At 67.2% G+C, this 51157-nt stretch carries 49 protein-coding genes, 1 tRNA gene and 1 pseudogene; 28 read left to right on the top strand and 23 right to left on the bottom strand.

Annotation, left to right across the window (positions count from 1 at the left end; translation table 11 throughout):
• Positions 1–106 precede the first annotated feature (106 nt).
• Positions 107–642 (bottom strand): annotated as a pseudogene (locus AX709_RS05415) (DUF6653 family protein).
• Positions 639–1259 (bottom strand): TetR/AcrR family transcriptional regulator, encoded by a 621-nt coding sequence (locus tag AX709_RS05410; protein WP_066547645.1) that lies wholly within the window; start codon positions 1257–1259, stop codon positions 639–641. The pseudogene AX709_RS05415 and the gene AX709_RS05410 overlap by 4 nt, the downstream one beginning before the upstream one ends.
• 844 nt (positions 1260–2103) lie before the next feature.
• On the opposite strand from AX709_RS05410, the gene AX709_RS05405 reads away from it, so the two are divergent.
• The 5 genes from AX709_RS05405 to AX709_RS05385 all read left to right on the top strand — a co-directional run bounded on the left by AX709_RS05405 (position 2104) and on the right by AX709_RS05385 (position 7121).
• On the top strand, positions 2104–3054 hold the full coding sequence (locus AX709_RS05405) for a hypothetical protein (RefSeq protein ID WP_156454167.1): 951 nt from the start codon (positions 2104–2106) through the stop codon (positions 3052–3054).
• Entirely contained in the window at positions 3051–3923 is an 873-nt protein-coding gene (locus AX709_RS05400) for a HesA/MoeB/ThiF family protein (protein ID WP_066547639.1), read from the top strand. Before AX709_RS05405 ends, AX709_RS05400 begins: the two co-directional genes overlap by 4 nt.
• Before the next feature lie 98 nt (positions 3924–4021).
• The gene (locus tag AX709_RS05395; RefSeq protein WP_156454166.1) at positions 4022–5050 is read left to right on the top strand and encodes a hypothetical protein; all 1029 of its coding nucleotides are present in this window, start codon (positions 4022–4024) and stop codon (positions 5048–5050) included.
• A complete protein-coding gene (locus tag AX709_RS05390) occupies positions 5047–6144 on the top strand; it encodes a GNAT family N-acetyltransferase (RefSeq protein ID WP_066547635.1) in 1098 nt (365 codons plus the stop codon). Before AX709_RS05395 ends, AX709_RS05390 begins: the two co-directional genes overlap by 4 nt.
• Positions 6141–7121, top strand: coding sequence for a hypothetical protein (locus AX709_RS05385; RefSeq protein ID WP_066547633.1), 981 nt, complete (start codon positions 6141–6143; stop codon positions 7119–7121). Before AX709_RS05390 ends, AX709_RS05385 begins: the two co-directional genes overlap by 4 nt.
• Here AX709_RS05385 and AX709_RS05380 read toward each other — a convergent pair.
• Entirely contained in the window at positions 7118–8752 is a 1635-nt protein-coding gene (locus AX709_RS05380; protein WP_156454165.1) for a hypothetical protein, read from the bottom strand. The genes AX709_RS05385 and AX709_RS05380 overlap by 4 nt on opposite strands.
• Positions 8753–8889: 137 nt before the next feature.
• Here AX709_RS05380 and AX709_RS05375 point away from each other — a divergent pair, with 137 nt between their 5' ends.
• Positions 8890–9090, top strand: coding sequence for a hypothetical protein (locus AX709_RS05375; protein ID WP_066547617.1), 201 nt, complete (start codon positions 8890–8892; stop codon positions 9088–9090).
• Between the two features lie 126 nt (positions 9091–9216).
• On the top strand, positions 9217–11586 hold the full coding sequence (locus AX709_RS05370; protein ID WP_066547615.1) for a TonB-dependent receptor: 2370 nt from the start codon (positions 9217–9219) through the stop codon (positions 11584–11586).
• Between the two features lie 237 nt (positions 11587–11823).
• Here AX709_RS05370 and AX709_RS05365 read toward each other — a convergent pair.
• Both AX709_RS05365 and AX709_RS05360 read right to left on the bottom strand, forming a co-directional pair.
• Positions 11824–11898 (bottom strand) — tRNA-Gln (locus tag AX709_RS05365).
• 80 nt (positions 11899–11978) lie between these two features.
• Positions 11979–13091, bottom strand: coding sequence for a branched-chain amino acid aminotransferase (locus tag AX709_RS05360; RefSeq protein ID WP_066547672.1), 1113 nt, complete (start codon positions 13089–13091; stop codon positions 11979–11981).
• 85 nt (positions 13092–13176) lie between these two features.
• On the opposite strand from AX709_RS05360, the gene AX709_RS05355 reads away from it, so the two are divergent.
• Positions 13177–13680, top strand: coding sequence for a MarR family winged helix-turn-helix transcriptional regulator (locus AX709_RS05355; RefSeq protein ID WP_066547613.1), 504 nt, complete (start codon positions 13177–13179; stop codon positions 13678–13680).
• Between the two features lie 126 nt (positions 13681–13806).
• On the opposite strand, the gene AX709_RS05350 is transcribed toward AX709_RS05355, so the two are convergent.
• From AX709_RS05350 to AX709_RS05325, 6 genes are all read right to left on the bottom strand, one after another.
• Complete coding sequence (locus AX709_RS05350) at positions 13807–14427, bottom strand: hemerythrin domain-containing protein (RefSeq protein ID WP_066547670.1); 621 nt, start codon at positions 14425–14427, stop codon at positions 13807–13809.
• Between the two features lie 89 nt (positions 14428–14516).
• Positions 14517–15296, bottom strand: a complete 780-nt coding sequence (gene proC / locus AX709_RS05345) for a pyrroline-5-carboxylate reductase (protein WP_066547659.1) — start codon at positions 15294–15296, stop codon at positions 14517–14519.
• A gap of 44 nt (positions 15297–15340) precedes the next feature.
• On the bottom strand, positions 15341–15841 hold the full coding sequence (locus tag AX709_RS05340; protein WP_066478001.1) for a YbjN domain-containing protein: 501 nt from the start codon (positions 15839–15841) through the stop codon (positions 15341–15343).
• Between the two features lie 120 nt (positions 15842–15961).
• Entirely contained in the window at positions 15962–16222 is a 261-nt protein-coding gene (locus tag AX709_RS05335) for an accessory factor UbiK family protein (protein WP_066477777.1), read from the bottom strand.
• A gap of 19 nt (positions 16223–16241) precedes the next feature.
• A complete protein-coding gene (locus AX709_RS05330) occupies positions 16242–16796 on the bottom strand; it encodes a TspO/MBR family protein (RefSeq protein WP_066547611.1) in 555 nt (184 codons plus the stop codon).
• Positions 16797–16892: 96 nt separating this feature from the next.
• Entirely contained in the window at positions 16893–17663 is a 771-nt protein-coding gene (locus AX709_RS05325) for a TlyA family RNA methyltransferase (protein ID WP_066547607.1), read from the bottom strand.
• Between the two features lie 127 nt (positions 17664–17790).
• On the opposite strand from AX709_RS05325, the gene AX709_RS05320 reads away from it, so the two are divergent.
• From AX709_RS05320 to AX709_RS05285, 8 genes are all read left to right on the top strand, one after another.
• Complete coding sequence (locus tag AX709_RS05320; RefSeq protein ID WP_066547655.1) at positions 17791–18729, top strand: ATP-grasp domain-containing protein; 939 nt, start codon at positions 17791–17793, stop codon at positions 18727–18729.
• A complete protein-coding gene (locus AX709_RS05315; protein WP_066547603.1) occupies positions 18729–19760 on the top strand; it encodes an LLM class flavin-dependent oxidoreductase in 1032 nt (343 codons plus the stop codon). The genes AX709_RS05320 and AX709_RS05315 overlap by 1 nt, the downstream gene beginning before the upstream one ends.
• 3 nt (positions 19761–19763) lie before the next feature.
• Positions 19764–20957 (top strand): dicarboxylate/amino acid:cation symporter, encoded by a 1194-nt coding sequence (locus AX709_RS05310; protein WP_066547600.1) that lies wholly within the window; start codon positions 19764–19766, stop codon positions 20955–20957.
• Positions 20958–21143: 186 nt separating this feature from the next.
• Positions 21144–21455: a response regulator gene (locus AX709_RS05305; protein WP_066547598.1), complete on the top strand. Its 312-nt coding sequence runs from the start codon at positions 21144–21146 to the stop codon at positions 21453–21455.
• 11 nt (positions 21456–21466) lie between these two features.
• Positions 21467–25396 (top strand): PAS domain S-box protein, encoded by a 3930-nt coding sequence (locus AX709_RS05300; RefSeq protein WP_066547595.1) that lies wholly within the window; start codon positions 21467–21469, stop codon positions 25394–25396.
• Positions 25396–25773: a response regulator gene (locus tag AX709_RS05295; protein WP_197418990.1), complete on the top strand. Its 378-nt coding sequence runs from the start codon at positions 25396–25398 to the stop codon at positions 25771–25773. The genes AX709_RS05300 and AX709_RS05295 overlap by 1 nt, the downstream gene beginning before the upstream one ends.
• A gap of 1 nt (position 25774) precedes the next feature.
• Positions 25775–26155, top strand: coding sequence for a response regulator transcription factor (locus tag AX709_RS05290; RefSeq protein ID WP_066547587.1), 381 nt, complete (start codon positions 25775–25777; stop codon positions 26153–26155).
• The gene (locus AX709_RS05285) at positions 26152–26565 is read left to right on the top strand and encodes a response regulator transcription factor (RefSeq protein WP_066547584.1); all 414 of its coding nucleotides are present in this window, start codon (positions 26152–26154) and stop codon (positions 26563–26565) included. Before AX709_RS05290 ends, AX709_RS05285 begins: the two co-directional genes overlap by 4 nt.
• Positions 26566–26609: 44 nt before the next feature.
• On the opposite strand, the gene AX709_RS05280 is transcribed toward AX709_RS05285, so the two are convergent.
• The 3 genes from AX709_RS05280 to AX709_RS05270 form a co-directional block, all read right to left on the bottom strand.
• Complete coding sequence (locus AX709_RS05280) at positions 26610–27974, bottom strand: hypothetical protein (protein WP_156454164.1); 1365 nt, start codon at positions 27972–27974, stop codon at positions 26610–26612.
• 203 nt (positions 27975–28177) lie between these two features.
• Positions 28178–29221 carry a diaminopimelate epimerase gene (gene dapF / locus AX709_RS05275; RefSeq protein WP_066547578.1) on the bottom strand — a complete coding sequence of 348 codons (1044 nt, stop codon included), beginning with the start codon at positions 29219–29221 and terminating at the stop codon, positions 28178–28180.
• 52 nt (positions 29222–29273) lie between these two features.
• On the bottom strand, positions 29274–29729 hold the full coding sequence (locus AX709_RS05270; RefSeq protein WP_066477741.1) for a DUF6456 domain-containing protein: 456 nt from the start codon (positions 29727–29729) through the stop codon (positions 29274–29276).
• Between the two features lie 92 nt (positions 29730–29821).
• On the opposite strand from AX709_RS05270, the gene AX709_RS05265 reads away from it, so the two are divergent.
• From AX709_RS05265 to AX709_RS05255, 3 genes are all read left to right on the top strand, one after another.
• Positions 29822–30385 carry a helix-turn-helix domain-containing protein gene (locus AX709_RS05265; protein WP_066547575.1) on the top strand — a complete coding sequence of 188 codons (564 nt, stop codon included), beginning with the start codon at positions 29822–29824 and terminating at the stop codon, positions 30383–30385.
• Between the two features lie 82 nt (positions 30386–30467).
• A complete protein-coding gene (gene ptsP / locus AX709_RS05260) occupies positions 30468–32744 on the top strand; it encodes a phosphoenolpyruvate--protein phosphotransferase (RefSeq protein WP_066477733.1) in 2277 nt (758 codons plus the stop codon).
• Between the two features lie 110 nt (positions 32745–32854).
• Entirely contained in the window at positions 32855–33703 is an 849-nt protein-coding gene (locus AX709_RS05255; protein ID WP_231727430.1) for a helix-turn-helix domain-containing protein, read from the top strand.
• Positions 33704–33738: 35 nt separating this feature from the next.
• Here the strand turns inward: AX709_RS05255 and AX709_RS05250 are convergent, their stop codons facing one another.
• The 7 genes from AX709_RS05250 to AX709_RS05220 form a co-directional block, all read right to left on the bottom strand.
• Positions 33739–34029, bottom strand: coding sequence for a hypothetical protein (locus AX709_RS05250; protein WP_066477727.1), 291 nt, complete (start codon positions 34027–34029; stop codon positions 33739–33741).
• Between the two features lie 59 nt (positions 34030–34088).
• Positions 34089–34709, bottom strand: a complete 621-nt coding sequence (locus AX709_RS05245; protein WP_231727429.1) for a glutathione S-transferase family protein — start codon at positions 34707–34709, stop codon at positions 34089–34091.
• A gap of 77 nt (positions 34710–34786) precedes the next feature.
• Positions 34787–35671, bottom strand: a complete 885-nt coding sequence (locus AX709_RS05240; protein WP_066547571.1) for a dienelactone hydrolase family protein — start codon at positions 35669–35671, stop codon at positions 34787–34789.
• A 79-nt stretch (positions 35672–35750) separates the two neighbouring features.
• A complete protein-coding gene (locus AX709_RS05235) occupies positions 35751–36434 on the bottom strand; it encodes a DUF1013 domain-containing protein (RefSeq protein ID WP_066477718.1) in 684 nt (227 codons plus the stop codon).
• A 100-nt stretch (positions 36435–36534) separates the two neighbouring features.
• Positions 36535–37560, bottom strand: coding sequence for a glycosyltransferase family 4 protein (locus AX709_RS05230; RefSeq protein ID WP_066547652.1), 1026 nt, complete (start codon positions 37558–37560; stop codon positions 36535–36537).
• A 35-nt stretch (positions 37561–37595) separates the two neighbouring features.
• Entirely contained in the window at positions 37596–38483 is an 888-nt protein-coding gene (locus AX709_RS05225; protein ID WP_066477715.1) for a UDP-2,3-diacylglucosamine diphosphatase, read from the bottom strand.
• Between the two features lie 83 nt (positions 38484–38566).
• Positions 38567–39196 carry a glutathione S-transferase family protein gene (locus AX709_RS05220; protein WP_066547569.1) on the bottom strand — a complete coding sequence of 210 codons (630 nt, stop codon included), beginning with the start codon at positions 39194–39196 and terminating at the stop codon, positions 38567–38569.
• Between the two features lie 490 nt (positions 39197–39686).
• On the opposite strand from AX709_RS05220, the gene AX709_RS18165 reads away from it, so the two are divergent.
• A complete protein-coding gene (locus AX709_RS18165; protein ID WP_197418989.1) occupies positions 39687–40778 on the top strand; it encodes a Coq4 family protein in 1092 nt (363 codons plus the stop codon).
• 53 nt (positions 40779–40831) lie between these two features.
• Here the strand turns inward: AX709_RS18165 and AX709_RS05210 are convergent, their stop codons facing one another.
• Positions 40832–41875: an NAD(P)H-quinone oxidoreductase gene (locus AX709_RS05210; protein WP_443026175.1), complete on the bottom strand. Its 1044-nt coding sequence runs from the start codon at positions 41873–41875 to the stop codon at positions 40832–40834.
• 52 nt (positions 41876–41927) lie between these two features.
• Here AX709_RS05210 and AX709_RS05205 point away from each other — a divergent pair, with 52 nt between their 5' ends.
• The 8 genes from AX709_RS05205 to coaD all read left to right on the top strand — a co-directional run bounded on the left by AX709_RS05205 (position 41928) and on the right by coaD (position 50229).
• Positions 41928–42125, top strand: coding sequence for a DUF1192 domain-containing protein (locus AX709_RS05205; protein ID WP_066477712.1), 198 nt, complete (start codon positions 41928–41930; stop codon positions 42123–42125).
• Between the two features lie 131 nt (positions 42126–42256).
• Positions 42257–44581, top strand: a complete 2325-nt coding sequence (gene clpA / locus AX709_RS05200) for an ATP-dependent Clp protease ATP-binding subunit ClpA (protein WP_066477704.1) — start codon at positions 42257–42259, stop codon at positions 44579–44581.
• A gap of 150 nt (positions 44582–44731) precedes the next feature.
• Positions 44732–46432 (top strand): GGDEF domain-containing protein, encoded by a 1701-nt coding sequence (locus AX709_RS05195; protein WP_082731635.1) that lies wholly within the window; start codon positions 44732–44734, stop codon positions 46430–46432.
• A gap of 59 nt (positions 46433–46491) precedes the next feature.
• Positions 46492–46689, top strand: a complete 198-nt coding sequence (locus tag AX709_RS05190) for a hypothetical protein (protein WP_066477694.1) — start codon at positions 46492–46494, stop codon at positions 46687–46689.
• A gap of 94 nt (positions 46690–46783) precedes the next feature.
• A complete protein-coding gene (locus tag AX709_RS05185; RefSeq protein ID WP_066547565.1) occupies positions 46784–48490 on the top strand; it encodes an AMP-binding protein in 1707 nt (568 codons plus the stop codon).
• Between the two features lie 57 nt (positions 48491–48547).
• Positions 48548–48793 (top strand): exodeoxyribonuclease VII small subunit, encoded by a 246-nt coding sequence (locus tag AX709_RS05180; RefSeq protein WP_066477688.1) that lies wholly within the window; start codon positions 48548–48550, stop codon positions 48791–48793.
• An 8-nt stretch (positions 48794–48801) separates the two neighbouring features.
• Complete coding sequence (locus tag AX709_RS05175) at positions 48802–49701, top strand: polyprenyl synthetase family protein (protein ID WP_066477686.1); 900 nt, start codon at positions 48802–48804, stop codon at positions 49699–49701.
• An 18-nt stretch (positions 49702–49719) separates the two neighbouring features.
• Positions 49720–50229 carry a pantetheine-phosphate adenylyltransferase gene (gene coaD, locus AX709_RS05170; protein ID WP_066477683.1) on the top strand — a complete coding sequence of 170 codons (510 nt, stop codon included), beginning with the start codon at positions 49720–49722 and terminating at the stop codon, positions 50227–50229.
• A gap of 66 nt (positions 50230–50295) precedes the next feature.
• On the opposite strand, the gene AX709_RS05165 is transcribed toward coaD, so the two are convergent.
• Positions 50296–50934 (bottom strand): M35 family metallo-endopeptidase, encoded by a 639-nt coding sequence (locus tag AX709_RS05165; protein WP_066477681.1) that lies wholly within the window; start codon positions 50932–50934, stop codon positions 50296–50298.
• Positions 50935–51157: the final 223 nt, after the last annotated feature.

The raw sequence follows: 51157 nt of genomic DNA, 5'->3' as shown, positions 1-51157 counted from the left end.
AGGGGGTCCCTTTTGCGCGCCGATAGGGGGTCCCGATTGGACGCCGATTGACAGCTCTTGACCCTAAAATGCGGTTCGCAACGATCTTGCTCGCTTCCAGAAGCTGTCACCGCCCGGTCGATACCGCATATGATTGGGGTGGCCGATAGCGGAGCTCCGGATGACTGCTGATCATGTCTTCGTAGAGGATGGCCATGCGATCAATGTACCAGAGCTTTCCGACCGTAATCACGGCTATGCCGAAAACCGTTGGCCAGAGATCGAGCGTGACGAGACCCCAAACCAAGAAGGGAAACCCCATCAGAGATGCGATATTGAGCACATTTGGCATGACCTTGTGGCGGTTCGGTACCGCGACACGATGCCTGTTTGACCATAACCGTTCGCCGAAAACGCCCTTGGCGATCCAATAGCGATCGTCACGAACGGGACCGAATGCGCGTGGGTTCAGCCATATCCAAAGCAGCGCCAGAAGATGGGCGCAAGCGACCACCAGCCCAACCAGACGCGACTCCAGATGGCGAGCACGAGCAGCGGTAGGCAGGTCGTGAACCGGGTCCACCCGCTCCACGGATTGGCGTGGCGAGCCCAGCCCACTTCATCTAACCCGAAGGCGCGAGCAACACGGCTTTCGGCGGTCATGAATGTGCCTCACGTCTAGTCAGGCCTTGAGATACCGCGTCGATCAGCGTCGCTGCGGCGGCTTGAAACCGCTGCGGCGAGTCAAACCGGTCGCGATGCACTGCCAGCAGCGAAACCGACCGAACCACATCGATCAAGGTTTCAATAGAATGCGTGCAAATCTCTCCGCTATTTGTACGCTCCGCAAAGAAAGTAGCGAGCGGGCGTTCCATCCATGCAGCCTTTTGCTGAAGGTCATCAGGACGCACACGCTTCGCGATTGCCGCCAGCGAGTGCGGTTCAGAGGCAAGCCGGGCAAGAAAGGGGTTCGTCTCGTACTCGGCCAGCAGCGCGTGCAGGAACGTAGATAGCGCTTGGGCGGCTGACAGCGCCGGATCGGAGAGCGGCGTCATGACACGATCCGTCACGCCTTCGGCTTCGGCCGCGAGGAGATCGAGGATGAGCACCTCTTTTGACGAGAAAAACGCATAGAAGGACGTCTTGGCGATTCCCGCTGCATGCGACAGGCTCGAGAGCGAAACCGCCTTCAGACCGCCTTCAACGAACAGTCGGCGACCCTCCGCCAATAAAATCTGCCTGGCCAGAGCGCGGTCTTCCTCGGTGAATGCCCTTGCCATGAACGCCTCTATGAACGAATCATCGAACCGTTCATAGAGGGACGCGGTATCGTAGGCAGAGATCGGGAAAGCCTAAAACCTGCTGCCTGTGCTGGGGACGGGCCGGATCGACACAAAGCTGCGATCGCTCGGGGCGGTCGTGCACGTTTATGGCCACAGTCACGTCAATCGTCGCGCTGTGATCGATGGCGTCACTTACGTGAACAGCGCGCTCGGATATCCGCAGGAGACGGCGATCTCAGAGCGGCGCCTCAGATGCGTTTATGAGAGATGAGCCGCCGCATCATTGTTTGATGCGGTTCGGGCGGCGCGCAAGTGCGTCGGCAAGCCCGTGCATCGTAACGTCGGTGTACATTGGCGCCTATGGCGGCCGCCGCAGCATTTCGGACCGTCGGTTTCATCTTTTCGTCTCTCCGTCGCCGGTGATGCCGCGGACGCATCATCGAGTTGCTAAAGTCTCCCGGAACACTCGATCTTTGGCTCACCTAGCTTTCGCACGAGGAATTTGGAGCTGGATCAGCGAAAGCGGCCATCGGTCAGCTTTGCTCGCGAGACGGTCTTTTTGACGGTCGCAATCCGGCATGTCCACGCCAGACCACCCCGTCTCGCGCCAGTCACGCAATCTCCCTCTGGTATGGAGCCGCTGCCATTGCGTGCCTGAGCGACCGCTTCGCTTTCAGGGGGGTGTAGGATCCATCCGGCGTCCCCGGATCTGGGACTCCACGCATAACCCATCCGACATCGAAGCGACGTGGCCGATTGCGCCGGGTCTGGGGAGAAGAGCGTATCGATGCGCCAGCGCGTAGCCATGGCAGGAGAAACGTAACCCGGTTTGGCGTATCATATGGCAATGGGGCGGGCATCATTTCTGAAAGCGTTTGGCGGGAACTATCTGCATCTGCGCTTCGCGGCCTCCCCCGAGCTCTCCGTGGAGACGATTGAGCGACCGGGCGCCTGGCTCGCGCCCGTCGATGTCGAGCGGCTGGTCGCCGATTGCGCGGTCGTGGTGCGCGCCTGCCTCGGCGGGCGCGATCTTGACTATGGTCTGTTCGGCGAGGATCGCTCGCCATGGGCGCGAAGCGTGATCACCATCGTGCGCCGGCGCGACGATGGTCGCTCGATCGCGTTCAACGCCATGCCGATCCTGCCGGTCGTGCGCGGGGGGCAGGCCGAAGAAATCCTCCATCTGGGCCTCGTGATGATCGACCCGAACGATCGCGGCGAGGGGCTGTCATGGGTGCTCTATGGCTTTACCTGCTTTGCGCTGTTCGTGCGTCGCGGCTTGCGGTCCCTATGGATCAGCAGCGTGACGCAGGTTCCCGCGGTCGTCGGCCTCGTCGCGGAAACGTTCTCCGACGTGTACCCGGCACAGGCGGGCACCCGGCAGACCTTCGCGCATCGCCACTTCGCGCATCAGATCATGCGCAGCCAGCGCGATGCGTTCGGCGTCGGTGAGGACGCCGGATTCGATGCTGATGCACAGGTGATCACCGACGCCTACACCGGCGGATCCGACAATCTGAAAAAAACCTTCGCGGTCGCCGCCAAGCATCGCGACCCGCGGTACAATGCATATTGCGAAGCCGCGCTCGACTATGCGCGCGGGGACGACGTGCTGCAGATCGGCAAGCTCGATCTGGCGACGGCGCGGCGATACGTGCTGCGCATGGTCCCGCGCGGTGCGCTGCCGGCACTCATGGTGCAGGTCGTTTTCATCGCGCTCGCCGCGGTGATTGCGCCGACGCTTCAATGGCTCGACCCCCGCAAACCCCATGGTAGGCTGCGCCCCGCATGATCGAATTCTCCTATCGCGAGATGACCACCCGCAACCGCGGCTTTGTGACCGAGGACGAGCAAGAGCGGCTACGCGGCGGCAGCGTGTTCATTCCCGGCGTCGGCGGTATGGGCGGTGCGGCGTTCATGGCGCTGGTGCGTGCAGGTGTGGGCAGCTTCGTCATCGCCGACATCGACGATTTCGAGGTCTCGAACCTCAATCGTCAACTGTTTGCCACGCTCGATACGGTCGGCCGGGCGAAGGCAGAGGCAGCGCGCGATGGCGCCCTCCGGATCAATCCGGATGCCCGGGTTCTGGTCCATGGCGGCGAATGGACCGCGCAACTCGACGACATCCTTCAGCGGGTCGACGTCGTCGTCAACGGAATGGACGATGCCGCTGCCGGGGTGCATCTTTATCGCCGCGCCAAGGCGCATGGAAAGACGGTCATCGATGCCTATGCCTCGCCCTTGCCCTCGGTGACGCGCGTGGGCCCGGCCGCGCCGCGACTGGAGGAACGTCTGTCCTACCCCACCGTCGGGGTGGAGTGGCAGGCGGTGACGCCGGGGATGAAGATCGAGTGTCTGATGCGCGAGATCGAGTATGTCCTCGTCCACAGCAGTTCGCACAAATATGTCGACCTCGACATCGCGGGCGAAGTGGCGGCCGGCACGCGGTCGCGATTCTCGTTCTCGACGATGGTGACCATGGCCGGCACGATGATGGCGGAGGAGGCGATCCGCGTAATCCTCCGGCGCGAGGGCGGGGCGGACCATCGGGGCTGGTTCTTCAATCCGCACGCGGGCCGTGTCGAGAAGCCGCTTCCGGCTGTTCTCGCGGCGCCGAAGAAGCTCGTCGTGCGCCGTTTCATGAAGCGCTTCATGTCGTGACGCCGGGGCTCGTTCAGCCGGTCCTGCTCGCCGTCGCGTTGCTTGCAGTCACCGTTGCGCTGCGCGGCATCGGCCCGCAGGGGCGCGCCGCCAATCCGGTGGCGCGGCGGCTGGTGACGATCTATCGCCTCGTTGCAGCCCTGCTCGTCTGCCGCCTTGTCATCGTCCTCGTGCCGGGCGCGACCGCCTCTTTCGTTACCGTGGCGCTGATGGTCGTGGCCGCCTGGCTGCCGCTCGCGGGGCTGCGTTTTGCGGAGGAACTGGTCCGGCGACACGCGGCGCGCTGGATCAAGCTACTCGCGCTTGTCGGGGGGGCCGCGTTCTCGGTTATCGCGCTGACCATCGGCTTCGTCTGGAGCGGGCCGACCCTCGTCGCGCTCGCGACATTCCAGGCCATTGTCGTCGCATTGATGGTGATGCTGATAACCGCCAACCGGACCGGGCTGTCGCAGGGTGAGCGGGCGACCGCCGACACCTTCCTGATCGCGTTGGCCGCGACCATCCCGATGGCGCTGACCGATTTCCATGCAATCGCTCCCGGCTTGCCCGTGCGCTTCGGCCCCTTCGCCATGCTGCTGCTCGTCCTCGCGACGTCGCACCTGGTCGACGGTGCGGATGCGCCGCGCAAGCTTGTGCGCGACGTCCTCCTGTGTCTTGGCGGAGGCGGACTTGCCGCGTTGGCGAGCGAAGGCAGCCCGAGCGCCGCCGCGTTCGGTACTGCGCTTTCGGCGCTGGCGTTGCTTGTCGAGCGGTTTGCGCGCAGTCGTCGCGGCACCGAGGGACTCGTCCGCGCGCTCGCCCGGGCCGATCCCCGCGATCCTGCGGCGCTGCTCGCAAGCCATCCGTTGCTGGCGACGGGCAGGGTCATCGAGGGTGAGGCGCTCGCAGCCTGGCCGCAAGCGACCGTCTCGACGCTCGCGGCGATGCCGGTCGTGAGCGATTCCTCGGTCGACCCGGATTTGCGCGACGCAGCCCGTGACCTGCTCGACTCGCTCGCGGCGACGCATCTCGTCCGGTTGCCCGGCGATCAGCCGCGCTTCCTCGCGGTATCGGCCGGCAGCTTCGCAGGCCCGCGCCTGGGCGACGAGCTGATTCTGCTTTCCCGGCTGTTGGAGCGAAGCGCGTGACAATCGAGCTGCGCGAAGGCGATGCGGACGCCTTTTTCGATGTGCCCTTCGCCGTGTATGACCACTCGGTCGGCTATGTTTCGCCGCTGAAGCGCGATATCCGCCGGATGCTCGATCCCGCGAAGAACCCCCTGTGGGCGTCCGGCAATCCGTTCCGCTACTGGACTGCCCATCGTGACGGGCGTCCGCTCGGCCGGATCGTGGCGCATGTCCATTCGCAGTCGAACATGCGCCATGGCATCCGCCGCGCGCAGTTCGGCTTCTTCGACTGCGCCGATGACGGGGACGCTGCCCGCGCGCTGCTCGACGCTGCGACAGATTTTGCGCGCGCGCATGCGCAAAATGAGCTGGTCGGAAACTTCAACCTTACCGCGATGCAGCAGGCGGGCGTGCAGACCGGCGGCTTCGGCAATCGCGCCTATACCGATATGATCGTCGGGCCACCGCATCTGCCGCGCCTGCTCGATGCAAACGGGTTCCAGGCATTCTTTCCGATGACCACCTTCGACATCGACTTGTCGACCGTGAACCTGGCCACCGTCGAGGGGTTCGACGCCGCCGCCGGCTTCCGCTTCGCACCGGTCGAAAAGCGCGTCTTTCCCGAGCGGATGGCCGAAGCGCGACAGGTGCTCAACGATGGCTTTGCGGCCAATCCCATGTTCGTTCCCCTGACCGCCGACGAGTTCGAATTCCAGGCCGGCGAGATGAGCGCGATCCTCGATCCGCGGCTGTCGTCCGTACTGCACCACGACGGAAAGCCGATCGGGGCGGTGATCTGCATCCCCGATCTCAACGGCTTCCTCGCCGCGACGCGTTCGCGCATCGGCCTTGCGACGCCGTGGCACTACCTGCGGTATCGGATCAACCGGAAGCGCGCGGTGATCATCTTCTATTCGGTGGCAACCGCATGGCACGGCCGCGGCGTCATGCCGGCGATGCTGGCGCGGACGGTGACCGCCCTGCGCGATGCCGGGTACGAGCGGCTGGGCGTCACCTGGATTGCCGACGTCAACGCCGCGAGCCTCTGCCAGATCGATCGGCTCGGCGGAAAGCCGCTCCATCGCACGCATCTTTTCCGCAAGGAGATCGCATGACGCGCGAGGACATGGCGGCGCTCGTGGCCGAAGCGGCGCTCGCGCCGAGCGTGCACAATGTGCAACCTGCCCGCTGGCGGATCGACGACGATGGCGCGACGCTTTTCGAGGACCTGTCTCGGCGCCTGCCCGCCGCCGATCCGACCGGCCACGATGCCGCAATGAGCCTCGGCGCGGCAGCAGAGGGCTTTTGTCTCGCCGCCAGCCGCGCGACGCGGGGCGTGCGTGTGGAGCGGTTGCAGGGCGGCCGGGACACCGGGCTCCGACGCACCGCGCACTTCGCTTTGTCGGGGCCGGTCGAGCCCGATCCCCTGGCGGAATGGGTCGACAGGCGCAGTTCGTTCCGGGGGGGCTTCGAAAAAGCCTCGCCCGCCGACCGCGACGCCGCCACCGCGCTCGTCGGCGATGATGCCGCCATACTCGCCGACCCCGCGACGCTTAGGGCTGTCGACCGCCACCTCGACGAGGCCAGCTGGCGCTTCATGCGCGAGGATCCGTTTCGTCGCGAATTGCTGTCGTGGATGCGGCTGTCGCGCGGACATCCCGATTGGGCGCGCGATGGACTCAATGCCGATGCCATGGCGATGGGGCCGATCGCGGCCAGGGGCGCCGGACTGGTGCTCGGGCCGATGTTCGGATGGCTTGCGCGGGCCGGATTGGCGAAGCCGCTGGTTTCCGAGGGGGGCCGGATCGCGAAGGACGCGGCGGTCGTCCTGTTCCACCGCCCCGTCGGCGAGGATCCGTTCGACAGCGGCCGCAAATTCTATCGCCTGTGGCTGCGGATCGAGGCGGCGGGATTTGGCGCGGCGGTGCTTGCGGCGCTGGCCGACGATCCGGAGGCGAACGCATGGGCGAAGGACGTGGCGCGCATCCCGCAGGATCGGCGGCTCGTCTCGGCCTTCCGGCTCGGTCGCCGGCCGGCAGGCCCCATTACGGCGCGGGCGCGGCTGCCGATCGACGAAGTTCTGATCGGCTAGAGCAGCTTCAGATATTCGATCAGCGCGCGCTTGTCGGCCGCGGACAGCGCGGTGCCCTGCAAATGCCCCGTCGCGCCGCGGCCCTGCGTGCCCGTATCGATCCATGCTGGACGGGAGAACGGCCGGTACCCCGGCGGATAGCGCCCGTCCGCTGTCAACCTCAGCCCAAGCGCGCCGAAATCGAGCGCATGTCCGCCAACCATGAACCGCGCCGGTCGGCGCGCGGGATCGAGCAGGGCAGCGATGGTCGGCACCGATCCGTTGTGCAGGTAAGGCGCGGACGCCCAAAGTCCCGCGAGCGGTGGCGCCGCATAGCCCGGACCCTGACGGACCGTGATGAGCGCGCGATAGGGGGACTTCGCCACGGCAGCCGCCAACGCGGAATCGAAATTTGCGCGGCGCATCGGATCGGTTCCGACATCGCCGTACCAGTTGGGGAACGACACGAGCCGCGGCGCGTCCAGCCTGTCGTCGTATGTCCCGTGGCAACGCGCACATTGGCCCGCGTAAAGCGTGCGCCCGCGCGCCGCGGCAGCGCGGTCGACGACGCCGGGAAACCGCTGCGCCTGATAGCCGTCGATAAAGGCCATGACGTCTTCGGCGTCGTCGAGGCTCGCCTTTGCCTTGTCGGGATGTACGCCCATGCTCGGCACGGTGAAAAATGTCGTGATCGCGGCCAGTGCCCGCCGCCGCGACGGGTCGGGTGGAGCGGTCGTCGGACCGGCGCCCGCACCCGGGACCGCGTAAACCCCGTCGGCAAGCAGGCGCGTCCGCCAGGTTCGGTCGCCGAGATCGGGAATCGAAACGACGCCCGCATCGCCCCGTCCGCCGTCGGTCAACGGCGTCCCCAGCGCCTGCTTGAGCGCGGCGACCCCGTTGGTGCTTCCCGGCGCGCCGTTGGTGAACGGTAACGGCCGTTCCGCATCGGCGAGCGCGTCGAGGCGCCTGCGGGCGAGGGGAAGCACGATCAGCCGCAGGCTCGCGCGCTCGCGCCAGCCCATCTCGGGGAACAGGGTCTGCGCCGCGGGAAGGAGGTCGGGCGAATCGATATGCCGGCGCATCGCCCGAAAGACGGCAAGGGTGTAGGCTTCGAGGTCGATCGAGGTGTTCGGCATCCCGAGGGCCGGGCGATCCGGCATCGGGATGCCTTCCGCGCTGTAGGTCGCGCCCGCGTGGCACGCCGCACAACCGAGGTTCGAAACCATGACCTTCGCCCCCGCCACCGGGGCGATATCGCCATAGGTCATGCCGAGCGGCAGCGACGACGCAACCTGGCGCACGCCTTGCGGGAGATTGATCACGCGGGTGCCGGTCAGGAAACCGAAGCGGGCAAGCACCCTGTCGAGCGTTGCCTGCGACAGCGACGCGGCAGGATCACTGGCCTGCGCGTCGAGTACCAGCGCCGTCGCCGCGATGCGCCACGGGAGCGCGTTGGTTGCCAGCGCATCGGTGCTGATCCCGCCGAAGCCCGCGCCCATGAAGGCCGCCGCGCCATGCGCCCGGCGATCCGCGTCGGCGGGCGCGACCGGGCGGGACTGCGACTCTGCGACCTGTACCGACAGCAACCAGCCCGCCGCGCCGATCGTGACCAGCGTGATCGCGGCCCCGGCCAGGATCCTTCCCCGTTTCATCGCGCGAACTTCCTCGCCGCCGCCGCGGCCGCTGACGGCTGTGTCCACCGCAGATAGTGGCCGCACGCGTCGATCATCGTCAATCGGGGATTGGCATCTGCGTCGGGGGCGCTCGACATTCGTCGCCCGCCGGATCTGTGCTCCGCTCGACGATCTCGCGGCCGCGCTGCCCGGCCTCCACCTGGGCGGCGGCCAGCGCGCGCGTGCGCGACCTGAGGCTGATCGTCCATGGTGCCGTCACGCTGTCGATCATCGGCCAGCTGCCGATGTCCAGTGACGCCGCGATCATCGATGCGATGCTGCGCACCGGCGTCGCACGGCTCGTCGGCCTCGACTGAACCCGCGGCCCGCGCGCCGACCCGGGATGCCGCAAAGCGGAAGCTTTGGCTCGACAATTTCTCCTTCTTTGTAATTCCTATCGAATCGATCGAGTTTCGGGCGACCGACAGGGAGGAGTTCGCGTCATGCACATGCCGTCGCGCCAATTGTTGCTGCTCTTGCCGCTGCTCGCCGCAGCACCCGCCCACGCCCAAACGACGCCGGACGACGAACAGCCAGAGGCCGAGCGCGAAACCATCCTGGTCACCGCCCGCCGCCGCGAAGAGGCGCTGCAGGACGTGCCCGTGCCGATCAGCGTGTTCAGCGAACGCCAGCTGACCTCGACCGGCACCTATAACATCAGCCGCATCGCGCAGATTCAGCCGGTCATCCAGTATTACGCGTCCAACCCGCGCAATTCCGCGATCAATATTCGCGGGCTCGGCGCGCCGCTGGGCCTCACCAATGACGGGATCGAGCAGGGCGTCGGGCTCTATATCGACCAGGTTTACTATGCGCGACCGGCGGCGTCCGCGCTCGACTTCATCGATACCGAACAGGTCGAGGTGCTGCGCGGGCCCCAGGGGACGCTCTATGGCAAGAACACGACCGCCGGCGCGATCAACATCCGCACCCGTGCCCCCAGCTTCTCGCCCGAGGCACGTGTCGAGCTGAGCGGGGGAAATTACGACTTCTTCCAGGGCAAGGCATCGGTGTCGGGGCCGTTCAGCGAGACGCTGGCGGCGCGCCTGGCGATTGTCGGTACCACCCGGCGCGGGACGGTGCGCAACGTGCGTACCGACGAATGGACCAATTCGCTCGACAATCTCGGCCTGCGCGGCACGCTGCTCTATACCGGCGTCGAGGGGCTGGAGCTGACCTTTACGGCCGACTGGAGCCGCCAGCGGCCCGACGGCTACACCCAGGTGCCGGCGCGGGTCTTTCCGACGTTGCGTGCCGCCAATCGCCAGTTTGCCGCGCTGACGGCGGCGCTCGGCTACGCGCTGCCGACCGATGATCCCTTTGCCCGCATCACCGATGTCGACGCCGATCTGCGCGCGCAGCAGGATCTGGGCGGTGCGTCGCTGGTCGCCGAATGGCAGTTGGGCGACAGCACGCTGACATCGGTTACGGCTTGGCGGTTCTGGACGTGGCGTCCGTCGAACGACCGTGATTTCATCGGCCTGCCCATCACGACCCGGTCCGAAAACCCCTCCGACCAGCGCCAGCTGACACAGGAATTCCGCTTCGCCACGTCGGGCGACAATCGTGTCGATTTCGTCGCGGGACTGTTCGGGTTCCGCCAGACGATCGACACCCGCGGCCTCCAGTCCCAGGGCGCGGCGGCCAATCTGTTCAGCAACGGGCCGACGGCCGGGGCCAACCCCGCGGTGCTCGACGGGCTGACCCAGCGCAACGACATCCGTTTTGAGAATAACAGCGTCGCTGCCTATGGCCAGCTCACCTGGAACCTGACCGATCGGCTTCGCCTCCAGCCGGGCCTGCGCCTCAACTATGATACCAAGGATTCGACCTATGACGCGACGGTGACGGGAGGCATCGCCAATCCGACACCGGCGCAGCTGGCCCAGCAACGCGCGGCGCTGCCCGCCCAGTCCTACGCCGGGCGTTATCGCGACTTCAACGTTTCCGGTGACATCAACCTGTCGTGGCGTCCGGTCGACGATGTGCAACTCTACGCGATCTATGCGCGCGGCTTCAAATCGGGCGGGCTCAACCTGAACGGCCTGCCGTTCCGCGCCGACGGGGTGACGGTCGCCACCGAACTGGTCGAGGTCCGGCCCGAGCAGCTCGACCATTTCGAGATCGGTGCCAAGACGCAGTTCTGGGACCGGCGCGTGACCCTGAACCTCACCGCGTTCCGGACCGATATCGACGACTATCAGACGACCGTCACCAACGGCGCCATCGGGGTAGTGCGCGGTTATCTCGCCAATGCCGATGTCCGCATCCAGGGGTTCGAGGGCGAGCTGAGCCTGCGCCCCAGCGACCGGATCGCCACCTATTTCAACGTCGCCTTCAACGATGGCGAGTTCCGCGATTTTCCCGATGCCCCGCCGCCGCCCGAGTGCACCGGGATCACCGCGGCGACCCCCAATGTCCCGGCCAATTGCCAGGGCACGCTGGGCGGGTTCAAGGACATCTCCGGCGAACGCTTTCCCGGCATTTCCAGATGGGCGCTCGCGTGGGGCGGCGAAGTCAATTTTCCGCTGGGCAGGGGCGAGGTCTATGCCGGTGCCGATGCGAGCTATCGCTCGGCCTTCTCGTCGAACGCCACGCCATCCCCGTTTTTCGTGGTCGATGGCTATGGCATCGCCAATTTCCGCGTCGGCTATCGTCAAGCCAGCGGGCTGAATGCCTGGGTCTGGGCGCGAAACGCCTTCGACACCGAATATTTCGAGTTTCTGTCGAACCAGCCCGGCAACAACGGCCTGGTTGTCGGCCAGCTGGGCGATCCGGCGACGTTCGGCGTGACCTTGGCCAACCGCTTCTAGCCGGCTCGGCGACGGCTGGATGCGTCACACGGTGATGTCGGCGTCGGCGTAGCTTGCGCAGCGAGGCTAGCTGTTCAAGTGCGCCGGATTGTCGGTCGTCATGCCTGCGCGTGGTAGGATCGTGCGCAGATGGTTCCAGACGCGCCAGTTGCGCTTCAAGCGTGGGCGTCGCGGTGAAATCGGGCACCGCCGCGATCGGCGGCAAGCGCATGCCTTCGCGGCGCGTTCGGTAAGATCTGGCTGGGGCGGCAGGATTCGAACCTGCGAATGCCGGTACCAAAAACCGGTGCCTTACCGCTTGGCGACGCCCCAGCAGGAACCGCCGGTGCGTCCGGCGGGCCGTCCCTCTATCGCGGGGCGGGGGCTTCGTCAAAGCCCGGATCGTGCGTGCCTCAGATCACGCGCTCGACCCAGCCGTGCGGATCGGGGGCGATGCCGCGCTGGATCGCGACCAGGCGCTCGCGCAGCGTTCCCGTCACCGTGCCCGGGCCGGCATTGCCGATCGTGAAGTCGACCTTCTCGCCGCGCACCCGCCCGATCGGCGTGACGACCGCCGCGGTGCCGCAGGCGAAAGCCTCGCGCAAATGCCCGCTGCGTGCATCCGCCTCCCACTGGTCGATCGCGTATGGCGCTTCCTCGACCCGCATGCCCGCGTCGCGCGCGAGCATCATCAGCGAGCTGCGCGTGATGCCGGGCAGGATCGTGCCGCCCAGCGGCGGCGTGCGCAGCGTGCCGTCGTCGAAGACGAAGAAAAGGTTCATGCCGCCCAATTCCTCGACATAGCGGCGCTCGACCGCATCGAGGAAGACGACCTGGTCGCAGCCCTGCCGCGTCGCCTCCGCTTGCGCGATCAGGCTAGCGGCATAGTTGCCGCCGCATTTGGCCGCCCCGGTGCCGCCGGGGGCCGCACGCGTATATTGCTGCGACGTCCAGATCGTGATCGACGGCGAATCGCCCCGGAAATAGGGCCCGACCGGCGACGCAATGACGATGAACAGATATTCCGACGCCGGCTTGACGCCCAGAAACACCTCGCTCGCGAACATGAATGGGCGCAGATAGAGCGAGCCGCCCTCGATCGCGGGGATCCATTCATGGTCGATGCGCACCATCTCGCGCACCGCATCCAGAAAGATCGCCTCGGGCATCGGCGGCATCGCCAGCCGCTCGGCAGACTCGCGGAACCGGCGGGCATTGGCGTCGGGCCGGAACAGCGCCGCCCCACCGTCGGGCAGGCGATAGGCCTTCAGCCCCTCGAAAATCTCCTGCGCATAATGCAGCACCGATGACGCCGGGTCCATCGGGATCGGCCCGCGCGCCTGGACGCGCGCGTCGTGCCAGCCCTGGCCTTCGCTATAGCGCACGACGACCATGTGATCGCTGAACGCGCGGCCGAACACGGGCGCGGCGAGCAGTGCGGCGCGTTCATCGGCGGATCGCGGCGCGGGGTGGGGATCATGCTGGAAAACCAGCGATGGCGCGGCGTGCGTGGCAGTGGCGAGCATGGCGTTCCCTGTCGTCGCCCGCACGGGACCGATCACCGTCGGGCTGGGTTGCGCCCGGTGTAGCGCGGTGTAGAACCCGGTCAACATGGCTGGCCAAAATACCCCGGAAAGCTATCGCGCCGCGTCCCCCCTGTTCCTGCGCGAGGCCGAGGTCCGGCGCGGCGTCGAATTGCTCTATTTCGGCTACAGCCATCTCTATCGGGCGATCGATGCCGGGCTGGCCGATCGCGGCCTTGGCCGCGCGCACCATCGCGCGCTCTATTTCATCGCGCGCAAGCCCGACCTGACCGTCAGCGAGTTGCTGGCGCTGCTGGCGATCACCAAGCAGTCGCTGGGCCGCGTGCTCAACGACCTGTCCGAACGCGCGCTCGTCGAAAGCCGGCCCGGCGTGAGCGATCGTCGCCAGCGGCTGATGCGGCTGACCGCGGCGGGGGCGGCGCTGGAGGCGGAATTGTTCGATCAGCTGCGTGAGCGGCTGTCGGCGGCCTATTCGCGGGCGGGGCAGGGGGCGGTCGGCGGCTTCTGGGCCGTGCTCGACAGCTTGATACCGGCGGAGGAGCGCGCCCGGATCGAGGCGCTCCAGGGCTGACGATCACCTCAGCGGGGCCGCGGTTCCGCTCCCATCGTCGAACGCGCCGGCGGTGTCAGCGCGAAGTCGGAAGACCGCGCGGCCCGTCCGGGCGGCGGTCTCCCGACCCTGCAAGGACGCCGGAGCTCAAGCGACCTTGAAGCCTTCCTTGTTCATCGCCGCCTTGAGCGCCTTGTTCTTTTCCTCGGACAGCTGCGCGCGCAGCGCCGGGAACAGCTCGGTTTCCTCTTCGGTCATGTGCCGTTCGATATCGGCGCGGAAACGGCGGACGATCGCCAGCCACTCGGTCGCGTTCTTCGGCGTCTGGTCGAGCTGATAGAGATAGTGTTTGACGTCGCCATGCTCCTTGTTGAGCGCATCGGCCTCGTCACGGCGACCCGCGTCGCGCAGCGCGGGATAGATGACGTTCTCTTCCTCGATCGCATGCTTGGTCAGCGCGTGCTTCAGCTGCGTCAGCAACATCGTCCGCCGGCCCGTCGCATCCTCCGCTGTCGCCTCGATCGCGTCGAAGATTTTCAGGACCGCCTTGTGCTCGGCGGCCAGCGCCTCTGCCCAGTCGCCGGCAAGGGCGGTGGGGGCCTGTACCGCCGCCTTGCGGCCGAGCATCGCCAGCACGCCCAGCGCCGCGCCGGCCCCGACCGCACCCGCGAGCACGCCGAAGTTGCGATTGCTCGACGCGGGGCTCACCGCATCGTCGTTGTTGCTGACAAAGCGTCCCTGGGGATCGCGTTCGATCGTCGTCGCCATCATCGCCTCCATGATCTCAAACCTGACCGACTAACCCCGCATCGTCGTGCGAAGTTCCATCGCACCGTTCTGCCGGGCGAGGGGCAGGTTCAGGCGCGCGCGGCGGCAGCGAGCTCGGCGTTGCGGCGCTCGGCCGCCGCCAGCGTCTCGACGAGCAGGCGGCGCAGCGCATCGTCGCGGTCGAGAATGTTCAGCCCCTCGCGCGTCGACCCGCCCGGGCTCGCCACCCGGTCGGCGAGCGTCGCGGGGGTGTCGGGCGATGCCTGGGCGAGCACGGCCGAACCCGCCACGGTCGCACGCGCCAGCCGCAATGCCTGGTCGGCGTCCAGCCCCAGGGCCGCGCCGGCCTGCGCCAGTGCGTCGATGAAGCGATAGGTGAAGCCGGGGCCGCTGCCCGACAGCGCGGTCACCGCGTCGAACAGTGTTTCGTCCGCGATCCACTCGGCCAGCCCCAGCGGCGTCATCAACGCGGTCGCGGTCGCGCGGATGGCATCGGTGGCAGTCGCGCTGTACAGCCCGACCACGCCCTGTCCGATCGCGACGGGCAGGTTGGGCATCGCGCGCACGACATGCGCGGCGTGGCTGACTCCGGCCAGCGTCGCCGCATCGACGCCCGCGAGGATGGAGATCAACAGGTGCGGTGCCAGCCGGTCGAGCCCGCCATCGCGCGCGGCCGTCAACTGCTGTGGCTTGACCGCGAGCAGGACGGCGTCCGCAGCAGGGGCGTCGGTGATCGCCGCGGCAAGCCGCACGCCTTCGGGCAGTTGCGGGCTGCCGGGATCGACCACCCACACCCTGGCCGGATCGATCGTGCCGGCCGCGATCCAGCGCGCCAGCATCGCACCGCCCATATTGCCGCACCCGATCATCAGCAGCCGGTTCGGCCCGGCGGCGGGCAGCGGTTGATAGGGCCTCACGCCTCGCCCTGGGTCTCGATCATCGACGCGGCGATGGCTTCCTTGGGCGACTTGCCGCCCCACAGCACGAACTGGAACACGGGATAGAAGCGTTCGCATTCGTCGATCGCGCTTTCCACCAGCAATTCGGCCTGGGCCAGCGTCATCACGCCGCCGTCGCCCGCATCGATCATCGCGGCGTGCCGGAACAGCAGGATGCCGCTCGACGACCACAGCTCGAAATGGCCGATCCACAGCTGTTCGTTGACCAGCCCGATCGCCTCGTACAGCGCCGCGCGGCGCTCGTCGGACACGCGGATGTCGGGAAAGGCCAGGAACTGCAGGACGCCGTCCTCCTCGCGCCAGATCGCGCGCAGCTCGAACTCGGTCCAGCTGCCCTTGACCTTGGCGACGATCTCCTCGTCCTCGCGCTCATAGCTCCAGCCATGCGCGCCGAAATAGTTTTCGAGCATGTCGATCGGCGCGGCGTCGCGTTCATACTCCGCTTCGTCAAGCATCCGTTTCATCTCCCGCGCCGCGTCCCGGCGCGCGCATGGTTGCCAACCGGCAAAGCGTGGAACAAGCAGCGGCAGCCGCGCCGGTGCAAAAATCTGTGGACAACCTGTGGGTGCCGGGGGTCAGGGCTTGGCCTTGCCCGCCGGCTTCGCTTCCAGCGCGTCGAGACGGGCCTTCAACGCGTCGACCTCGTCACGCGCGGCGGCGGCCATCGCCTTGACCGCCTCGAACTCGTCACGGCTGACGAAGTCGAGCCCGCCGATCCATTCGCGGGCGCGTTCGCGTGCGGCGCTTTCGCCTTCGCGCGCCATGCCGGCGACCGTGCCGGCGGCACCGTTCACGAACTTGACGAAGTCGTCGAACAGGCGGTTCTCGGATTGCATGCGGGGTTCCTTTTCGCTCTCAGAGCTCGATTTGGGTGGCGGGGGCGGCGGGGACAAGGGCGCCGCCGTCCGGATTGAGCTGCCAGATCTGGAACTGGATCACCGCAGCATAGCTGACCCAGACCATATAGGGGAGGAGCAGCCAAGCCGCGGCGCTGCGGATGCGGCCGAACGCCAGCGCGGTCGCGATCACCAGCAACAGGATGACGATGAGCAGGACGAGCGCGCCGAAAATCTGGTGAAAGCCGAAAAACACCGTCGTCCAGGCCATGTTGGCGATCATCTGGACGACGAACAGCGCAATCGCCGCACCCCGGCCACGTGCGCCGCGCGCATGCAGGATCATCGCCAGCGCCAGCCCGCTGCAGACGTAGATGGTCGTCCATGCGATCGGAAAGGCATAGTCGGGGGGCGTGCCCGCGGGTTTCGCCAGCGCCGCGTACCAGGTGCTCTCCGATCCGGCCGGCACCAGCCGTCCCGCGATCAGGCCGAGCAGGAGCACCAGCGGTACGGTGACCATCGCCCAGCGCAGGAACGACATCCGCAACTGACCCTTGGACGCTATTTCACTCATTCGCCGCCCTTCACCCGTTCCTTTGTTCAGATGTACCGCAACGCAACAGGGACGCGCCGGGTTGTGGCGATGTTGGGCGTGAACGCAAGAGGGTTGTCAGTCGTTCGCGTCCCGATTGGGGTCCGCGATTGCTGCGGGCAGGCTTGCGGCGATCAGAAATTCGACATTGCCCTCCGGCCCGGTGATCGGGCTCGTCGTCAGCCCCGCGACCGTCCAGCCCGCCGCCGTCAGCCACGCGTCGACCGCGTCGCACACGCGCGCATGGACGGCGGGGTCGCGCACCACGCCGCCCTTGCCGACCTCATCGCGCCCCGCCTCGAACTGCGGCTTGATCAGCGCGATCAGCCGCCCGCCGGGCCGCACGAATCCGATCGGCACCGCCAGCACCTTTTCGAGCGCGATGAAGCTCGCGTCGCACACCACCAGGTCGACCGGCTCGGGGATGTGGGCGGGGGTGAGGATGCGGGCGCTCGTCTGTTCGTGCACGACGACGCGCGGGTCCTGGCGCAGTTTCCACGCCAGCTGGTTGGTGCCCGAATCGACCGCATAGACGCGCGCCGCGCCGCGGCTCAGCAGCACGTCGGTGAAGCCGCCCGTCGACGACCCGACATCGATCGCGACCGCACCCGCCACGTCCCAGCCGAAATGGTCGAGCGCATGGGCGAGCTTGATGCCGCCGCGCGAGACCCAGGGATGGTCGCGCCCCCGGACGCTCAGCGCCGCGTCCCCGGCCAGCTGCTGGCCCGGCTTGTCGACCTTGCGGTCGCCTGCGAAGACGAGGCCCGCCATCACCAGCGCCTGCGCGCGCGTGCGGCTTTCCGCCAGTCCGCGCTCCACCAGCAGTTGATCGACGCGCAGCTTCGCCATCCCCTGCCCATGCCGTCGCCGCGCCCTGGCCGCAACCGCCGATCGTTCCGGCCCAAGCTTTGCTTGGCGGGTGACAAGCGCGTCGCGCTTTCCAACCCGGGCCGGGCGCGGCATGACGCATGCCATCATGACCGCTGACCTCGCCATCCTCTACGAACATCCCCAATGGTTCGTCCCGCTGTTCGCCGCGCTCGACCGGCGCGGCATCGCCTATCGCGCGCTGAAGCCGGGTACCGCGTTCGACCCCGCCGATCCTGCGCCGCCGGCGCCGCTGGTGCTCAGCCGGCTGGCGATGTCGGCGTTCCTGCGGGAGGCCGAGCATCCGATCTTCTGGGCGCAGTCGCTGTTCGCCCAGTGGGAGCTCGCCGGCGCGCGCGTGTTGAACGGTACGGCCGCGCTCGCGGTCGACACGTCGAAGGCGCGTCAGCTCGCGCTGATCGGATCGCTCGGGCTGGCGATTCCTGCGACGCGCGTCGTCCACCGCGCCGCCGACGTGCCGGCCGCCGCCGAAGCGATCGGGTTTCCGCTGGTGGTCAAGGCGAATATCGGCGGGGCAGGGGCGGGCATCGCCCGTTTCGACAGCCTGGACGAAGTGCGCGCCGCAGTCGCCGATGCAACGCTGCCGACCAGCATCGACGGCGTGCTGCTCGTCCAGGATTACGTGCCCGCGCGCGGCGGCACGATCACGCGGATCGAGACGCTCGACCGCGCCTATCTCTATGCGATCGAGGTCGCGGGCGGCGGCGCGTTCGACCTGTGCCCGGCCGATGCGTGCCAGGTGCCGGGCAGCGCGATCACCATGGTCGCGGTCGAGCCCGACCGCGCTTTGCGCGATGCCGCCGAGGCGATCGCGCGCGCCGCATCGCTCGATCTGGGCGGGGTCGAGGTGATGATCGACGATCGCGACGGATGCCCGCGCTTCTACGATGTCAACGCATTGTCGAATTTCGTCGCGAAGCCGCAAGACGTGCTGGGCTGGGACCCGCACGACCGGCTGGTCGACCGCATCGCGCGGTGGCTGGACGAAACGCGCATGCGCGCGTCGGGGATCGAGGAGGTGCGCTGATGCGCTATGGATTTTGGATGCCGGTGTTCGGCGGGTGGCTGCGCAATATCGCCGACGAGGGGATGGAGGCGAGCTGGGACTATACCCGCCGGCTGACGCAGGACGCGGAACGCTGGGGCTATGACCTGACGCTGATCGCCGAGCTGAACATGAACGATATCAAGGGGCCGGCTGCGCCGACGCTCGATGCCTGGTCGACCGCGGCGGCGCTGGCGGCGGTGACCGAGCGGCTCGAGCTGATGGTCGCGGTGCGCCCCAATTTCCACCAGCCGGCATTGTTCGCAAAGGCAGCGGCGAACATCGACCAGATCGCCGGGGGCCGGCTGGCGCTCAATGTCGTGTCGTCCTGGTGGGCGGATGAGGCCAAACGCTACGGCCTGCAATTCGACCAGCACGACGATCGCTATGCGCGCACCAGCGAATGGCTGAAGGTGGTCGAGGGGCTGTGGCGCGAGGAGGAGTTCAGCTTCGCCGGCCAATTCTACACCACCGAAAACGCGGTGTGCGCGCCCAAGCCGGTGCGCAAGCCCGTCACCTATGCCGGCGGCGAAAGCCCCGCGGCCAAGGCGCTGATCGCCGCGCAATGCGACGCCTATGTCATGCATGGTGATCCCGTCGAGGCGGTCGCGCCCAAGATCGCCGACATGGCCGCCCGGCGCGAGGCGCTGGGCAAGCCGCCGATGCAATATGGCATGGCTGCCTATGCCATCGTCCGCGACAGCGAGGCGGAGGCGAAGCGCGAGCTGGAGCGGATCACCACGGTCAGCGACCTGCCCGCGGGCTATGACAATTTCGACCAGTGGCTGTCGGGCACCCAGCTCGAGCGCGAAATGAAGATTCAGGAATATTCGGTGTCGAATCGCGGCCTGCGCCCCAATCTGGTCGGCACGCCCGAGCAGCTGAAGGAGCGCATCGCCGAATATGAGGCAGCCGGGCTCGACCTGCTGCTCCTCCAGATGAGCCCGCAGGCGGAGGAGATGGAGCGTTTCGCGGCCCAGGTAATGGGCACGCATGCCGCCGCCTATGCCTGACGCATGACCGGCCCGACCCTGCGCATCCTGGCCGGCGTTCTCGCCGGGCTCGTGCTCGGCATCCTGGCCGGGCCGGCGAGCCGGTTCATCCCCGCCGCCCAGCTCGTCGGGGGTATCTGGCTGGATGCGCTGCGCATGACTGTCGTCCCGCTGGTCTTCGGCCTGATCGTGACCGGCATCGGCCAGACGCTGCGCCAGGGCGGCGCCGCGATCACCCGGCGCGCGCTGCTCAGCTTCGTCGCGCTGCTGGCGGTATCGGCGGCGGTCGGGCTGGTGATGGGCGAACTGCTGTTCAGCGGCTGGCGGCTCGCCGCCCCGCTCGGCCCGCCCGCTCAGGCGATGCCCGCCTTGCCCGCCACCGCCGACACGCTGCGCGCGATGATTCCCGCCAACCCGATCGGCGCGGCGGCGCAGGGCGCCATTGTGCCCGTGGTGATCTTTGCACTGTTCTTCGCCTTTGCACTCGGACGGATCGATGCGGCGCGCGCCCGGGCGATCGGCGATGTGCTGGCGGGCGTGGTCGACGCGATGCTGGTGATCGTGCGCTGGGTGCTGCTCCTGGCACCGCTCGGCGTATTCGCGCTCGCCTTCGTCGTCGCCGCGCGCACCGGGTTCGGCGTGGGTGCCGCGCTCGGCTGGTATGTGCTGGTTCAGATCGTCACGACGCTCGCGCTGATGCTGATCGTCTATGCCGCCGTGGCGCTGGCGCGGCGCGGGTCGCTGGCCGGCTTTGCGCGCGCCGTCGCCCCGGCCCAGGCGGTTGCCTTCACCACACAATCCTCGCTTGCCGCGTTGCCAGCGATGCTGGCGGGCGCGCGCACGCTCGGGCTGGCGCCGGCGCAGTCGGGCATGGTGCTGCCGATGGCGGTTGCGCTGTTCCGCATCGCCGCGCCCGCATCGATCGTCGTCGTCGCGCTCGCGCTCGCGCATCTGAACGGCGTGACGCTGGGCTGGGCGCAGCTGGCGGTGATCGGCGCGCTGGCGGTGGTCAATACGCTGACGATCGCGGGCCTGCCCAATCAGATCACCTTCTTCGCCGCCTATGCCCCGCCGGCCATCGCCGCAGGCGTGCCGATCGAGCTGCTGCCGCTGATGCTCGCGGTCGATGCCATTCCCGACATGGCCTATACGGTGAGCAACGTGACCGCCGATCTCGGCCTGACCAGCCTGCTCAGCGACCGCGAGTCCACCGACTGAGCGACGCCGAACGCGTGAAGATCGAAGGGGTTACGTGCATCGGTGCGCGACGCGGCTGACCGCCCTCGACAGCCGGCCCGCCAAGCGTCGCGGAACCCGCATGGATCGGTGCTTTTGCCGGCTGGTTTGACCAAAAATTAACGATGTTCGCTCATCTTTTGCCTTCGCGCGCAGAGAGATTGAAGGATGGCGTACATCATCGTGGCCGACGACGATCCCTTGTTGGAGGATCTGGTCAGCTTCAAACTCGAAGCCGCCGGTCACCATGTGCTGACGGTTGCTGACGGCCAGGCTGCAATCGATGCCCTCGCGGACGAACCGCTCGACATGCTCGTCCTGGCCGCGATGATGCCGGTCCTTTCCGGGCGTCAGGTCCTTCAGCGGATCAGGGCGGAAGCGGACGGGCTTGCCGTCTGGCCGCGCGACGATCATGTCCCCGAGCGTGCGGCGGGTGGAGGCGATGTGACCTTCAATCCCGCCGGGCCGGGCCATCGTTGAAAGAACGCATCATGATGCAAGCCGACACGCACAACCCGGGGGCGGGGCGGCATTTGTCGCGCGTCGCCTATGTCACGGGCGTCACCCTGCTCTTCGGCGTGCTGGCCTATCTCGGTGTCGCGCTGACCCGCGATTCCAGCCGCATCGCCGCCGTCTGGCTGCCCAACGCGGTGCTGGTCGCGCTGTTGCTTCGTCGCGATCGGCCCGATCTGCTGCTGAATACAACGGCATTCGCCGCCAATGTGCTTGCGAACCTGCTCGCCGGCGACATGCTGTCGCGGGCGATCGGGCTGAGCGCGGTCAACACGATCGAGATCATGTCGGTCACCATCCTGATGCGCCACGCCGGCCGTGCGCGTCCGGACATGAGCAAATTCTCGGACCTCATGGCCTTCACGCTCTTCGGCGGCCTGGTCGCGCCGGCCTTTGCCGGCTTCGTCGCCGCGATGGTGCTGGGGCAGGGCGTGCTGGCCTATGAATTCTGGATCACCTGGGCGCTGACCGACGCGCTGGGGCTGCTGCTGCTCGCGCCGTCGATCTGGGTCGCGATCGACGCCTGGAACGACCGTGCGCCGGTTTCGCGCGAACGGCTGGTCGAATGGTTCCTGGTCATGTCGGGCGGCTTCCTTGTCGTCGTCGGGGTCTTCGCCCAGTCGCGTTTTCCGCTGCTCTACGTCGCCACGCCGGTCGTATTGTTGGCCGCCTTCCGCCTGGGCGGGCTGGGGGCCGCGGCCGCGACGCTGATGGTGGCGGTGATCGCCAGCATTGCGACATGGTCGGGATCCGGCCCCATCACGCTCGTCAAGGGGGACATGGCCGCGCGGCTGCACACGCTTCAGGGCTTCCTGGTCGTCAACTTCGGCATGAGCCTGCCCGTCGCCGTTGCGCTGGCGGGCCGCGCCGCGATCGCCCGCGCGCTTACCCAGAGCGAGGAACTCAACCGCTCCATGCTCGACAATATGCGCGAAGTCATCTTCAAGACCGACGCGCAGGGCCGGTGGATTTTCCTCAACCCGGCGTGGGAGGCGCTGACCGGCTACACCGTCGCCGAAAGCCTGGGCTGGCGGACCACCCGACTGCTGCACCCCGACGATCGGGCGATGACCGCCACGGTCTATCCCGACTTCGCAACGGGCAAGCTGTCCGAAGCGACGTTCCGCCAACGCTTCTTTCGCCGATCCGGCGAGCTCGCGCATATCGAGGTCAGCATCCGCCGGCTTGCCGATGCGCAGGGCAACTTCATCGGCACGACGGGCAATATCCGCAACGTGACCGAGGCCGTCCTGCAGGAACGCGCGCTCGCCGACAGCGAGGCGCGTTTCCGGATGCTGGCCGAATCCGCGCCGGTCGGCATCTTCCGCGCAAACAGCGCCGGGGCGCTGACCTATATCAACCCGTCCTGGGCGGCGAAGCTCGGCAAGTCGGTCGAAGAGATGCTGGGTAACGGGTGGATGGAGGCGGTTGCCGACCTGCGGCCGCTGCGCGAAGACCCGCCTTTCCGCAATTTCAAGCCGGGGATGATGCGTCGCCGGATGATCGAATTCAGGGCCGCCGACGGGACCAGCCTCTGGATGGAAACGTACAACGCCGCGCAGTTCGATGAAGACGAGCGGGTCATCGGCTATTTCGGGGCCGCGGTCGACGTGACCGAACAAAAGCGCGCGATCGAGCAGCTTCGTGCGAGCGAGCTGCGCTTCCAGACGCTGGCCAACCTCGCGCCTGCGGGGATTTTCCGGACCGATGCAGCCGGCAGCTGCACCTATGTCAACCAGGCCTGGCTGGGACTGACCGGACTGGGCGACGGCGACTGGCAGGGCGACGGCTGGGCCACCGCGCTCCACCCAGACGATCGCGATCGAGTCAGTGCGGCCTGGCGCGAGGCGGTCAGCGAACGCACCGTGTTCCGGGAGGAATTCCGCTGGCGCAAGCCCGACGGATCGATCGTCTGGGTCGACACGGTCGGCCGGCCGGAGGTCGACGAGAAGGGCGACGTCATCGGGTTCATCGGCGTCAACCTTGACGTGACGAGCCAGAAGGCCGCGCTCGCCGCGCTGGCCGAACGCGACCAGCAACTTACCCTCATCACCGACAACGTCACCGACGCCGTCGTGCGCCTGTCGCTCGACGGGACTTGCCTTTACGCGTCGCCGTCGTCGGCGACCCTGTTCGAGGTTCCCGCTGATGCGCTGGTCGGCGCCAATCTGCTCGCCGATTTCCATCCCGATGAGGACGCGCAGGTCCGCAACGCCTTCGCCGCGCTCGTCGCGGGCGACATGAAGCAGGTGCTCATCGCATTTCGTTCGGCCGCGCCGACCGACCGCACGCGCTATCGCTGGATGGAGGCAAACTGCGCCGCGGTGCAGGACCCCGAAACCGGCCGGCCCGTCGAGATCATTGCATCGATCCGCGATGTGTCGAAGACGAAGGCGATCGAGGCGCAGCTCGTCGCCGCCCGCCGGCAGGCGGAGGACGCCGCCAACGCCAAATCGTCGTTCCTCGCGAATATGAGCCACGAGATCCGCACGCCGATGAACGGCGTGATCGGGTTCACCGAACTGCTCGCCGCAACCCCGCTCGATGACGAGCAGCGCCGCCACGTCAACCTGATCGCCGAATCCGGACGTGCGATGATGCGGCTGTTGAACGACATCCTCGATATCTCGAAGATCGAGGCGGGCCAGATGCAGCTCGCCGACGAGCCGATCGGTATCCGGCACAAGCTGCGCGCGGCGCTTCAGCTGATGGAGCCGATCGCCAGGGCCAAGGGCGTGGCGCTGCGCTGTACCGTTGACGACGCGGTCCCGCGTTTCGTGATCGGGGACCCGCTTCGCGTTCGCCAGGTCGTGCTCAACCTGGTCGGCAACGCGGTCAAGTTCACCGAACACGGGCACGTCCATGTCGACGTGACGGTGGCCCGGGCGCCGTCGGGCGATGAATTGCGGATCGACGTCGCGGATACCGGCATCGGCATTCCGCCCGATCGGGTCGGGACGATTTTCGAAAAGTTCAGCCAGGCCGATGGTTCGATCGTCCGCAAGTTCGGGGGAACGGGCCTCGGTCTGTCGATCAGCACGCAGCTCGTCGCGATGATGGGCGGGCGCATCACCGTGCAGAGCGAGCTGGGCAAGGGCGCCATATTCTCGGTTTTCCTGCCGCTGCGCGTCGCGCAGGCACCGGCGGCGGCCGACTGGACGGTCGGCGCGGAGCCGCCGACCGCGTCACCACTCTCGCCCCCCCGCCGGCCGCGCATTCTGGTCGCGGAGGATTACGACATCAACCAGGCGCTGATTCAGGGAATCGCCCGGCAGCTCGCATTCGATGTCGCGATTGCGGGCGACGGTGCCAGGGCGGTGGCGATGATCCGCGAGGCGGCGGATGCGGGCCGGCCCTACGACCTCGTGCTGATGGACATCCAGATGCCGGTCATGGACGGGCTTGAAGCCACGCGTCGCTTGCGCGCGGAAGGGTTCGACGCCGGGCGCCTGCCGATCGTGGCGCTGACGGCCAACGCCTATGCCGAGGACGTGGCCGCCTGTCTCGCCGCAGGCATGCAGGCGCACCTCAGCAAGCCGGTTCGCACCCCTGACCTGAAGCAGGTAATTGATCAATATCTGGACGTGAGGTCTTTTTCCGACGTTGCGGCCTCGCTCCCGCTGGTGGAGGCGCAACATGTCAGTCTGGAGCAGCGTTACGTGCAACGACGCGACGAGACGCTGGACATGATCGCATCGCTCGGCCAATCGGGCGCGGGCGGCGACGACGATTATCTTCGGGTGATTGATTTGTTGCACAAGCTTGCGGGCACCGCCGGCATGTTCGGCGAGCCCGCGCTGGGCGACGCGGCGGCGGCGCTGGAGAACGCGCTTCGCGACGCGGGCGACCCGGCGAGCCGCCACCTGATCATCCGCACCGGCCTGGACGACTTGCGCCATGCGGGATGATGCCCGACCGACTGGCCATATTCGTGGTCGACGACGACCCGGTGTTCGCGGAATCGCTGTGCGCGATGCTGCATGGCATGGGGCACGGAGCGACGATGTTTGAAAACGCCAATGCGGCGCGGGATGGATTGTCCGCCAGCCAGCCCGACATCGTGCTGCTCGATTGCGGGCTGGAAGGGCTTTCCGAACTGACCCTGCGCAACCGGTTGCAGTCGCGCCATCCGCCGATCCCGGTCATCATCGTCTCCGCGCCGCGCTGGGACGCCCATCACCGGATCATGCGGGCTTATGGGGCCGCGGACGTCCTGGAAAAGCCGGTCACCGCGACCGAGCTGGCGGGCGCGATCACGCGCGCGCTGACGGCGGAAAGCAGCTGACATGGCGCGATTGATCCTCGCGGAGGACGACGAGATCCTCGGCAGGATGGTGTCCGACGCGCTCGGCGCCGCCGGCCATGCCGTCGGCTGGCTGGTCGACGGCCAAAGCGCGTGGGACGCCATGCTGTGGCGCCCGCCGCACCTGGCGATCCTCGACTGCAACCTGCCGAGGATGACCGGCATCACGATCCTGCGGCAGATGCGCGTGTCGCAGACGCTGGTGGAGGTGCCGGTGATCATGCTGACCGGGCGGCGCGGCGCGGCCGACCAGTCGATCGCCCGGTACGAAGGTGCCAATGACTATGTCACCAAACCCTTCGACATGCCGCTCCTGCTCGCTAGGGTGAACAGCCTGCTTGAAAGGAGCCGACGTTGGCATTGAGCGCACCCGTCAAACTGGCGGCAAAGCGGATCGTCGTGATCGACGATGATCCGATCACCTGCGACATCGTGGCGGCAACGCTGGGTGCCGCCGGGTATCGCGTCGATGTCGTGCACGATGGCGACGACGCGCTGGAATCGATCTATGGCGCGACGACCGACCTTGTCATTCTCGACTGCAATCTTCCGGGAAAGGCGGGGATGGTCGTGCTTCGCGACATTCGCAACGACCACATGCTGAAATCGCTTCCGGTGATCATGTTGACCAGCCGGACCAGCGACTGGCACGCCCGGCTCGCCTTTGAAACCGGCGCGTCGGCCTATATCAAGAAACCGTTCGATCCGGCAGAGCTTGTGATCCTGGTGGCCAGGGCGCTCACTGGCGCGTCGCTGCCGCAACGGGCGCTCTGAACGCCAACGGCACGGGTCGACAGCGCATTCCCGGTGCCTCGGGGCTAGGGTTGCAGCGATTGCGCGCCGACCGGCCCCAGCATGGCGACGGCGTCGACCGCGTCGGTTGAGCTGCCCTGTGTCAGCCGCGCGATCTGGGCCAGCAACGGCGGTGCGACGCCGAGCTGGCGCGCAGTCTCGAACAGGATCGGCTCGCCCCATGGCTGTCCGCCGCGCACCGCCGCGAACAGAGCGCGATTGAGGTCGTGCAGGCCATCCTTGCCGCCGCGCCGCAACGCCTGATCGAGCGCGAGCCAGATGATCAGCCCGCATTGATAATGCAGGTCGAACTTACCTTCGCCCTTCGCCTTGGGCAGCGCCGTGACCGCAACACCGTCGGCACAGGCCTTTTCCGCCGCCTGTTCGCGGCTCAGCACATAGGCGCGCGCTGCCGGTCCCCGCGCGGCCATGGCCAGCGCGGCCAGCGCATCCGCGCCGCCTTCGTGCATCCATCCAACCTGATCGTCGCCGACCAGCTTGCCGAACTTGTCCTGCTGGAACAGGTGCGCGGCCTCATGGGCGAAGAACCAGTCCAGCCACAGTGTGTCGCCCGCCGCCACCCGTTCCCTGGCATTCTCGCCATCGAAGTGCATGAAGATCTGCCGCGGCAGGGTGCCGCCCTGGGTTGAAATCCGGCCGTTCTTCTCCGGCGTGTCGTCGATCGACACATAGAGTTCCGGCTTGAAGGACAGCGGACCATAAATCGCGGCAAAGCCCTGAATCGCGTCGGGAAGCGAGCGGTCGAGATGCTGACGCGTGGCAGGCGGCAGGCCGGGATCGATGATCGCGACGAATCCATCGGCGTCCACCGGCTGCAGCGTGCCGATGAAGATGTTCGTGCCCTCGTCGCGGCTGACGAAGCGTTCGCGCGCCGGCGTGCGACGCCCCTCGACGCCGATCGTCGCGCCGGGCGCCTTGACGCGGACGGGCAGGGGCGCCGGCTGTTCGCACGGGGCGGCGAGACACGCGTGGAACTGCCCCGAATGCACGAGCGCGCCGCCCTGGCTGAACGGCGAAAAGGGCGCATAGCTTTTCGGCAGCGCGCGATAATCGATGGCAATGGCGAACGCGACCGTGCGGAACGGCCGCCCGTCGATGCGCTCGACCCGCTCGCCATTGCCTTCGTCCACCCATCGGAAACCGGGATCCGCGGCGCGCCACGCATCGGCCCGATAACCGCCCAGCGCCTGGGGAAAGTGCAGCGCCGTCGTCGGCGCGCGCAGGCGATAGCGCGCCATGACCTCCCGCTCCGCCGTGCGGGTCAGGTCGAGCGTCAGCGGCTCGACCGGGTCCGGCCTGCCGGCGTGGGTGGCACAGCCCGCGATCGCCAATGCCCCGCCCAGCATCACGGCAAAGGGGCGACAGGACAATGGCCTGGCGTTTCCCCGCATGATCGCACGAGGCGGCAGCCCCGCTGCGACACCTACGATTCCCTTCAGAAGTCGAAAAGGCGAGGCTGGCCAATTCTGGACTGTGCGCAGACGCGCAGATGCCCCGATGCCCCGCACAGGCCGAAACCGGATGCCCATATCAGGTTGAGGCGGACCACGACGTTGCGGCGGTTCGACCCAGATCATTCCGATGTCCATGATCGGCTCTGTCCTGTTCGTGCCTGATCGACCGTGCTCAGGGCCGCGACCGCGTCCGTCCAGGCGCGGACTTCGTCGTCGCGGCGGTTGACGATGTGGAAGGCGCCGAGCGCACCGGTGTCGAGATCGACCTCGACCTCGGCGTCGAATTCGAAGGTCGCATTGCCGCGGATCGCGACCATGTTCGCGGGCACCGACGCCGAAGCCCCGGCCGCCGGGTTCGCGCTCGGGCCATGCGGCGCACTGGCCATCGCGCCCACCATGCCGCCGCGGTTGAAGACGGTCAGCCAGCGGTCGAAGGCGACCCGGCCGTTGAGCGCGGCGGCGAACGTCGACGCCGCCATCGCGCTGCCGCAGCTGTTGGTCAGACCGACACCGCGTTCATAGGTGCGGACATAGAGGTCGCGGCCGCGCAGCTCGACGAAGCTGACATTGGCGCGGCCGGGAATGAGCGGCGGCGCGGACTCGCACCAGTCGCCGAGCGCGACCAGCTCCTCCTCGTCGACGGTGTCGACAAAGCTGATCAGGTGCGGGTTGGGCATGGCGACGGCGGTGAAGCGGCGCAGGCTCGGCAGGCCGGGGATGGTCGCGAATACGACATGGTCGACGCCATGGGTCAGCCCGACGTCGCGGCTGCGCGTCGATACGGGGCCGACCCGCGTTTCGACCGTGACGACGCCGGGGGCGATCGGGTCGACGCGGCGGACATCGGCGGTACTGGTCTTGAGCTGCATCGTCATTTCGGCCTGCCCGCCGACCTCGAACGCCAGCCGCGCGGTGCAGCGCAGGCCGTTGAGGCAGGTTTCGGCTTCGCTGCCGTCGGGGTTGAACATCCGCATGCCCGGCCGTTCGCCCGTCGCGGCATCGCCGGTGAGCAGCAGCAGCCCGTCGCTGCCGACCGGTCCGCCGCGATCGGACAGCGCGCGCGCGACCACCGCCCATTGCGGATCGGTGAGCGCCAGATCGCGCGCGTCGATCAGCGGGAAGTCGTTGCCCGAGCCATGGCATTTGATGAAGCGCAGCCGCATGCGCCCCCGGATAGCCGATCGCGCGGGCCGGCGAAACCGCCGCGCGATGCGGTCAGGGCAGGCGATAGTGATCGGCGAGCCGGTCGAGCGCGAGGCCGAGCACCAGCTTGCCCGCGCGCGCCGGCCAGCCGAGCGCGCGTTCGGCGTGGCTCATCCCTTCGCCCGCGCAGACGACGCGCCACAAAATGTCGCTGAGGCCGCGCCCGGTTGCCGCGATCGCCGCATCGAAACGCTGCCTGGCCGCGATCTGCGCCGCGCCCGGATCGAGCCCCCGGTCGGGGCCGCGTCGCCCGCGCGACGCGGCGGCCGCATCCCACCGCATGGTGATGCTGGGGGCGAGATGCGCGCGCTCATAATCGGCGCGCAGCCGCTCGCCCGCCTCGAACTGGCGGGCATCGACATGGCCGCGCGCACGCAGCCAGGTGAGCGGCGATTCGGCTAAGTTGACACAAACTTGACGCCCTGACGGCCGCTGCGCGTCAAGGGGCCGGTCGATCAGTTCGCGCATCCTCGCCTCCTCGAAACCCGATGCGGCTCTATTGCCATTATCGCTCGATTGTAGGACAGAGAGAAACCGATCTGGTTAAATGGAGGGGCGAGATGATCAGTTCGATCCGCGAGGTGCGCCGCGCCAAGGGGCTGACGCTCGACGAAGTCGCGCAGCGTTGCGTGCCGCCGACGACGGCGCAGACGATCGGCCGGCTGGAGACCGGCACCCGCACCGTGTCGGTCGCGTGGCTCAACCGGATCGCCCGCGCGCTCGACGTCGAGGCGGCGGACCTGGTCCGGTTGCCCGATCGCGCCGACGTGCCGGTCGCGGCGTGGCTGGAAGCGGGCGGGGCGGTCGCGCCCCGGCGTGCCGAAGTGGCGGTGCCGCCGCGCCCCGAACCCGAGATGGTCGCGTTGCGCGTCGCGGTGGGAATGGGCGACTATCGCGCGGGCGACGAGCTGTGGTGCCGCCGCCTGGCACCCGAAGGCTTCGACGCCGCGCTCAACCGCGACGTGCTCGTGCCGCGCGCGGCGGGCCGGTTCCTGTTCGGGCGGCTGATCGCGCGGGATGGCGGCAGGCTGCACCTCATCCCGCTCGGCACGGGTCAGCGCCAGCAGGTGATCGCCGACCCCCCGTGGCTGGCGGTCGCCGCCCGGTTGATCCGCGCGCTCTGAGCGCCGCGCGCCGAACCCCTTCGCTGCGCGCGGCGTGGCGGCACCCTTGGCGCGTTGCCCCGCAATCTGTTAGCCCTGTCCCATGCCCTTTTCCGCTGCCGCATCCGCCCGCGAGATCCTGACCCGCCTTCATGATGTGATGGCCGCGCGCACGCCCGCGCAGAGCAAGCTGAACGCGGTCGTCAACATCATCGGCGAGGCGCTGGATAGCGAGGTCTGCTCGATCTACCTGCTGCGCGACGGCGTGCTCGAGCTGTTCGCGACGCGCGGCCTGTCCGAGGCGGCGGTGCACGTCACCAAGATGACGCTGGGCGAAGGGCTGGTCGGCACGATTGCCAAGAATGTGGAAACGCTGAACCTTGATGAGGCGACGGCGCATCCCGATTTCGCCTATCGTCCGGAAACGGGCGAGGAGCGGTTTCACAGCTTCGCCGGCGTGCCGATCATCCGCCGTGAGCGTGCGGTCGGGGTGCTGGCGGTGCAGCATGTCGACCCGCGCCGGTACGACGATGTCGAGATCGAGGCGTTGCAGACGGTGGCGATGGTATTGTCCGAACTGATCGCCAATGCCGGCCTGATCGACGGGGCGGCGAGCGATGCGGCGCGCCCGCAGTCGACCGCGACGATGCGCGTGCCCGGTTTCAAGCTGGTCGAGGGGATGGCGGCGGGCGTCGCGGTGTTCCATCAACCGCGCATCACCATCGAACACACCGTCGCCGAGGATGTCGAGGCGGAGCGCCACCGCGTCTATGCCGCATTCGACAAGATGCGCGAGCAGATCGACCGCATGACGAGCCAGGCCGAGTTCGGCGGCGCGGGCGAGCATGAGGAGGTCATCGAGACCTACAAGATGTTCGCCTATGACGAGGGCTGGTCGCGGCGGATCAACGAGGCGATCGACAGCGGCCTGACCGCAGAGGCCGCGATCGAGCGCGTCCAGCAGCGCACCCGGATGCGGATGCGCCAGATCGACGACCCGCTGCTGCGCGACCGGATGCACGACCTGGAGGACCTGTCCAACCGGTTGCTGCGGATCGTGTCGGGCCAGCTGGGCACCGCCGCGCAGATGGGGCTGCGCCAGGATTCGATCCTGATCGCCCGCAACCTGGGCCCGGCCGAGCTGCTCGAATATGACCGCCGGCGGCTGAAAGGCGTGGTGCTGGAGGAAGGATCGCTGACCGCGCACGTCACCATTGTCGCCCGCGCGATGGGGGTGCCGGTGCTGGGCCGCGTGCGCGACGTGCGGCGGCTGATCGCGGAGGGCGACCGCATCCTGCTCGACGTGACCGGCGAAACGCTGGTCGTGCGCCCGTCGGCGGCGATGGACGAGGCGTTCGCGGCCAAGCTGGCGGCGAGCCAGAAGCGTCGTGCCGCCTTTGCCGCGCTGAAGAACGAGCCGCCGGTGACGCGCGACGCGCATCGCGTCACGCTGATGGTCAATGCCGGCTTGCGTGACGATGTGGCCGCACTCGACCTGACCGGCGCGGATGGCATCGGCCTGTTCCGCACCGAATTCCAGTTCCTGGTCTCCGCGACCCTGCCGCAGCGCGAGCGTCAGCAGCGCCTGTATCGCGACGTGCTCGACGCGGCGGGCGACCGGCCGGTGATTTTCCGCACCGTCGATGTCGGCGGCGACAAGGCGCTGCCGTACCTCAACCATGACGAGGGCAATGAGGAGGAAAACCCCGCGATGGGCTGGCGCGCGCTGCGTCTGGCGCTCGACCGCGGCGGGCTGATGAAGGCGCAGGCGCGCGCGCTGATCGAAGCCGCGTCGGGCCGCCAGCTCAACGTCATGTTCCCGATGGTGTCCGAACCCTGGGAATATGAAGAGGCGCGCGCGCTGTTCGAGGCGCAGCGCGAATGGCTGGGCGCGCGCGGGCGCAAATTGCCGACCGAAATCCGCTATGGCGCGATGCTGGAGGTGCCGGCACTGGCCGACGTGCTCGACATGCTGCTGCCGCGGCTCGATTTTCTGTCGATCGGCACCAACGACCTGACCCAGTTCCTGTTCGCGGCCGACCGCGCGCATCCCAAGCTGGCGTTGCGCTATGACTGGCTGAGCCCGGCGATCCTGCGCTTCCTGCGCCGCGTGGCGGGCGAGGCACGCGCGGCGGGCAAGCCGGTGGCGGTGTGCGGCGAAATGGGCGGCCGGCCGCTGGAGGCGATGGCGCTGATCGGCATCGGCATCGACCGGCTGTCGATCACCCCGGCCGCGGTCGGGCCGGTCAAGGCGATGATCCGATCGCTCGACCGCGCCGCGCTGACCGCGGAGATGGACCGGCTGCTCGCGCACCCGCCGCGCAGCCTGCGCGAGCCGCTGCTTGCCTGGGCGACCGCAAATGCCGTGGAAATCGCCTGATTTCAGACGATCCGCCCCGATGCGGCGTTGACAGCGCGGGTCGGGTCGGGGAAACCCCATAGGCACGAAAGCGGGGAGGTCGCGCCCACGCTTTCGCTGGAGAGACCGGGATGGGCGAAGCCGAAGTCATGGGCGACCCGCAACTTTTTCCGAAAACCGTCGGCGAACGGCTGCGCGACGCCCGCGTCGCCCAGGGTCTCGATCTGGCCGAGATCGCGGCGCGCACCCGGATCCCGCAACGCCACCTCGATGCGATCGAGACATCGAGCTATTCGAGCCTGCCGTCGATCACCTATGTCATGGGGTTTTGCCGCGCCTATGCCCGCGCGGTCGGCGTCGACGATGTCGAGCTGTCGCGCGAACTGCGCCGCGAGCTGGCCGGCAGCTATCACCGCGATCCGCCGCGCGTCGCCGAGGAATTTCGCGAGCCGCGCCGGGTGCCGTCGGCGGCACTGGCGATCGGCGCGCTGGTGGTGGCGATCGTCGCCATCGTGGCGGTCGGGCTGATCTATGCCCCCGGCATGTTCGCACCGGGCGAGGCGCCGGTCGCCGAACAGGCGCGCGTCGAACGCGACCTGGGCATCGCGCCGCAACCGGCACCTGTGGCGTCGGCGGGGGGCGTGAGCGCGCGTCCCGATCCCGCCGCCGCGGCCGCCGCCGCGCCGACCTCTGCCGGGCAGGTGACGCTGACCGCCAAGGAAGAGGTGTGGGTCCGTGTCTATGATGCCAGCAACGAGACGCTGGTGATGAAGACGCTGGCACCCGGCGAACGCTATGACGTGCCGATGAACGCGGACCGGCCGATGATCAATGTCGGCCGGCCCGATCAGCTGACCGTCACGATCAACGGATCGCAGGTGGCGCCGCTCGGCGACGGCAGCCGCGCGATCAAGGATGTCGGCATCAGCGCGGAGGCGCTGCGCGGGCGGGGCGGGGCACCGACGGCGACGGTGTCCTGATCCTTCGGCCCTTATACTTCGGCCGCGCGGTGCGGTCAGAACGGTAGCTTGAAGCGGAGCATCAGGCGCGGATCGTAACGTCCCTGCTCCGCCTCCACCGACAGCTTGCCGCCGGCGAGGTCGGCTTCGGCGCGGTCGGATCGGACCCAGGTGTCGGGCAGCGGTGCCAATCGGTAGCGGGCGTCGTCGCGCCGGCGGCATATGACGATGTCGTCGCCGGGGGCGGCCGCGCAATCGCCGGGCGTTTCGGTCAGCCGCGGCGCCGGCGGGGTCTGGCGAGCGGGGAGGGCGGGAAGCGCCTGGATCCACAGCATCGCGAAAATCATCGGCTACCCCCGCTGTCGCCGGACGTATTGGCCAGGATTGTGGCGATCCGGTGTCCGCCTCAACCCGCGGCGGCGGCGAGCGCGTCGTCGGTGCCCTTGGCACGGACATAGGCGGGCCGGTCGGTGACGCGCGCGACATAGGCGGCAAAGGCGTCGCGATGCGGCAGGGTGCCGAATTGCAGGCCCCAGCCGATCTGCGACCCGAGCGCCACATCGGCGGCGGTGAAGCGATCGCCCGCCGCGAAAGGCTGGCGCGTCAGCAGCGCATCGAGCACGTCGACGACCAGATCGTAATGGCCGTAGCCAACCAACTGCATCTCCTTCTCGCTCGGCGCGATGCCGCGCGATTTCTCGGTCACGGCATGTTCGAGCGGTCCGGCGGCGTAGAACAGCCAGCGATAATAATCCGCGCGCTCGTCCGCCCGCGGGGCGAGCCCGGCATCGGGGAAGGCGTCGGCCAGATAGGCGCAGATCGCCGTGGCTTCGGTGACGATGCGCCCGCCATGGGTAATCGCCGGCACCTTGCCCATCGGGTTGATCGCGAGATATTCGGGCGATTTCATTGGCGGGCCGTATTCGATCAACTCGGTCCGGTAAGGCGCGCCGACCTCCTCGATCATCCACCGTGCGATCCGTCCCCGCGAAAAGGGGTGGGTGTAGAGCACCAGTTCCTCGGCCACGACTCGCTCCTTCCGCTCAAATGAGAACATATAGTGAACGATTCCGCGTCGCGGTCAAGTGCGCCGACGCGCGCCGGTCAGCCGCGACGCAGGCCGCCGTCGAACAGGGCGAGCAGCCGGCCCCACGCCTTTTCCGCCTGCGCCGCATTGTAGACGCGGCTGTCGGGCGGGCACCAGCCGTGGAGCGTGCCGGCATAGACCTCGATCTCGGCAGGCAGCTTCGCGGCGGCATAGGCGTCGCGGAGCTTGTCCTTTTCGGCCGGGTTGCGCTGGTCGTCATTCTCGGCGACCGCGAACAGGAAGCCGGCCTTCATCGCCGGCACGCCGAGATGCGGGCTGTCCGGCCGGTCGGTGGCGAGCCCGCCGCCGTGGAACGACGCACCCGCGCGCACGCGGTCGGGCCGCTCGGTCGCGGTCAGCATCGTCATCGGACCGCCCATGCAATAGCCGGTGGTGCCGATGCCGCGCCGCGTATCGACCTGGGGCTGGCGGTCGAGCCAGTCGACGAAGGCGCGCGCGTCGCGGCGCGTCCCGTCCTGGCTCAACGCCGCGCGCCACGGCGCGATGCGGGCGCGCACCTCGGGCTGGTCGAAGCTTTCGCCGGGCGCGAGGAACGGCGCCTTGGTCGAGCGGTAGAACTGGTTGACGGTCAGCACCGCGAAGCCCGACTGGGCGAGCCGGTCGCCCATCTGGCGAAAGGCGGGGCGCAGGCCCATGATGTCGGGCCAGACGAGCACGGCAGGCGCCTTGCCGCGCGAGGGGGCGGCGAAATAGGCATCGCACACGCCATCCGGGGTGGTGATCGTCACGTCGCGCCCGGTAATCGGCTTGGCATTGGCCGGAACGGGCAGCGCGGCGATCAGCCCGGCCGCGCCGGCCAGCGCGCCGAACTCACGTCGCGAGACCCCCGCGCGTGTGCCGAGAAACCGGTCATTATCGTCGGCGGTCAGATCGTCGCACATGGTTCAGCCTCGCGAATCGTGGAAGCTCCACGCTATCCGCATTGGCACATGCGCGAAAGCGGCGAACCCCGGGCAGGGGTCAGCGCCGGAACAGCGTGTCCGCGGTCGGCTCCGCCGGCGCGCTGCGATCCACCCCGGAGGCGGCGGCTTCGGCATCGCGCGCCGCAGCGTCGCGCTCGGCGCGCAGCTGTTCGATCAGCGCCTCGCGGTCGCCCTCCAGCCGGGTGTCGACGGGGGCTTCAAGCCCGGCCGCCTTCGCCGCCTTGGCGACCAGCGCGTCGAGTTCGCGCTGCGAGCACAGGCCCAGCGTCACCGGATCCTTGGGCACGATATTGGCGATGTTCCAATGGGTGCGGTCGCGGATCGCGGCGATGGTCGTGCGCGTCGTGCCGATCAGCTTGCCGATCGCGCCGTCGCTGATCTCGGGATGGTTGCGGATGATCCACGCAATGCCGTCGGGCTTGTCCTGGCGCTTGCTGACCGGGGTGTAGCGCGGGCCCTTGGTCCGGCGGACCTGATCGGGGCCCTTGAGCATCTGGAGCCGGTAATCGGGGTCGTTCTGGCCCTTCTCGATCTCCTCCATGGTCAGTTCGTGCGCGCGCACCGGATCGCGCCCGGTCAGCTTGGTCGCGGCGGTGTCGTCGGCGATCGCCTGGACCTCCAGGATGTGCAGGCCGCAGAACTCGGCGATCTGCTCGAACGAGAGCGCGGTGTTATCGACCAGCCAGGAAGCGGTCGCGTGCGGCATCAGCGGCTGGGCCACGTCGAAAATCCTCCGGAAACAACAAGGGCCGCCCCTTGCCGGAGCGGCCGCTCAATATCCCTGACTTAATGCGTTGCGCCGCGAAGCACAAGCGCGCCTGTCAGGCGGCTTCGCGCAACGCCCCTTCGATCGGCACCAGCGCCGACAGGAACTGTGCGGCGCTCGCTTCCCAGGTGAAGCCGCGCCCGTAGTCGGCGCAGGCCGCGCGGTCGAGCGCGAGCGCCCGCGCGATCGCGTCGTCCAGATCCTCCGACATCGCGCCGACACGGGCGTCGAGCACGTCGATCGGGCCGCTGACCGGAAAGGCGGCAACCGGCGTGCCGCAGGCCAGCGCCTCGATCATCACCAGCCCGAAGGTGTCGGTTCGGCTGGGAAAGACGAAGACGTCGGCCCCGGCGTAGAAACCGGCCAGTTCGTCACCGAAGCGCGGGCCGACGAAAATCGCATCGGGATATTGCGCCTCGAGCGACATGCGCGCCGGGCCGTCGCCGACGACGACCTTCGTCCCCGGCTGGCGAGTCTGCAGAAAGGCCTCCAGATTCTTCTCGACCGCGACGCGCCCGACATAAAGCTGGATCGGGCGGGGCAGGTCGGCGAGATCGGGATGGGGCGCCACGTCGGGCCGGAACTGGTCGAGGCTGACCCCGCGCCCCCAGTGCCGCACCTGGTCGAGGCCATGGTCGACCAGCGCCTGGCGGATCGACGGCGTCGACGCGAGGATCGCCCGGGCCGGGGCGTGGAACCACTGGATATAGCGCCAGATCCACTCCGCCGGCAGGCCCGAGCGCGCCGAGACATAGTCGGGGAACTGGGTGTGATAGGCGGTGGTGAAGGGGAGACCCCGGCGCAGGCACCAGCGCCGCGCGGCGACGCAGAGCGGCCCTTCGGTGGCCAGATGGATCGCGTCCGCGCCGAATTCGGCGAGCATCCCGCCCACCGTCGCCACCCGCGTCACCGCCAGCCGGATTTCGGGATAAGTGGGGCAGGGCAGCGAGTAAAAGCGGTCGGGCGAGATGACCAGCACTTCATGCCCCTGCGCGGTCAGGATGCGCTGCATCGACTTGAGCGTGCGCACCACGCCGTTGACCTGCGGGTCCCAGGCGTCGGTGACGATGGCGATGCGCATCCGCGCCGGCCCCGCGTCCCCGACGACGCCGGCGCTCATGCGGCGACCCGCGTCTCGACCCCGACCGGGACGACACCGTCGCGCATCGCGATCTCGTCCGCCCAGTGCAGGATCTCCATCCGCCCGTCGAAATGCTCGACCAGCGCGGTGCATCCTTCGACCCAGTCGCCGTCGTTGAAATATTCGACGCCTTCGATCGTGCGCATGTCGGCGGTGTGGATATGCCCCGCGATCACCCCGTCGACGCCGCGCAGCTTCGCCTCGTGGGCGACTGCTTCCTCGAAATCGCTGATGAACTCGACCGCGTTCTTGACCTTGTGCTTGGCGTATTTGCTGAGCGACCAATAGGGCAGCTTCATCGCCCGGCGATAGGCGTTGACCCAGCGGTTGAGCGCCATCATCGCATGATAGGCATAGTCGCCGAGATGCGCGAGCCAGCGGTGGCTGAGCGTGATCGCGTCGAATTCGTCGCCGTGCAGCACCAGCAGGCGGCGGCCGTCGGCGGTGGTGTGGATCACCTGGCGCCGGATCACCACGCCACCGAAATTGAGGCCGGCGAACTGGCGAAACATCTCGTCATGGTTGCCGGGAATGTAGACGATTTTGGTGCCGCGCTTGGCGCGCTTCAGGATGCGCCAGACGATGTCGTTGTGCGCGGCCGGCCAGTAGAATTTCTTTTTCAGCTGCCAGCCGTCGAAAATGTCGCCGACCAGATACATCTTCTCGCTGTCGACATGGTCGAGAAAGTCGATCAGCATCTCCGCGTTGCAGCCGCGGGTGCCGAGATGGATGTCGGAAATCCAGATCGTGCGATATTGCCGCCGCTGGGTGATCGCCTTTTCCGGGATCGACGGCGCCGCGTCGGTGAAATCGCTGAGGTCGGCAACGTCCATGTCGAACGGCAATTTGGTGATCGTGGCCATTCCCTGTGGTCCCCACGCCTTGGTTCGACCGGCCTATGCCGCCAAATTGTTACAGATCGAATCGTCGCGCCTTCACCAAACCGTCATACGGCATCCGCCATGGGGACAAAACCCGGCAACCGGCCGATGCGTTCCATCCAGTCGTCGATCGCCGGATAGAGGCCCAGGTCGAACCCGCCGCCGTCGGCGACATGGGTATAGGGATAGAGGACGAGGTCGGCGAGCGTCACCCGGTCGCCCGCCAGGCACGCACTGCGCCGCAGCTGGCGCTCCATCAGGTCGAGCGCGGCGCGTCCGGCGGCCTCCTTGCCCGGGATCATCGCGCGCTGGGCGTCGCTCAGCCGGTCCTCGCCGACAAAGGCGCGCCAGAAGCGCAGCGTCGCGATATTGGGTTCATGGCTGTATTGTTCCCAGAACAGCCAGCGCATCATGTCGGCGCGCTCGAAGCGTCCGGCGGGAACGAGCTCGCTGCCATCGGCCAGATAGAGGCAGGCGGCGTTGCTTTCGGGCAGGAAGCGATCGCCGACCTGAAGCACCGGGATGCGCCCGTCGGGATTGACCCGCGCAAGGAATGCCGGCGTGCGCGTCTCGCCCTTCAGAATGTCGTAGCCGCGACGTTCGAGCGGGAGGCCCAGGATCGCGGCGACCAGCCGGATCTTGTAGCAATTGCCCGACACCGGGTCCTCATGCAGGACGAGGCGCGGCGAGGTCATTCGGCGGCCACCCGCGCGACTCCGCCAAGTTGGCGGCCGCCGACAAGCGCCTCTGACGCTGCGCTGCGCGGCCGCAGCGTCGATACGGGTGGTGCGCCCAGAACCCGAAACACGGTCGATCTCCAGTTTGGCCGATATTAGGCGGATTGGTGCTTGTCGCCTAACAGAATTGGATTTGACGACATCAATTTTTCAAGCCGTTCAGCGCCGTGCCGGTGCCGGTGTGGTCGATGCGGCGGGCCAACGCGCTTGAACCTTTGCCTTCGCCTCGCCCGCTGCGCTCGTAATCATCAGAATCGGGTCCGTAAGTCCCACAAGATACTGGCCGCAGATTTTCCTGAAACACGCAATGCCCATCGTGTTGAAACCATGATGATATCTGTATAAACCAAAACAGTAGTTTTTAACGCCTTTACTGAAATGTGAAACAATTCTATCCATGGGCCTTACAAAACAGAAAGCATGCCTTTTTGGGGAAGGTAGGTCGGAAATGGAAAATATACATAAGTATATTTTGGAAGCTGATGATTATGTCGGAAAAAATTACTTTAACACCGATGACTCGACATTTCTGCTCGTTCCCGATGATAAGCTAAATTCATGGTATGAATTATTAAAAGACAAAATAGAACAGAGTAAATCATGCCCATTAAACTTTGTTGCAAGAAAGTGGTCATCGATTGATATCAACAGATATCATTGGGTACGTCGAATTTGCCTTGAGCAACGAGAGCTGGAGCTTTCAACGGTTGAGCAACTTTGTCGTGTAAAATACTGTTTGCCATACTTGTCTCCACAAGACTTGGCCGATCTTCCAGATTCCTCAATGGGCGGTGCTTATCTTCAGTACATGAACGATGCCAAGTTTTATGAATTCGACAAAAACCCATTGTCGCCAGATTCAGATATGAAATGGCTGATAAGATTGATGAGGCAGACTCACGACTTTTATCACCTGGTCGGTGAATTCTACCATTACGGATGGGAAGGTGGGTACCTAGTTTATAATGATCCCCGGTGTTTCGGCCACGACATGCTGGTGTTGATCGAGGAAATTTGCATCTACGCCTTCATGATGGGGCAGGTTCGGCTCAAAGAAGTCATTCCGACCGTCGCGGATTGGGCCAATAATGGCTATGGCCACTGTGCGGCCTGGCTGACACAGGCGTATCCGATATGGCGAGATACGCAGGACTTCAGCAGAATCGAGCACTTCGAATTTCCGCGTTTCATCGGGGATTGCGAGAAATTCACCTATGCGTCGATGAAGCTCGGCCAACTCGAGGCGGAGGTCTGTGTCGATGATTTCCTGAACGACCTTCACAGGCTGCTGCCGCCCCTGCCGCTGGACGCAGGGTTGGAGGAAAGAGAGGCACGGGACATGGTGCTGGAGAGCTTTGAACGGGGCTTGCGAAGCAGGCCACTGATCTGTTTCGAATGGGACCGCTATCTGGCTAACGACCTGAACGAAGTCCGTGCGTTTCTCAACATCCCTCGACGTAAGCGTTTCCGGGACGGTTCGCATTATCTGAAGGCGGATCTGGTGCCAGACAGCGCGCCGGTGGCGATGTCGACGCGATAGCGCAGCGGCGGCATCGAAGATATCGCGCGACCTGACGAAGCCATGCACGCGATTCAGGCGATCTCGCCCATCGTCAGCACGATCTTGCCGAAATGGCTGCCCGCCTCCATCCGCGCATGAGCGTCGGCCGCCCGGGCAAGCGGGAAGGTGCCGTCGATGACCGGGCGCAGGCGGCCGGCGGCGACGAACGGCCACACGGTGCGGCCGAGTTCGTCGGCGACCAGCGCCTTGAACGCGGCGCTGCGCGGGCGCAGCGTCGATCCGGTGAGCGTGAGGCGGCGGCGCATCACTTCGAACAGCGGGATTTCGGCGCTGGCCCCGCCCTGGACCGCGATCGAGACGTGGCGACCGTCTTCGGCCAGGCATTTCAGGTTGCGGGCGACATAATCGCCACCGACCATGTCGATCACCACCTGGCACCCCTGGCCTTCGGTGATCGCCTGAACCCGCGCGACGAAATCCTCGGTCCGGTAGTTGATCGCATGATCGGCGCCGTGGGCGAGGCAGGCGGCGACCTTTTCGTCCGAACCGGCGGTGACGATGATGGTCAGCCCGAACAGCTTCGCCAGGCTGATCGCCATGGTGCCGATGCCCGAGGTGCCGCCATGGACAAGCACCGTATCGCCCTCGGCCGCATAGGCCCGCTCGAACAGGTTGGTCCACACGGTGAACAGTGTCTCGGGCATCGCCGCGCCCTCGACATCGCTCAGCCCGGCGGGCAGCGGCAGGCAGTGCGCGGCGACCGCGACCGCATATTCGGCATAGCCACCGCCCGAGATCAGCGCGCAGACGCGTGTCCCGACCAGCGAGGCGGCTGCGCCCGGCCCCGCGGCGACGACGGTGCCGGCGACTTCGAGCCCCGGGATGCTGGGCGCGCCCGGCGGCATCGGGTAGAGGCCGACGCGCTGGAGCACGTCGGGGCGATTGACCCCGGCGGCCGCGACGCGGATCAGCACCTCGCCCGCGCCGGGCGCGGGCACCGGGCGCTCGACGACCCGAAGCACTTCCGGCCCCCCGCGTTCGGCCGGATCTATCGCGCGCATCGTTTCGGGCAGGTCCATCGCTTCGCCGCATCCCCCGTCGAGGCCCGTCACCATATGGGCCCGGTGCCTTATTGACTTCACCCGTCCCCCGGTCAACGCTGTGCCGATGGACGCCGAAGAGATTCTCGGGCGGAGTCCGGGTGACCCGCTGACGGCCCTGATCCGGCAGGACCTCGACCCCTTTTCGGTCGAAGAGCTTGCGGCGCGCATCGCGCTGCTCGAGGGCGAGATCGCCCGCGTCCGGGCGCGGATGGCGTTCGCGTCGCAACACCGCGCCAGCGCCGACGCGCTGTTCAAGCGATGACGCGCCTGGCGAACGGGTGGACGGTTAGTGCGGCAATCGCCGCGTGCAAGTGCTTGATGCGGGGCAGAACGCTTCCGACATTGCCATCAAGGATCGCGCCCAAGCCGCGATCCGACTGGAGTATGACGTAAATGCCTTCCTTTGCATCCGCGCTTGAAACCACCCTCCATCGCGCGCTCGAGGCCGCGTCGTCGCGGCGGCACGAATATGCGACGCTGGAACACCTGCTGCTCGCGCTGATCGACGACGAACACGCGTCGAAGGTGATGAGCGCGTGCGGGGTCGACCTGTCCGAGCTCAAGACCGTGGTCGCGCGCTACCTCGACACCGAGCTTGAGGCGCTGAAGGTCGAGAACGCGACCGACCCTTCGCCGACCAGCGGCTTTCAGCGTGTCGTCCAGCGCGCCATCCTGCACGTCCAGTCGTCCGGCCGCGACGAGGTGACCGGCGGCAACGTGCTCGTCGCGCTGTTCAGCGAGCGCGAGAGCTATGCGGTCTACTTCCTGCAGCAGCAGGACATGAGCCGGCTGGATGCGGTGAGCTATATCAGCCACGGCGTCGGCAAGGGCGGGACCCCGTCCGAAAGCCGCGAGGTCAAGGGCGCGGCCGAAGAGGAAAAGCCGCAGAAACAGGACGCCAAGGGCGGCAAGAACGAGAGCGCGCTCAAGCAGTTCTGCGTCGACCTGAACGAGAAGGCGAAGAACGGCAAGGTCGACCCGCTGATCGGTCGCGGGCCGGAGGTGGACCGCACCGTCCAGATCCTGTGCCGCCGCAGCAAGAACAACCCGCTCTATGTCGGCGATCCCGGCGTCGGCAAGACCGCGATCGCCGAAGGGCTGGCGCGCAAGATCATCGAGGGCGACGTGCCCGAAGTGCTGCTGCCCGCCGTCATCTATTCGCTCGACATGGGCGCACTGCTCGCGGGCACGCGCTATCGCGGCGATTTCGAGGAGCGGCTGAAGCAGGTGGTGTCGGAGCTGGAAAAGCTGCCGCACGCGATCCTGTTCATCGACGAGATCCACACCGTCATCGGCGCGGGCGCGACGAGCGGTGGGGCGATGGATGCGTCGAACCTGCTCAAGCCCGCGCTCTCGGGCGGCACGATCCGCTGCATCGGCTCCACGACCTACAAGGAGTTCCGCAACCACTTCGAAAAGGATCGCGCGCTGCTCCGCCGGTTCCAGAAGATCGATGTAAACGAACCGTCGGTCGAGGACACGATCAAGATCCTGACCGGGCTGCGCACCGCGTTCGAGGGGCATCACAGCGTCAAATACACCCCCGACGCGATCAAGTCGGCGGTGGAATTGTCGGCGCGCTATATCAACGACCGCAAGCTGCCCGACAAGGCGATCGACGTGATCGACGAGGTCGGCGCAATGCAGATGCTGGTGCCGCCCAACAAGCGCAAGAAGACGATCACCCCCAAGGAGATCGAACAGGTCATCGCGACGATGGCGCGCATCCCGCCCAAGACGGTGTCGACCGACGACACCAAGGTGCTGGCCAATCTGCAGACCGACCTGAAGCGCGTCGTGTTCGGCCAGGACAAGGCGATCGAGGTGCTGTCGAGCGCGATCAAGCTGAGCCGCGCGGGGCTGCGCGATCCCGACAAGCCGATCGGCAATTACCTGTTCAGCGGGCCCACCGGGGTCGGCAAGACCGAAGTCGCGCGCCAGCTCGCCGAAATTCTGGGCATTCCGCTCCAGCGGTTCGACATGAGCGAATATATGGAGCGGCATTCGGTCAGCCGGCTGATCGGCGCGCCGCCGGGCTATGTCGGCTATGACCAGGGTGGCTTGCTGACCGATGCGGTCGACCAGAATCCGCATTCGGTGCTGCTGCTCGACGAGATCGAGAAGGCGCATCCCGACCTGTTCAACATCCTGTTGCAGGTCATGGACAACGGCAAGCTGACCGACCACCACGGCAAGACGGTCGATTTCAGGAACACCATCCTGATCATGACCACCAATGCCGGCGCGTCGGACATGGCGCGCGAATCGATTGGCTTCGGCGAAATCGCGCGCGAGGATGTTCAGGAAGAGGCGGTGAAGAAGCTCTTCACCCCCGAATTCCGCAATCGCCTCGATGCGATCGTGCCGTTCGGCTATCTGCCGCCCGAAGTCGTGGCGCGGGTGGTGGAGAAGTTCATCCTCCAGCTCGAGCTGCAGCTGGCCGATCGCGGCGTGCATATCCGGCTGGACGAGGAAGCCAAGTCGTGGCTGACCGCGCGCGGCTATGACAAGCTGTACGGCGCCCGCCCGATGGGCCGACTGATCCAGGAAAAGGTCAAGCAGCCGCTCGCCGAAGAGCTGCTGTTCGGCAAGCTGGTTCATGGCGGCGAAGTCAACGTGAAGCTCAAGGACAATGAGCTGATGTTCGAGATCGTGCCTGCCCCCCCGAAGAAGCCGCGCCGCAAGGGCGGCAAGGCCGAGAAGGTCGGGGTGAAGTAACGCTCAGACGGCGTCCGGCCGGGACCGAGCCGGACGCACCGCCAAACGCCGCCACGGCGGGCCACGACGGCCGTGGCGCAACGCACCGTTTCGGGTGTTTTGTTTCAGGCGTTTACCTTCCTTTCGCAACCGTGCCGCTATGCCACGGGCATGGTCCGCCATCTCCATCGCTGGCTGCTGGCATGCGCGCTGACGTTGCTTGTCGCCGCGACGCTTGCGGTGACCCCGGCACAAGCGACCCACAGCGACGAACGGGTCGCGATCTGTGTGCGTCCCGACCCGGCCGGCCTGTCGCTCGCGCGCGTCCTGGCCGAGGCAGAGTCACTCGGCTGCACGGGTGCGCAGACGCGATATGGCCAGGGCGACTTCTGGGCCGTTTCCCGCCCCCTCCACATCCATTCCAACGATCATACGCCCCGTGCGGTCCGGATCGCGAGCCTGTGGCAGGAGGCCGTGACGCTGCACATCGTCTATGCCGACGGCGTGGTGCGTCGCGAGCGGCTGGACCAGCACAACATCTCGCGCAACCTTCAGCTCGGCGCGGTGATCGAATTCGCCCTGCCGCCGCGCGACGTCGCGATCAGCCGGCTGGCGTGGCGCGTCGAGCGGTCCGCCAACCGGCGCGGCGTCCTGCTCGGCGCGCATGTCATCACCGCGCGCGAGAGCGTGGTCGACAACCTGACCATGGCGGGCGTTTATTTCAGCTTCATGGGCCTGGCGGCGGCCCTGCTCATCTATAATCTGAGCATGTGGTGGGCACTGCGCCACGGTTTCCAGCTGATCTATTGCGCGATGGTCGGCGGGCTGCTGCTCTACGCATTCACCGCGTCCGGCCTGCTCGCCTGGGCATGGCCCGACATCGCGAACAACACGCGGCTGAAGCTCAACTACCTGCTGCTCAGCTGGTCGGCCGGCGCGGGGCTGATGTTCATGCGCGCCTATTTCGAGCAAAACGTCTTCGGCGGCTGGCTCGGCCGGGTGACGTTGATCGTCGCCGCGCAGCTTGTGCTGGCGGCGGCGTTCTTCGCGCTGTTCGCCGAACAATTGCTGCCTGTCGCGGACCTGGTCTACACGGTCAGCTTCACGCCGGTCGCGCTGCTGATCCCGACGATCCTGATCGTCGCCTGGTATCGGCGCAGCCAATATGTGTTCCTCTACGCCACTGCCTGGCTGGCACCGCTGATCAGTGCGTTCACGCGGATCGCCTCGTCGCTGAACCTCCTCCCCTGGAATTTCTGGGTCGACAATTCGACGATCATCGCGATGGCGGTCGAGGCGCTGCTGTCGAGCGTCGCAATCGCGTATCGCATCCGGCTGCTGACCCTCGAACGCGACGTGGCACGCGAACAGGAGACGCTCGCGCGGCGGCTGGCCGACATCGATCCGCTGACCGGGCTGCTCAACCGTCGCGCCTTCCTGGCCAAGGCGATCGGGCGTGCCGACCCCGCGCAGCTGATCCTGATCGACATCGACCATTTCAAGCGCGTCAACGAAACGCTGGGGCATGACGGCGGCGACGAGGTGCTGCGCGTGCTGGCACGTACGCTGCGCAAGGTAACCCCCGAAAACGGCCTGATCGTCCGGCTGGGCGGCGAGGAGTTCGGCATCCTGGTCGATCAGGCCGCTGCCCCCACGACCGGCGATATCCTGTCGGAAATCCGGGCGGCGCGCATGCCGTTCGACCTGCGGGTCACCGCCAGCATCGGCACCAGCCACGGCCCGCTGCGCGACGAAACCGACTGGAAGCGACTGTACCGTTCGGCTGATCGCGCGCTGTTCGACGCCAAGGCGGCGGGGCGCGACCGCGCCCGCGAAGGCGCACGCGCGGGCATCGGTCCGATTGCCGCCTGAGCTTGCAGAGCCGGTCGATTTTACGTATTGGGGCGGGGGAAAAGCGAGGGCGGATCGTGATGAAGTCGCGAAAGGGCGTGATGGCTGCACTGGCGCTGCTGGCGCTGGTCCTGCTTGTCCGTCCGCCGAGCGCGGATATCCGCATCCTGACCCATGACTCAGAGGATCGCTCGCCGCATCGCGTGCATGCCGCAGTCGACATGGGCGTGATGGCGTTGTCGCTGCTCGTCACCTGGACAGCCGCGCAGCCGCGCTGATCGCGCGGCGCGGGACAGGCGTGCGCACCCCGTAAGGGGCGGTTTCACGCGATCGCGGTTGCGCGCGACGGGCAGGCTGCTTACACCCTTGTCAATGCGCGACCCTGAAACGATCTGGCGATCGGACTATCTCCACCCCGGCCCCTGGGACCAGGCCATCGAACCCGTTTCGATGGTGGCATTGTTCGACGAGACCGCCCGCCGTCACCCCGCGCGGCCGCTGATCGATTTCATGGGCCGGCGCTACAGCTATGCCGAGACGCTGGACGGCGCGAACCGGATCGCGGCGGGGCTGTCGCGGCTGGGCTACGGGGCGGGCGACCGGATCGGGCTGTTCCTGCCCAACGTGCCGCATTATGTCGCGGCCTATTACGGCATCCTCAAGCTGGGTGGCGTGGTCGTCAACTTCTCGCCGCTCTACACGGTCGACGAGCTCGCCCATCAGGTCGAGGATTCGGGCACGCGCCTGTTGTTCACCCTGTCCGCCAGCGCGCTGCTGCCCACCGCGCTGAAGGTGCTCGACAAGAGCAGCCTGGAACGGCTGGTGGTCGGGTCGATCGCCGGGGCGCTGCCGACCACCAGGTCGATCCTGTATCGCATGTTCCGCGGCAAGGAAGTGACGCCGCGCCCCGCCGGGGACAGGCGCGTCACCGCCTTTTCGGGGTTGATCGCCAATGACGGGCGCTTCGACGCGCCGGCAATCGATCCCGATCGCGACCTGGCGCTGATCCAGTATACCGGCGGGACGACGGGCACGCCGAAGGGCGCGATGCTCACCCACCAGAACCTGTCCGCCAATGCCCGCCAGGTGGCGCGGCTCGACCCCGACCCGGGCCAGGTCGACCGCGTGCTGGGCGTGCTGCCGATGTTCCACGTCTTCGCCAACACCTGCGTGCTCAACCGAACGGTCGTGACGGGCGGCGAGATCGTGATGCTGCCGCGCTTCGACGCTGCGCAGGCGCTGGCGGCGCTCCAACGCACGCGCGCCACCGCCTTGCCCGGCGTGCCGACGATGTATCGGGCGCTGCTCGATCATCCCAAGCTGAAGGACACCGATTTTTCGTCGTTGCGCTTCTGCATTTCCGGCGGCGCGCCGCTGCCCGCGGAATTGAAGACGCGGTTCGAGGCGACGATCGGATCGCGGCTGGTCGAGGGCTATGGCCTGTCCGAAAGCTCGGGCGTGGTGTCGTGCAATCCCTATGGCGCGCTCAACAAGCCCGGCACGATCGGCCAGCCCATCATCGCGACGCGGGTGCGGCTGGTCGACAAGGAAGATCCCGGCAAGCCCGCGCCGCCCGGCGAACCCGGCGAGATCATCGTCGCGGGGCCGCAGATCATGCGGGGCTACTGGAACCGCCCCGATGCCGATGCCGACGTGTTCGTCGACGATCCCGACACCGGCGTGCCGGGCCGCCACTGGCTGCGCACCGGCGATGTCGGCGTGATCGACGAGGATGGCTTCATCCGCATCGTCGACCGGCTGAAGGACATGATCGCGGTCGGCGGGTTCAAGGTGTTCCCCAGCCAGATCGAGGCGATCCTGTATCACCATCCGGCGGTCAGGGAGACGCTGGTGATCGGCGTGCCCGATGCCTATCGCGGTGAAGTGCCCCGCGCCTATGTCACGCTGCACGACGGCGCGGCCGAGACCGGCGCGGTGCTGCGCGACTGGCTTAACCCGCAACTGGGCAAGCACGAGCGCGTCGACCAGGTGGTCGTTCGCCTGGGCTTGCCCAAGACGATGATCGGCAAGCTCAGCCGCAAGGACCTGATCAAGGAAGTGGAGGCCGAGGGCTGGTAAGCTTTTCGCCCGCGCCGCGGCTTGACCCTGGTCGTTCCGCTGCCGCATAGCGTGCCCATGGTGCACGAACCCGGCATTGCCGAACTGTCTTTCGAAGACGCCCTCAAGGAACTGGAGCGGATCGTTACCCGGCTGGAAAGCGGCGACGCCCAGCTGCAGGAGGCGATCGACCTGTACGAACGCGGCGACCAGCTGCGCCGCCAATGCGCGGCACGGCTGGATGCGGCGCAGGCGCGGATCGAATCCGTCCGAACCGACGCCGAGGGGCGGGCGGTCGGCACCCAGCCATTCGCGGCAGGTTGAACCGGAAGATGGGGGCAATTCCGGCACCGCTTGGACCTGCGCTGCGTGAAATCTCGGCCGAGATGGATCGCCAGTTCGACCGGCTGCTGCCGGTGCCGAGCGACCCGCGCAAGCGACTGTACGAAGCCATGCGCCACGCCACGATCGGCGGGGGCAAGCGGCTGCGCCCGCTGCTCGTGTTCGCGACCGCGCGCCTGTTCGGGGTCGACCGCAACTGCACCGCGCGCGTCGCCACCGCGATCGAGTGCATCCATGTCTATTCGCTCGTCCACGACGACCTGCCGGCGATGGACAATGACGACATGCGCCGCGGCAAGCCCACCGTGCACAAGGCGTTCGACGAGGCAACCGCGATCCTGGCCGGCGACTGCCTGCACGCGCTGGCGTTCGAGCTGCTCGCCGACGAGGCGACCCACCCCGACCCGTTCGTCCGCGCCGAGCTGGTCGCCGACGTGGCGCGCGCGGCGGGACCGGCAGGCATGGGCGGCGGCCAGATGATGGACCTGGAGGCCGAGCGGGCCAGTTTCGACCTGCCGACGGTCACGCGGCTGCAGGCGATGAAGACGGGCGCGCTGATCGCGTGTTCGGTGGAGGCCGGCGCGATCCTGGGCCGCGTGCCGCCCGAGGGGCGCACGGGGCTGCGCGGCTATGCGCGCGACGTCGGGCTGGCGTTCCAGATCGCCGACGACCTGCTCGATGCCGAGGGCGACGAGGAGATGGCGGGCAAGAAGCTGCGCAAGGACGACGGGGCGGGGAAGGAAACGTTCCTGTCGCTGCTGGGCGTCGACCGCGCGCGCGAACAGGCACGCATCCTGGTCGACCAGGCGGTCAGCCACCTGCACAGCTATGGGCAGGAGGCCGACCTGTTGCGCGCGATCGCCCGGTTCACGCTGGAACGCGATCGCTAACCCCGGGGGGCGACCACCATGACCATCCGAACCGGCGTCTATCCCGGCACGTTCGATCCGATCACGCTCGGCCACATGGACATCATCCGGCGCGGCGCGAAGCTGGTCGACCGGCTGGTGATCGGCGTGACCACCAATCCGTCCAAGTCGCCAATGTTCACGGTCGACGAGCGCATGGAAATGGTGAAGCGCGAGGTCGCGGGCATCGAAGGCGAGATTCATGTCGTCAGCTTCGACTCGCTGCTGATGCACTTTGCCGAGCGCGAGGGCGCGCGTGTCATCGTGCGCGGGCTGCGCGCGGTCGCCGATTTCGAATATGAATATCAGATGGCGGGCATGAACCAGCAGCTGAACAGCGGGATCGAGACCGTGTTCCTGATGGCCGACGTGTCGCTGCAGCCGATCGCGTCGCGACTGGTCAAGGAAATCGCGATCTACGGCGGCAATATCGGCAAGTTCGTCACCCCCGCGGTCAAGGCCGACATGGTCGCCCGCGTCGAACGGATCGGTCGCAAGGGCAGCGACTGAGGGCGATCGACGCACCGCGCCGCGTCGCGCGCGGGACCAGGCCGGGGCCGGCCCCGCGCACCGGGGTCAGGCGAACAGCAAGTCCATGTTCAGGTCCGCTTCGGCCTCCGCCTGCTTGGGAAGGACCTCGTCATATTCGGCCATGACATAGTAGCCGTAGCTGTCGGCATTCTTGATCGTCAGATTGGGATATTGTTCGGCGAGCCGCCGGCAACGGTCATATTCGTAGCATTCCTTGCTGTCCCAGGGACAGTCGACATCGTCGGTATTGCCGACCAGATGCGAAATTTCATGCACGATCGTCAGCGCCGCCGTGCGCGCATCGGTGCCCGATTTGTAGAAGGCGTCGTCGATCTTCATCGTGAATTCGCCGCTGTCCAGCATCTGCTTGACGTTCTTTTCCGACCAGCCGCTCGCCGGGCGCTGCGCCGCCGCATAAGTCCCCGGCCGCCCGACGCTGCGATTATAGCGGATGAACGACGTGCCCATGGCGTAGTGGATCATGTTCAGCACTTTCCACGCCTGGTCCAGGCGCGTGGCGTCCATCGCGCCGAAAAATGCGGTATAGGCCTTGGTCGGCGTGCGCGTGGAGCGAATGGCCGACATGCGGGTATAGGCGACGGCGGTCGCCTTGCCGGCAAGGGTGATCGCATTCTGAACCTTGACGTTATGGCTTACCGTGAAGCCGGACAGCAAAAATCCCATCGCTTTCCCTCCCAATGAGCGGCCGCGCGCCCCGTGGCCGGAAGCGACAGGCTATCATTCCGGACCGGTCGTTCCCAGCCTCTTCCCGACGCGCGACGCATGCCATTTGCGCCGATGTTGATTTGCTCTAAGCGCAAGAGCGGTTGAGACTGTGGTGGTGATGCAATGCGTTTCTGGATGATCCTGTTTTCGTTGCTGATCGGACTCTTCGCGCCCGTCGCGC

The organism is Sphingomonas sp. CCH15-F11 (assembly GCF_001557005.1).
GTDB lineage: Bacteria > Pseudomonadota > Alphaproteobacteria > Sphingomonadales > Sphingomonadaceae > Sphingomonas.
The sequence above is the reverse complement of the archived record's forward strand: the minus strand, read 5'-3'. Positions and strand labels throughout refer to the sequence as shown.

Coding starts and splice junctions, on each gene's coding strand:
- AX709_RS05410 (WP_066547645.1), bottom strand. CDS start 1,259: ATGGCAAGGGCATTCACCGAGGAAGACCGCGCTCTGGCCAGGCAGATT.
- AX709_RS05405 (WP_156454167.1), top strand. CDS start 2,104: ATGGCAATGGGGCGGGCATCATTTCTGAAAGCGTTTGGCGGGAACTAT.
- AX709_RS05400 (WP_066547639.1), top strand. CDS start 3,051: ATGATCGAATTCTCCTATCGCGAGATGACCACCCGCAACCGCGGCTTT.
- AX709_RS05385 (WP_066547633.1), top strand. CDS start 6,141: ATGACGCGCGAGGACATGGCGGCGCTCGTGGCCGAAGCGGCGCTCGCG.
- AX709_RS05380 (WP_156454165.1), bottom strand. CDS start 8,752: ATGAAACGGGGAAGGATCCTGGCCGGGGCCGCGATCACGCTGGTCACG.
- AX709_RS05370 (WP_066547615.1), top strand. CDS start 9,217: ATGCACATGCCGTCGCGCCAATTGTTGCTGCTCTTGCCGCTGCTCGCC.
- AX709_RS05360 (WP_066547672.1), bottom strand. CDS start 13,091: ATGCTCGCCACTGCCACGCACGCCGCGCCATCGCTGGTTTTCCAGCAT.
- AX709_RS05355 (WP_066547613.1), top strand. CDS start 13,177: ATGGCTGGCCAAAATACCCCGGAAAGCTATCGCGCCGCGTCCCCCCTG.
- AX709_RS05350 (WP_066547670.1), bottom strand. CDS start 14,427: ATGGCGACGACGATCGAACGCGATCCCCAGGGACGCTTTGTCAGCAAC.
- proC (WP_066547659.1), bottom strand. CDS start 15,296: ATGATCGGGTGCGGCAATATGGGCGGTGCGATGCTGGCGCGCTGGATC.
- AX709_RS05340 (WP_066478001.1), bottom strand. CDS start 15,841: ATGCTTGACGAAGCGGAGTATGAACGCGACGCCGCGCCGATCGACATG.
- AX709_RS05335 (WP_066477777.1), bottom strand. CDS start 16,222: ATGCAATCCGAGAACCGCCTGTTCGACGACTTCGTCAAGTTCGTGAAC.
- AX709_RS05330 (WP_066547611.1), bottom strand. CDS start 16,796: ATGAGTGAAATAGCGTCCAAGGGTCAGTTGCGGATGTCGTTCCTGCGC.
- AX709_RS05325 (WP_066547607.1), bottom strand. CDS start 17,663: ATGGCGAAGCTGCGCGTCGATCAACTGCTGGTGGAGCGCGGACTGGCG.
- AX709_RS05320 (WP_066547655.1), top strand. CDS start 17,791: ATGACCGCTGACCTCGCCATCCTCTACGAACATCCCCAATGGTTCGTC.
- AX709_RS05315 (WP_066547603.1), top strand. CDS start 18,729: ATGCGCTATGGATTTTGGATGCCGGTGTTCGGCGGGTGGCTGCGCAAT.
- AX709_RS05310 (WP_066547600.1), top strand. CDS start 19,764: ATGACCGGCCCGACCCTGCGCATCCTGGCCGGCGTTCTCGCCGGGCTC.
- AX709_RS05305 (WP_066547598.1), top strand. CDS start 21,144: ATGGCGTACATCATCGTGGCCGACGACGATCCCTTGTTGGAGGATCTG.
- AX709_RS05300 (WP_066547595.1), top strand. CDS start 21,467: ATGATGCAAGCCGACACGCACAACCCGGGGGCGGGGCGGCATTTGTCG.
- AX709_RS05295 (WP_197418990.1), top strand. CDS start 25,396: ATGCCCGACCGACTGGCCATATTCGTGGTCGACGACGACCCGGTGTTC.
- AX709_RS05290 (WP_066547587.1), top strand. CDS start 25,775: ATGGCGCGATTGATCCTCGCGGAGGACGACGAGATCCTCGGCAGGATG.
- dapF (WP_066547578.1), bottom strand. CDS start 29,221: ATGCGGCTGCGCTTCATCAAATGCCATGGCTCGGGCAACGACTTCCCG.
- AX709_RS05270 (WP_066477741.1), bottom strand. CDS start 29,729: ATGCGCGAACTGATCGACCGGCCCCTTGACGCGCAGCGGCCGTCAGGG.
- AX709_RS05265 (WP_066547575.1), top strand. CDS start 29,822: ATGATCAGTTCGATCCGCGAGGTGCGCCGCGCCAAGGGGCTGACGCTC.
- ptsP (WP_066477733.1), top strand. CDS start 30,468: ATGCCCTTTTCCGCTGCCGCATCCGCCCGCGAGATCCTGACCCGCCTT.
- AX709_RS05255 (WP_231727430.1), top strand. CDS start 32,855: ATGGGCGAAGCCGAAGTCATGGGCGACCCGCAACTTTTTCCGAAAACC.
- AX709_RS05250 (WP_066477727.1), bottom strand. CDS start 34,029: ATGATTTTCGCGATGCTGTGGATCCAGGCGCTTCCCGCCCTCCCCGCT.
- AX709_RS05240 (WP_066547571.1), bottom strand. CDS start 35,671: ATGTGCGACGATCTGACCGCCGACGATAATGACCGGTTTCTCGGCACA.
- AX709_RS05230 (WP_066547652.1), bottom strand. CDS start 37,560: ATGCGCATCGCCATCGTCACCGACGCCTGGGACCCGCAGGTCAACGGC.
- AX709_RS05225 (WP_066477715.1), bottom strand. CDS start 38,483: ATGGCCACGATCACCAAATTGCCGTTCGACATGGACGTTGCCGACCTC.
- AX709_RS05220 (WP_066547569.1), bottom strand. CDS start 39,196: ATGACCTCGCCGCGCCTCGTCCTGCATGAGGACCCGGTGTCGGGCAAT.
- AX709_RS18165 (WP_197418989.1), top strand. CDS start 39,687: ATGGAAAATATACATAAGTATATTTTGGAAGCTGATGATTATGTCGGA.
- AX709_RS05210 (WP_443026175.1), bottom strand. CDS start 41,875: ATGGTGACGGGCCTCGACGGGGGATGCGGCGAAGCGATGGACCTGCCC.
- AX709_RS05205 (WP_066477712.1), top strand. CDS start 41,928: ATGGACGCCGAAGAGATTCTCGGGCGGAGTCCGGGTGACCCGCTGACG.
- clpA (WP_066477704.1), top strand. CDS start 42,257: ATGCCTTCCTTTGCATCCGCGCTTGAAACCACCCTCCATCGCGCGCTC.
- AX709_RS05195 (WP_082731635.1), top strand. CDS start 44,732: ATGGTCCGCCATCTCCATCGCTGGCTGCTGGCATGCGCGCTGACGTTG.
- AX709_RS05190 (WP_066477694.1), top strand. CDS start 46,492: ATGAAGTCGCGAAAGGGCGTGATGGCTGCACTGGCGCTGCTGGCGCTG.
- AX709_RS05185 (WP_066547565.1), top strand. CDS start 46,784: ATGCGCGACCCTGAAACGATCTGGCGATCGGACTATCTCCACCCCGGC.
- AX709_RS05180 (WP_066477688.1), top strand. CDS start 48,548: ATGGTGCACGAACCCGGCATTGCCGAACTGTCTTTCGAAGACGCCCTC.
- AX709_RS05175 (WP_066477686.1), top strand. CDS start 48,802: ATGGGGGCAATTCCGGCACCGCTTGGACCTGCGCTGCGTGAAATCTCG.
- coaD (WP_066477683.1), top strand. CDS start 49,720: ATGACCATCCGAACCGGCGTCTATCCCGGCACGTTCGATCCGATCACG.
- AX709_RS05165 (WP_066477681.1), bottom strand. CDS start 50,934: ATGGGATTTTTGCTGTCCGGCTTCACGGTAAGCCATAACGTCAAGGTT.